The organism is Corynebacterium senegalense, assembly GCF_900411315.1.
Classification (GTDB): Bacteria; Actinomycetota; Actinomycetes; order Mycobacteriales; family Mycobacteriaceae; genus Corynebacterium; species Corynebacterium senegalense.
The window spans coordinates 1,512,197-1,567,609 of sequence record NZ_LS990887.1 but is presented as its reverse complement, the minus strand read 5'-3'; the positions used below and the strand labels follow the sequence as shown (position 1 = coordinate 1,567,609).

Annotated in this window: 52 protein-coding genes, 3 rRNA genes and 1 pseudogene (2 of these 56 only partly in view); 23 read left to right on the top strand and 33 right to left on the bottom strand. The window is 67.8% G+C overall.

Annotated features, from left to right (window positions below):
- The 4 genes in view from glpK to serS are tightly spaced (at most 47 nt apart) and all read right to left on the bottom strand, a layout consistent with a single transcriptional unit that may run on beyond the window.
- On the bottom strand, positions 1-263 hold the 5' portion of the coding sequence (gene glpK, locus DYZ02_RS07630) for a glycerol kinase GlpK (RefSeq protein ID WP_115685704.1). The gene continues 1,210 nt to the left of window position 1, outside the view; only the first 263 of its 1,473 coding nucleotides appear in the window; it begins with the start codon at positions 261-263; its stop codon lies beyond the left edge, outside the window.
- 47 nt (positions 264-310) lie between these two features.
- Positions 311-1,135, bottom strand: coding sequence for an HAD family hydrolase (locus tag DYZ02_RS07625; RefSeq protein ID WP_115685703.1), 825 nt, complete (start codon positions 1,133-1,135; stop codon positions 311-313).
- 7 nt (positions 1,136-1,142) lie between these two features.
- The gene (locus tag DYZ02_RS07620; protein WP_115685702.1) at positions 1,143-1,967 is read right to left on the bottom strand and encodes a lysophospholipid acyltransferase family protein; all 825 of its coding nucleotides are present in this window, start codon (positions 1,965-1,967) and stop codon (positions 1,143-1,145) included.
- Entirely contained in the window at positions 1,967-3,220 is a 1,254-nt protein-coding gene (serS, locus tag DYZ02_RS07615) for a serine--tRNA ligase (RefSeq protein WP_115685701.1), read from the bottom strand. Before serS ends, DYZ02_RS07620 begins: the two co-directional genes overlap by 1 nt.
- Positions 3,221-3,287: 67 nt before the next feature.
- Between serS and DYZ02_RS07610 the strand changes: the two genes are divergently transcribed.
- The 3 genes from DYZ02_RS07610 to DYZ02_RS07600 are packed head-to-tail and all read left to right on the top strand — an operon-like array spanning position 3,288 to position 5,396.
- Complete coding sequence (locus DYZ02_RS07610) at positions 3,288-4,010, top strand: GntR family transcriptional regulator (RefSeq protein ID WP_115685700.1); 723 nt, start codon at positions 3,288-3,290, stop codon at positions 4,008-4,010.
- Between the two features lie 28 nt (positions 4,011-4,038).
- Entirely contained in the window at positions 4,039-5,049 is a 1,011-nt protein-coding gene (locus DYZ02_RS07605; RefSeq protein ID WP_115685699.1) for a septum formation family protein, read from the top strand.
- The gene (locus DYZ02_RS07600; RefSeq protein ID WP_115685698.1) at positions 5,049-5,396 is read left to right on the top strand and encodes a metallopeptidase family protein; all 348 of its coding nucleotides are present in this window, start codon (positions 5,049-5,051) and stop codon (positions 5,394-5,396) included. Before DYZ02_RS07605 ends, DYZ02_RS07600 begins: the two co-directional genes overlap by 1 nt.
- Before the next feature lie 34 nt (positions 5,397-5,430).
- Here DYZ02_RS07600 and DYZ02_RS07595 read toward each other — a convergent pair whose 3' ends face one another.
- Both DYZ02_RS07595 and pheA read right to left on the bottom strand, forming a co-directional pair.
- The gene (locus DYZ02_RS07595) at positions 5,431-6,033 is read right to left on the bottom strand and encodes a histidine phosphatase family protein (protein ID WP_115685697.1); all 603 of its coding nucleotides are present in this window, start codon (positions 6,031-6,033) and stop codon (positions 5,431-5,433) included.
- Complete coding sequence (gene pheA / locus DYZ02_RS07590; protein ID WP_115685696.1) at positions 6,034-6,933, bottom strand: prephenate dehydratase; 900 nt, start codon at positions 6,931-6,933, stop codon at positions 6,034-6,036. It lies immediately after the preceding gene.
- A 16-nt stretch (positions 6,934-6,949) separates the two neighbouring features.
- On the opposite strand from pheA, the gene DYZ02_RS07585 reads away from it, so the two are divergent.
- Together DYZ02_RS07585 and DYZ02_RS07580 are read left to right on the top strand one after the other, a co-directional pair.
- Entirely contained in the window at positions 6,950-7,657 is a 708-nt protein-coding gene (locus DYZ02_RS07585) for a CPBP family intramembrane glutamic endopeptidase (RefSeq protein WP_115685695.1), read from the top strand.
- A 21-nt stretch (positions 7,658-7,678) separates the two neighbouring features.
- Positions 7,679-8,998: an LCP family protein gene (locus DYZ02_RS07580; protein ID WP_115685694.1), complete on the top strand. Its 1,320-nt coding sequence runs from the start codon at positions 7,679-7,681 to the stop codon at positions 8,996-8,998.
- A gap of 22 nt (positions 8,999-9,020) precedes the next feature.
- On the opposite strand, the gene DYZ02_RS07575 is transcribed toward DYZ02_RS07580, so the two are convergent.
- The 3 genes from DYZ02_RS07575 to DYZ02_RS07565 form a co-directional block, all read right to left on the bottom strand.
- Positions 9,021-10,538, bottom strand: coding sequence for an alanine/glycine:cation symporter family protein (locus DYZ02_RS07575; RefSeq protein ID WP_115685693.1), 1,518 nt, complete (start codon positions 10,536-10,538; stop codon positions 9,021-9,023).
- A 121-nt stretch (positions 10,539-10,659) separates the two neighbouring features.
- Positions 10,660-11,613: a formimidoylglutamase gene (gene hutG, locus DYZ02_RS07570; RefSeq protein ID WP_115685692.1), complete on the bottom strand. Its 954-nt coding sequence runs from the start codon at positions 11,611-11,613 to the stop codon at positions 10,660-10,662.
- 5 nt (positions 11,614-11,618) lie between these two features.
- Entirely contained in the window at positions 11,619-13,010 is a 1,392-nt protein-coding gene (locus DYZ02_RS07565) for an amino acid permease (RefSeq protein WP_115685691.1), read from the bottom strand.
- Positions 13,011-13,150: 140 nt separating this feature from the next.
- On the opposite strand from DYZ02_RS07565, the gene DYZ02_RS07560 reads away from it, so the two are divergent.
- The 5 genes from DYZ02_RS07560 to hutI all read left to right on the top strand — a co-directional run bounded on the left by DYZ02_RS07560 (position 13,151) and on the right by hutI (position 19,677).
- A complete protein-coding gene (locus DYZ02_RS07560) occupies positions 13,151-13,891 on the top strand; it encodes an IclR family transcriptional regulator (RefSeq protein ID WP_115685690.1) in 741 nt (246 codons plus the stop codon).
- 144 nt (positions 13,892-14,035) lie between these two features.
- Positions 14,036-14,740, top strand: a complete 705-nt coding sequence (locus tag DYZ02_RS07555) for an Abi family protein (protein WP_115685689.1) — start codon at positions 14,036-14,038, stop codon at positions 14,738-14,740.
- Positions 14,741-15,020: 280 nt separating this feature from the next.
- Entirely contained in the window at positions 15,021-16,574 is a 1,554-nt protein-coding gene (hutH, locus tag DYZ02_RS07550) for a histidine ammonia-lyase (RefSeq protein WP_115685688.1), read from the top strand.
- Positions 16,575-16,751: 177 nt separating this feature from the next.
- Positions 16,752-18,446, top strand: a complete 1,695-nt coding sequence (locus tag DYZ02_RS07545; protein ID WP_115685687.1) for a urocanate hydratase — start codon at positions 16,752-16,754, stop codon at positions 18,444-18,446.
- Between the two features lie 46 nt (positions 18,447-18,492).
- Complete coding sequence (gene hutI / locus DYZ02_RS07540; protein ID WP_115685686.1) at positions 18,493-19,677, top strand: imidazolonepropionase; 1,185 nt, start codon at positions 18,493-18,495, stop codon at positions 19,675-19,677.
- Here hutI and DYZ02_RS07535 read toward each other — a convergent pair.
- Together DYZ02_RS07535 and DYZ02_RS07530 are read right to left on the bottom strand one after the other, a co-directional pair.
- Positions 19,674-20,588 (bottom strand): DUF5926 family protein, encoded by a 915-nt coding sequence (locus DYZ02_RS07535; protein ID WP_115685685.1) that lies wholly within the window; start codon positions 20,586-20,588, stop codon positions 19,674-19,676. The two genes, hutI and DYZ02_RS07535, sit on opposite strands and share 4 nt — an antisense overlap.
- Positions 20,589-20,599: 11 nt before the next feature.
- Entirely contained in the window at positions 20,600-21,412 is an 813-nt protein-coding gene (locus tag DYZ02_RS07530; RefSeq protein WP_425451012.1) for a glycerophosphodiester phosphodiesterase, read from the bottom strand.
- 88 nt (positions 21,413-21,500) lie between these two features.
- Here DYZ02_RS07530 and DYZ02_RS07525 point away from each other — a divergent pair, with 88 nt between their 5' ends.
- Complete coding sequence (locus DYZ02_RS07525) at positions 21,501-23,408, top strand: alpha/beta-hydrolase family protein (protein WP_115685683.1); 1,908 nt, start codon at positions 21,501-21,503, stop codon at positions 23,406-23,408.
- Between the two features lie 19 nt (positions 23,409-23,427).
- Here the strand turns inward: DYZ02_RS07525 and msrA are convergent, their stop codons facing one another.
- Positions 23,428-24,069: a peptide-methionine (S)-S-oxide reductase MsrA gene (gene msrA / locus DYZ02_RS07520; RefSeq protein WP_115685682.1), complete on the bottom strand. Its 642-nt coding sequence runs from the start codon at positions 24,067-24,069 to the stop codon at positions 23,428-23,430.
- 139 nt (positions 24,070-24,208) lie between these two features.
- Here msrA and DYZ02_RS07515 point away from each other — a divergent pair, with 139 nt between their 5' ends.
- Positions 24,209-24,811: a superoxide dismutase gene (locus DYZ02_RS07515; RefSeq protein WP_115685681.1), complete on the top strand. Its 603-nt coding sequence runs from the start codon at positions 24,209-24,211 to the stop codon at positions 24,809-24,811.
- An 83-nt stretch (positions 24,812-24,894) separates the two neighbouring features.
- Positions 24,895-26,097, top strand: coding sequence for an MFS transporter (locus tag DYZ02_RS07510; protein ID WP_245945710.1), 1,203 nt, complete (start codon positions 24,895-24,897; stop codon positions 26,095-26,097).
- Here DYZ02_RS07510 and DYZ02_RS07505 read toward each other — a convergent pair.
- The gene (locus tag DYZ02_RS07505; protein ID WP_181896923.1) at positions 26,094-27,590 is read right to left on the bottom strand and encodes a TM0106 family RecB-like putative nuclease; all 1,497 of its coding nucleotides are present in this window, start codon (positions 27,588-27,590) and stop codon (positions 26,094-26,096) included. The two genes, DYZ02_RS07510 and DYZ02_RS07505, sit on opposite strands and share 4 nt — an antisense overlap.
- Before the next feature lie 86 nt (positions 27,591-27,676).
- On the opposite strand from DYZ02_RS07505, the gene DYZ02_RS07500 reads away from it, so the two are divergent.
- Positions 27,677-28,312 carry a DUF6474 family protein gene (locus DYZ02_RS07500; RefSeq protein ID WP_115685680.1) on the top strand — a complete coding sequence of 212 codons (636 nt, stop codon included), beginning with the start codon at positions 27,677-27,679 and terminating at the stop codon, positions 28,310-28,312.
- A 6-nt stretch (positions 28,313-28,318) separates the two neighbouring features.
- Here the strand turns inward: DYZ02_RS07500 and DYZ02_RS07495 are convergent, their stop codons facing one another.
- A complete protein-coding gene (locus DYZ02_RS07495; RefSeq protein WP_115685679.1) occupies positions 28,319-28,957 on the bottom strand; it encodes a response regulator in 639 nt (212 codons plus the stop codon).
- On the bottom strand, positions 28,954-30,192 hold the full coding sequence (locus DYZ02_RS07490) for a sensor histidine kinase (protein WP_115686421.1): 1,239 nt from the start codon (positions 30,190-30,192) through the stop codon (positions 28,954-28,956). Before DYZ02_RS07490 ends, DYZ02_RS07495 begins: the two co-directional genes overlap by 4 nt.
- Here DYZ02_RS07490 and DYZ02_RS07485 point away from each other — a divergent pair.
- Together DYZ02_RS07485 and DYZ02_RS07480 are read left to right on the top strand one after the other, a co-directional pair.
- Positions 30,191-30,682, top strand: coding sequence for a DUF2020 domain-containing protein (locus DYZ02_RS07485; protein ID WP_115685678.1), 492 nt, complete (start codon positions 30,191-30,193; stop codon positions 30,680-30,682). The two genes, DYZ02_RS07490 and DYZ02_RS07485, sit on opposite strands and share 2 nt — an antisense overlap.
- Positions 30,682-31,674 (top strand): TIGR00730 family Rossman fold protein, encoded by a 993-nt coding sequence (locus DYZ02_RS07480; protein WP_115685677.1) that lies wholly within the window; start codon positions 30,682-30,684, stop codon positions 31,672-31,674. The genes DYZ02_RS07485 and DYZ02_RS07480 overlap by 1 nt, the downstream gene beginning before the upstream one ends.
- Before the next feature lie 131 nt (positions 31,675-31,805).
- Here DYZ02_RS07480 and DYZ02_RS07475 read toward each other — a convergent pair.
- Positions 31,806-32,546 (bottom strand): annotated as a pseudogene (locus DYZ02_RS07475) (class E sortase); the annotation flags it as partial.
- A 51-nt stretch (positions 32,547-32,597) separates the two neighbouring features.
- Between DYZ02_RS07475 and yidC the strand changes: the two are divergent.
- Positions 32,598-33,731: a membrane protein insertase YidC gene (gene yidC / locus DYZ02_RS07470; RefSeq protein WP_115685676.1), complete on the top strand. Its 1,134-nt coding sequence runs from the start codon at positions 32,598-32,600 to the stop codon at positions 33,729-33,731.
- Here yidC and DYZ02_RS07465 read toward each other — a convergent pair.
- The 4 genes from DYZ02_RS07465 to DYZ02_RS11375 form a co-directional block, all read right to left on the bottom strand.
- Positions 33,719-34,357 carry a TetR/AcrR family transcriptional regulator gene (locus DYZ02_RS07465; RefSeq protein WP_115685675.1) on the bottom strand — a complete coding sequence of 213 codons (639 nt, stop codon included), beginning with the start codon at positions 34,355-34,357 and terminating at the stop codon, positions 33,719-33,721. The two genes, yidC and DYZ02_RS07465, sit on opposite strands and share 13 nt — an antisense overlap.
- Before the next feature lie 151 nt (positions 34,358-34,508).
- Positions 34,509-34,778: a GlsB/YeaQ/YmgE family stress response membrane protein gene (locus DYZ02_RS07460; RefSeq protein WP_115685674.1), complete on the bottom strand. Its 270-nt coding sequence runs from the start codon at positions 34,776-34,778 to the stop codon at positions 34,509-34,511.
- 119 nt (positions 34,779-34,897) lie between these two features.
- Positions 34,898-35,791 (bottom strand): universal stress protein, encoded by an 894-nt coding sequence (locus tag DYZ02_RS07455; protein WP_115685673.1) that lies wholly within the window; start codon positions 35,789-35,791, stop codon positions 34,898-34,900.
- Positions 35,792-35,938: 147 nt separating this feature from the next.
- Positions 35,939-36,085, bottom strand: coding sequence for a hypothetical protein (locus tag DYZ02_RS11375; RefSeq protein ID WP_181896922.1), 147 nt, complete (start codon positions 36,083-36,085; stop codon positions 35,939-35,941).
- A gap of 20 nt (positions 36,086-36,105) precedes the next feature.
- Here DYZ02_RS11375 and DYZ02_RS07450 point away from each other — a divergent pair, with 20 nt between their 5' ends.
- Complete coding sequence (locus DYZ02_RS07450; RefSeq protein WP_115685672.1) at positions 36,106-37,071, top strand: pseudouridine synthase; 966 nt, start codon at positions 36,106-36,108, stop codon at positions 37,069-37,071.
- A gap of 64 nt (positions 37,072-37,135) precedes the next feature.
- On the opposite strand, the gene rrf is transcribed toward DYZ02_RS07450, so the two are convergent.
- The 4 genes from rrf to DYZ02_RS07430 all read right to left on the bottom strand — a co-directional run bounded on the left by rrf (position 37,136) and on the right by DYZ02_RS07430 (position 43,303).
- Positions 37,136-37,253, bottom strand: a 5S ribosomal RNA gene (gene rrf / locus DYZ02_RS07445).
- A 130-nt stretch (positions 37,254-37,383) separates the two neighbouring features.
- Positions 37,384-40,460 (bottom strand): 23S ribosomal RNA (locus DYZ02_RS07440).
- 367 nt (positions 40,461-40,827) lie between these two features.
- Positions 40,828-42,346 (bottom strand): 16S ribosomal RNA (locus DYZ02_RS07435).
- The 16S, 23S and 5S rRNA genes sit together here, the layout of an rRNA operon.
- Positions 42,347-42,928: 582 nt before the next feature.
- Complete coding sequence (locus tag DYZ02_RS07430; RefSeq protein ID WP_115685671.1) at positions 42,929-43,303, bottom strand: GntR family transcriptional regulator; 375 nt, start codon at positions 43,301-43,303, stop codon at positions 42,929-42,931.
- Between the two features lie 214 nt (positions 43,304-43,517).
- Here DYZ02_RS07430 and DYZ02_RS07425 point away from each other — a divergent pair, with 214 nt between their 5' ends.
- Complete coding sequence (locus tag DYZ02_RS07425; RefSeq protein ID WP_115685670.1) at positions 43,518-44,684, top strand: NYN domain-containing protein; 1,167 nt, start codon at positions 43,518-43,520, stop codon at positions 44,682-44,684.
- Positions 44,685-44,694: 10 nt separating this feature from the next.
- Here DYZ02_RS07425 and DYZ02_RS07420 read toward each other — a convergent pair whose 3' ends face one another.
- Both DYZ02_RS07420 and trxA read right to left on the bottom strand, forming a co-directional pair.
- Positions 44,695-45,495, bottom strand: a complete 801-nt coding sequence (locus DYZ02_RS07420) for a PspA/IM30 family protein (protein WP_115685669.1) — start codon at positions 45,493-45,495, stop codon at positions 44,695-44,697.
- 114 nt (positions 45,496-45,609) lie between these two features.
- Positions 45,610-45,987 (bottom strand): thioredoxin, encoded by a 378-nt coding sequence (trxA, locus tag DYZ02_RS07415; RefSeq protein WP_115685668.1) that lies wholly within the window; start codon positions 45,985-45,987, stop codon positions 45,610-45,612.
- A 119-nt stretch (positions 45,988-46,106) separates the two neighbouring features.
- On the opposite strand from trxA, the gene DYZ02_RS07410 reads away from it, so the two are divergent.
- The 4 genes from DYZ02_RS07410 to DYZ02_RS07395 are packed head-to-tail and all read left to right on the top strand — an operon-like array spanning position 46,107 to position 50,166.
- The gene (locus DYZ02_RS07410) at positions 46,107-46,319 is read left to right on the top strand and encodes a copper chaperone (protein ID WP_115685667.1); all 213 of its coding nucleotides are present in this window, start codon (positions 46,107-46,109) and stop codon (positions 46,317-46,319) included.
- Positions 46,320-46,357: 38 nt separating this feature from the next.
- The gene (locus tag DYZ02_RS07405) at positions 46,358-46,558 is read left to right on the top strand and encodes a heavy-metal-associated domain-containing protein (RefSeq protein WP_115685666.1); all 201 of its coding nucleotides are present in this window, start codon (positions 46,358-46,360) and stop codon (positions 46,556-46,558) included.
- A gap of 42 nt (positions 46,559-46,600) precedes the next feature.
- A complete protein-coding gene (locus tag DYZ02_RS07400; RefSeq protein WP_115685665.1) occupies positions 46,601-48,850 on the top strand; it encodes a heavy metal translocating P-type ATPase in 2,250 nt (749 codons plus the stop codon).
- Positions 48,847-50,166 carry an MFS transporter gene (locus tag DYZ02_RS07395; RefSeq protein ID WP_115685664.1) on the top strand — a complete coding sequence of 440 codons (1,320 nt, stop codon included), beginning with the start codon at positions 48,847-48,849 and terminating at the stop codon, positions 50,164-50,166. The genes DYZ02_RS07400 and DYZ02_RS07395 overlap by 4 nt, the downstream gene beginning before the upstream one ends.
- On the opposite strand, the gene DYZ02_RS07390 is transcribed toward DYZ02_RS07395, so the two are convergent.
- From DYZ02_RS07390 to DYZ02_RS07360, 7 genes are all read right to left on the bottom strand, one after another.
- A complete protein-coding gene (locus DYZ02_RS07390) occupies positions 50,163-50,369 on the bottom strand; it encodes a hypothetical protein (RefSeq protein WP_115685663.1) in 207 nt (68 codons plus the stop codon). The genes DYZ02_RS07395 and DYZ02_RS07390 overlap by 4 nt on opposite strands.
- A gap of 100 nt (positions 50,370-50,469) precedes the next feature.
- Positions 50,470-51,930, bottom strand: coding sequence for a replicative DNA helicase (gene dnaB / locus DYZ02_RS07385; RefSeq protein ID WP_115685662.1), 1,461 nt, complete (start codon positions 51,928-51,930; stop codon positions 50,470-50,472).
- Positions 51,931-52,339: 409 nt separating this feature from the next.
- Positions 52,340-52,792 carry a 50S ribosomal protein L9 gene (rplI, locus tag DYZ02_RS07380; protein WP_115685661.1) on the bottom strand — a complete coding sequence of 151 codons (453 nt, stop codon included), beginning with the start codon at positions 52,790-52,792 and terminating at the stop codon, positions 52,340-52,342.
- Between the two features lie 48 nt (positions 52,793-52,840).
- Entirely contained in the window at positions 52,841-53,398 is a 558-nt protein-coding gene (locus DYZ02_RS07375) for a single-stranded DNA-binding protein (RefSeq protein ID WP_115685660.1), read from the bottom strand.
- A 56-nt stretch (positions 53,399-53,454) separates the two neighbouring features.
- Complete coding sequence (gene rpsF / locus DYZ02_RS07370) at positions 53,455-53,751, bottom strand: 30S ribosomal protein S6 (RefSeq protein ID WP_115685659.1); 297 nt, start codon at positions 53,749-53,751, stop codon at positions 53,455-53,457.
- Between the two features lie 136 nt (positions 53,752-53,887).
- Positions 53,888-54,082 carry a hypothetical protein gene (locus DYZ02_RS07365; RefSeq protein ID WP_115685658.1) on the bottom strand — a complete coding sequence of 65 codons (195 nt, stop codon included), beginning with the start codon at positions 54,080-54,082 and terminating at the stop codon, positions 53,888-53,890.
- On the bottom strand, positions 54,079-55,413 hold the 3' portion of the coding sequence (locus DYZ02_RS07360; RefSeq protein ID WP_115686420.1) for a glycosyltransferase family 87 protein. Its footprint extends 159 nt past the window's final position; only the last 1,335 of its 1,494 coding nucleotides appear in the window; the start codon falls outside the window, past its right edge — the gene reads right to left on this strand; the stop codon is at positions 54,079-54,081. The genes DYZ02_RS07365 and DYZ02_RS07360 overlap by 4 nt, the downstream gene beginning before the upstream one ends.

Genomic DNA, 55,413 nt, shown 5'->3' with positions numbered 1-55,413 from the left:
TCCCACACCACGGCCGTCTCGCGCTGGTTGGTGATGCCGAGGGCGGCGATGTCGCCCTCCGTGATGTCCTTCTGCGCCAGGGCCTCCGCGATCGCCCGGCGCGTGTTGCGCCAGATCTCCATCGGGTCGTGCTCGACCCACCCCTGGCGCGGCATGATCTGCCCGTGCTCGAACTGGGCCTGGGAGACGACCCGCCCCTCCGTGGTGGTGATGACCACCCTCGTCGATGTCGTCCCTTGATCTATGGCGGCGATGTACGGCATAGCGGCTAGTTTAGGAAACCCCGGCCGCGGCGGAGCCGCATCAGCCCCTAAAACCAGTGCTCGAGCACCTGGGCCACGCCGTCCTCGTCGTTGCTGGCCGTGACGTGGTCCGCCGCCTCCAGCGCCACGGGGGCCGCGTTGGCCATCGCCACGCCCATGCCCGACCAGGCGAGCATCTCGCAGTCGTTGGGCATGTCGCCGAAGGTGATCACCTCGCCCGGCTCCACCCCGTAGCGGGCCGCCAGGATCGACGCGCCCGTCGCCTTGTTCACCCCGGGGCGCGACAGTTCCAGCAGGCCCTCGTCCATGGAGTAGGTGACGTGGGCGGACTCGGACTCCACCACCGGCGCGATGAGGTCGAACATCTCGGCCGAGACCAGCTCCGGGCAGCGGACGAGGAGTTTGGCCGCGGGGACGTCGATAAGCTCGGCGACGGGCACGACCCCGAACCGCGAATCCCACGCGTCCGGGTTGTAGGAGGGGGTGACAAGGAAGACCTCGTCCTCGGGGTCGAGGGCCGACTGCCCCACCCGCTCCGCGCCATAGCCGTAGGGCAGGCCGAGAGGTGCCATGACGGAGTCGACGGCCCCGACGATCTCGGCCATCACGTCGGGCTCCAGCTCGAATGACTCGAGAACCGAGTCGGAGGACGGGTCGTAGACCACCGCGCCGTTGGCGCAGACGCAGACCGGGCTGACGGGCAGCTGGTCCAGCACCGGAATCAGCCAGCGGTGCGGCCGGCCGGTGGCGAGGCCGAAGTGGACCCCCGAGCGCACGGCCCGCATCACCACGTCGCGCAGCCGCGGGGTGACTCGCCCGTTGCTGTTGAGGAAGGTGCCGTCGATGTCGCTGATGATCAGTCTCGGGGCCATCACCGCATCACGCCTTCTTCTTGCGCGCTTCTTTTTCGCGGGCGTAGATCTCCGCGGCCTCCTCCGGCGTGGGGGCGGCGCCGCCGAGCGACTTCGGCATCCAGGCCTGACCCTCCGGGAAGGGGCCGAAAGACTCGGCGTACTCGGCGCGCGAGGAGTCCAGCAGCTCGGACATCGCCGCCTTGAGCCGCTCGGTGACCTCCTCGGGGGTGCCGTCGGTGGGCACCGGGGCGCCGTAGCGCACGATCACCGGGGTCTTCGTGCGGCCGAGGCGCTTGGGCAGGTCCTTCGTCCAGATGCGCTGGGAGCCCCAGATCACGCAGGGGATGAGCGGCACCCCGGCGCGCTGGGCGATGCGCGCGCCGCCCGTCTTGAAGTCCGACAGCTCGAAGGAGCGCGAGATCGTCCCCTCCGGGAAGATGCCCACCAGCCCGCCGTCGGCGAGGAACTCGACGGCCCGGTCCACCGCCCCGGCCCCGGCGGAGCGGTCGACGGGCACGTGCCTCATGCCCCGCATCAGCCACCCGATCACGGGCTTGCTGAACACCTCGGCCTTGGCCATGAAGCGCACCAGGCGCCTGCCCTTCAGGTGCGGGCCCATCCCGGCGAAGATGAAGTCGAACCAGCCGGTGTGGTTGATGGCCAGCAGCGCGCCGCCCTCGGCCGGGAGGTTGTCCAGCCCGTGCACCGTCGTCTGTGTGCCCTGGGCACGGAAGACGGCCTTGGCAACGCGGATGACGCGGTTGTAGAAGCGCTCGCGCGACTCGGTCGGGTGCCCGGGGGCGGCGGCGTAGCTCGGGTCGACAACGAACTGTCCTTCGATGAGGGCCATTAGGGCACCAGCACTTCCTTGCCCACCCACGGGCGCAGGGCCTCGGGCACGGTGACGGAGCCGTCCGGGTTCTGGTTGTTCTCGATGATGGCCACGAGCCAGCGCGTTGTCGCCAGCGTGCCGTTGAGGGTGGCCACGGTCTGGGTCTTGCCGTCCTCGTCGCGGTAGCGCGTTGCCAGTCGACGCCCCTGGAAGGTCGTGCAGTTCGAGGTGGAGGTGAGCTCCCGGTAGGTGTTCTGGGAGGGCACCCACGCCTCGGTGTCGAACTTGCGGGCCGCGGAGGAGCCGAGGTCGCCGGCGGCGACGTCGATGATGCGGTAGGGCACCTCGACGGCGGCGAGCATCTCACGCTCGAGACCGAGCAGCTTCTGGTGCATCTCCTTGGCCTGCTCGGGCTTGCAGTAGACGAACATCTCCAGCTTGTCGAACTGGTGGACGCGCAGGATGCCCTTGGTGTCCTTGCCGTAGGAGCCGGCCTCGCGGCGGAAGCAGGAGGACCAGCCGGCGTAGAGCAGAGGGCCGTCGCTTAAGTCGATGATCTCGTCGCGGTGGTAGCCGGCCAGGGCCACCTCCGAGGTGCCCACGAGGTAGAGGTCGTCGCGCTCGAGATAGTAGATCTCCTCGTCGTGCTCGTCGAGGAAGCCGGTGCCCTGCATGATCTCCGGGCGCACGAGCACCGGCGGGACCATGACCTTGAACCCGGCCTCGCGGGCCTTCTGCGCGGCGAGCATGAGCATGCCCAGCTGCATCCACGCGCCGTCGCCGACGAGGTAGTAGAAACGCGCGCCGCCGACCTTGGTGCCGCGCTTCATGTCGATGATGCCGAGCGCCTCGCCGAGGTCGAGGTGGTCCTTGACCTCGAAGTCGAACTGGGGGACCTCGCCGACGTGCTCGAGGACAACGAAGTCCTCCTCGCCGCCGGCGGGCGCGCCCTCAACCACGTTCGCGATGGAGTACTGCAGGCGGCGCACCTGCTCCTCCGCCTCGCCCTGGGCGGCCTCGGCAGCCTTGACCTTCTCCTTCAGCTCGTTCGAGCCCTCGAGCAGGGCGGGTCGCTCCTCCGGCGCGGCCTGGCCGATCTTCTTGCCGAAGGCCTTCTGCTCGGCGCGCAGCTCGTCGGCCGCCTGGATGGAGCTGCGGCGCACCTCGTCGGCGGCGAGCAGCTGGTCGACGAGGCCGGGATCCTCGCCACGGGCCCGCTGGGATTCGCGGACGGCGTCGGGGTTTTCGCGCAGGAATTTGAGATCAATCACGCCTCCCTACTCTAGCGGGTCGCTCTCGCTGTGGACTGGTAATAACCACCCGGAGTAGAATGGCGACATGCAGATCTCCGACGGACCTGTCCCGAAGCACGCCCAGCTGCGCCTCATCCTGGAGCAGATGTGCGACGACGAGCTCGCCCCCGGCGACCCCATCCCGGGCGAGCGCGTCCTGGAGGAGGCCTACGGCGTCAGCCGCATCACGGTGCGCCGCGCCATCGGGGACCTCGTGGCCATGGGCAAGCTGCGCCGGGTGCGCGGCAAGGGCACGTTCGTCGCCCCCAGCCCGCTGGTCAGCCACCTGCACCTGGCCAGCTTCTCGGACGAAATGAAGGCCCAGCACGTCCAGGCGTCGTCGAAAATTCTGCTCTCGGGTCGCGCCACCCCGCCGCCGGAGGTCGCCTCCTTCTTCCGCACCGACCCCGGGGTGCAGCACATCCACCTGCGGCGACTGCGCCTCGGCGACGGCGAGCCCTACGCCATCGACGACGCCTGGTACAACGGCGAGCTCGTCCCCGACCTGCTCGAAAACGACGTCTACAACTCCGTCTACACCCTCCTTGAGCAGGACTACGAGCTCGGCATCACCGAGGCCGACCAAACCGTCACCGCGGTCGAGGCCAGCGAATCCAACGCAGCGCTTCTCGACGTCCCCGCCGGCGCCGCCCTCCTCCACATCCTGCGCTACGCCCGCAGCGGCGAGCACAACGTCGAGCTCTGCTCCTCGGTCTACCGCACCGACCGCTACCGGCTGACCACCCGAGTCGGGCGCACTGCGGAATAGAAAACGCCGGTAGGGCAGAATGGGGCACATGGCTTCTGCAACCACCGGCGCCCGAGCCGCCCTCCTCGCCCTCCTGGCGGGCGCGGTCGGGGCGGCATCCTACGCGGCCGTGTCCGACTCCCCCACCGGGGAGGGATCGGCGAGCTCCGCAGCCAGCTCCGTCCCGCCCACCACGGGCGTGCAGCCGGCGGCGCCGTTCACCACCGCCGATTCCGGCTCCTGCCTGACCTGGCAGGTGGCCGAGGACGGCTCGATTTCCGGCTTCGAGCAGACCCCCTGCGACGCCGAGCACCGCTTCGAGGTCTCCACCCGCGAGGACCTGGCCACGTTCCCCTCCTCCGAGTTCGGCCCCGAGGCGGAGCCGCCGAACCCGACCCGCCAGGCGCAGCTGCGCGAGGAGCTGTGCGGGGCGGCGACGCTGCGCTACCTCGACGGGGTCTACGACCACAACGGGCGCTACTCCATCGCCTCGATCCTTCCGCCTGCCGACGCCTGGGCGCGCGGCGACCGCACCATGCTCTGCGGGCTCCAGGTCACCGACTCCGCCGGGGTGCCCACGCTCACCACCGGCACCGTGGCCACCCAGGACCAGGCGCGCGTGTTCACCGCCGGGGAGTGCGCCGCCATCGACGCCGCCAACTCCATCGGCGTGGTCGACTGCGGCCAGCCGCACCAGATGGAGATCACCTCCACCGTCAACCTCGGCACGGTGTTCCCCGACCACACCCCGAGCGTGGAGGAGCAGGACAAGCACCTCGGCGACGTGTGCACCGCGGCCGCCCAGGACTACCTCGGCGGGGAGGAGAACCTCTACCAGATCGCCCTCCAGCCCTTCTGGACCACTCTCCCCGCCGCCAGCTGGGACGGCGGCTCGCGCAGCGTGAACTGCGCGCTGGTCTTCTCCGACAACGGCAGGTTCGGCACCCTCACCGGCTCCGCGACCGGCGGCCGCGACGTGCTGCGCATCGACGGCAACCCGCCGCCCGAGCGCCCGGAGCGCCAGCCGCTGCGCGAGACCCCGGCCTCACCCGCGCCGTGATGGAGCCCGTCAGCGACGAGGAGTTCGAGGCGCTCATCGACGACGCACTCGATGACATCCCCGAGCACTTCGCGCGCGCCATGACCAACCTGGTCGTCCTCGCCCGTCCCGCGAACGAGGACAACCCCGAGCTGCTCGGCCTGTTCGTGGGCGTGCCCCTGCCCGAGCAGCACGCGAACCACTCCGGGTACCTGCCCGACGCGGTGTTCATTTACAAGGACGCGCTCGAGGCCATCTGCGCGGACGTCGAGGAGCTGCGCGAGGAGGTCCGCATCACCGTCTTCCACGAGGTGGGCCACTACTTCGGCATGGAGGAGGAGGCCCTGCACGAGCTCGGGTGGGGCTAGGGCCCGGCCATCAGCTGTGCCGCCAGCTGCACGGCTAGCCCAGCGGGTACTCCGCCCACTTCTCCACCCGCCACGACCCGAACTCGCCCAACGGGTCGAGCACGACGTAGGAGCAGTTCGGCAGGTAGGACTCCTCGGCGAACACGGGGTCGACCGCGGAGGCGTTGGCCGCGAACGCGCGGATCGCCCCGCCGTGGCTCACCACCACGGTCGTCGACTCCCGGTCCACCCACGGGTCCAGGCCCGCCCGGTAGCGGGTGAGGAAGGTGTCGAGGGAGTCGCCGTCGTCGATAAGCGATGCGAGGTCGCGGCGGTAGAACCCGCGGAAGGCGGTGAGGTAGGCCTCGTGGGCCTCGCGGGTGTTCATCATCTCCCAGCGCCCGGCGTGCACCTCCTGCAGGCCGGGCACCGCCGGGATCTCGGCGAACGCCCCGCCGAAGCCGATCGCCCCGGTCTGCCGGGCACGCAGCGCCTCGGAGGTGATGACGCGGTCGACGTCGAACTCGCGGAGGATCTCCCGCCCTGCCTCGCGGGCCTGTTCCCGGCCCAGGTCGGTCAGCTCCGCGCCGGGCGGGAGGGTGTCGAGCTTGTGGTCGATGTTGGAGGAGGTCTGGCCGTGGCGCAGCAGGATCAGCATCTACTTTCCCTCCCGGGCGCGGCGCACCCACTCGTTCGCGGCAGCCCGCCGGCCGAGGTCGGTCGGCGCGGCCTCCCCGTGGGCGCGCGGCCACGACCCGAGGAAGACAATTTTCGACGCCCGAAGGTATACCGCCCGCAGCGCCTCCGCGAGCGGTTCGTCCTCGATGTGGCCGACGAGGTCGACATGGAAGTCGTAGGTGTTGCGCACCTTACGGGTGGGCCGCGACTCGATGCGGCTCATGTCGACGCCCCGGGAGGCGAACTCCTGCAGCACGGCGACGAGGGTGCCGGGCTCGTTGGGCAGCTGGAAAACGATGGTGGTGCGGTCGTTGCCCGTGCGCGGCGTCGGCGTGCCGGGCGGCCCGACCAGCAGGAAGCGGGTGCGCGCCGTCTCCAGGTCGGCCACCCCGTCGGCGTGGACCTCGAGCCCGAAGAGCTCGGCAGCGCGGCGCGGCGCGGCGGCGACATCGGCCTCCCCCTCCGCCACCATGCGCGCGCCTGCGCCGTTGGAGGCCGCCGGGACGAAGCTCGCGCCCGGCACGTTCTCGCCGACCCACCTCTTGACCTGCTGGTAGGCCACCGGGTGGGAGGCGAAGCGGCGGGGCCCGTCCAGCCCCTCGCCGGGGCGCGTCATGATGGCGAAGGCGATGTCGAGCTCGGTCTCGCCGTAGATCTGCACGCCGGGCGATTCCACGAGGGCGTCCGAGGTGGAGGTGACGGAGCCGTCCACGGAGCTTTCGATGGCGGCGACGGCGTAATCCGCCTCGCCCGCGCGCACCGCGCTAAGCGCGGCCGCGGGCGAATCCACCGCCACGGGTTCCGCGCCGGGGACGCCGAAGGCCCACAGAGCCTGCTCGGTGAACGTTCCGGCGGGACCGAGGTAGCTGATGCGCGTCATGCCTTAAAGTTATCGCATGACCTCCCGGGATCGGACCCGCCTCGAGATCGCGATCGTGCTGGCGGTGACCTTCGGCACCAGCGGGCTGCGCGCCACCCTCAACCTGATCAACTCGCTGCTCTCCCCCGCACCGCTGAACCAGCAACGCATCACGCTTAACGACGCCAAATCCTCCCTCTCCTGGCTCGACCTCGCCCTCCAGGCCGTCTCGGCGCTCTCCCTCTTCGCCTGGGGCGCCCTGGCCCTGTACCTGCTGGGCACCCGGCTGAAGGCGCCGGAGGCGCGCGACTGGCTGCGCGGTGCCGGGCTGGCCGCCCTGATCGGGGTGCCGGGGCTGGTCCTCTACGTCGCGGCGCTGCACTTCGGCTGGACCAAGGAGATCGTGGTGGCCACGGACGCCGCCCGCCTGCCTACGCTCCTGCTCTGGTCCGCCGCCAACGCCTTCGGCGAGGAGACCGTCGTGGTGATGTGGCTGCTCACCCGGCTGAAGCAGCTGGGGTGGTCGCCGGGGCGCGCCATCGCCGCCTCGGCCGTGCTGCGCGGCACCTACCACCTCTACCAGGGCGTTTCGGCGGGATTCGGCAACGTCGTCATGGGCGTCGTCTACGCCGGCTACTACCACCGGACGGGGCGGATCTGGCCGCTCATCCTGGGGCACTTTTTCATCGACGCCACCGCCTACCTCGGCTACCAGTTGCTCGACCTGTCCTGGCTCGGACTCTGAACGGTGGTTTAGGCTTACAGCATGCCGCAGACCCCCCACTCCAACGACCCCCGGGACAACCTGGGGGAATACGTACTGGGCAAGGATGGCAGGCCCATCGTCGACCGCTACGGCCGCCCCGTGCGCCGCAGGAACACCGGCGGGCAGCAACCCAAGCGGCCCGAACGAGCTGAGCGGCCCGAGCGAACTGAGCGGCCCGAGCGAGCTGAGCGGCCCCGGCAGCAGCTGCCGCCGCGGGCGGAGGAGACGCGCTACGAGCCGCGGCGCACTCCCTACGCACCCCGCGCCGAGCGCCCGACGCAGCGCCCCGCACAGCGCCCGACGCAGCGCCCCGCACAGCGCCCGACGCAGCGCCCCGCCCAGCAACCTGCGCCCGAGCCGGCACCGATGCGGGTGTCGCGCTCGCGGCAGGCCGCGTCGTCGCGGGTTCCGGTGGAGCGGGCGAGGCGTCGCAAAGCGCCCGGCTGCACCGCGATCCTCGGGCTTGTCGTGGCCCTGCTGCTGGCGCTCGTGTTGGTCACGGACGCGCGTCTCACCCGCGTCGACGCGCTGCCCGACCAGCGGATCAAGAACACCGCCGGGACGAACTGGCTGCTCGTCGGCTCCGACTCGCGGCAGGGCCTGAGCGAGGAGGACGCGGCGCGCCTCGGCACCGGCGGCGACATCGGCAGCACCCGCACCGACACGATCATGCTGCTCCACCTGCCGCTGTCCGGGCAGGCGACGCTGGTGTCCATTCCCCGCGACTCCTACGTGGAGATCCCCGGCTACGGCTCCGACAAGATCAACGCCGCCTTCTCCTACGGCGGCCCGAAGCTGCTCGCAGCGACGGTGGAGCAGGCCACGGGGCTGCGGGTGGACCGCTACGCGGAGATCGGCATGGGCGGGCTCGCCGGGGTCGTCGACGCCGTCGGCGGGGTCGACGTCTGCGTCGCGGAGCCTATCGACGACCCACTGGCCAACATCAACCTGCAGCCCGGCTGCCAGGGGCTCGACGGCCCGACCGCCCTCGGCTACGTACGCACCCGCGCCACCGCCCAGGGCGACCTGGACCGCGTGGCGCGCCAGCGCGAGTTCCTCGGGGCTCTGACGGAGAAGGCGACCTCTCCGTGGGTGCTGCTCAACCCGTTCCGCTTCATCCCGCTCGCCCTGAGCATCCCCACGATGTTCACGGTCAACACCGGCGACCACGTCTGGAACCTCGCCCGCATCGCCCTTGCGATGCGCGGCGGGCTGGCCACCGAGACGGTGCCGGTCGGCGGGTTCGTGGACACCGAGGTGGGCAACGTCCTCGTGTGGGACGACGTGGCCGCCGAGGCGCTGTTCTCCTCGCTGCGCTAGCTCGCTGGGAGCGCCTAAGAGATTACGAGCGCCAGGTGCCGGCGGCGACCATGTCCGCCTTGCGCTGCTCCCAGAAGTCGGCGTTCCGGATGCCCAGAGCCTCCGGGTCGAACTGCGGGTCGTGGCCGGCCTTCTTCTGGCGTCGGTAGTCCCACAGGCACTGCAGCGCGGGGCGCTGCAGCACGAGGATGGCCACGATGTTGAGCCAGGCGGTGGTGCCCACGCCGATGTCGCCGAGCGCCCAGGCGCTGCCCGGGGTGCTCGTCGCGCCGATGAACACGGAGACGACGATGAGCACGCGCAGCGCCCAGATGATCACGCGGCGCGCGGTGTCGTTGTGGACCCAGCGGTTGAGGTAGGCGAAGTTGACCTCGGACATGTAGTAGTAGGCCAGCACCGTGGTGAAGGCGAAGAACATGATGGCCAGAGCGACGAACGACGGCCCGATGCCTGCGGCGAAGGAGTTGAGGCCCTCCTGGACGAAGCCGGGGCCGACCGGGACGCCGTCGGGCAGCGACCCGGCGTAGCGCACCGCGCCGTCCTCCGACTCACCCTCGAAGACCTTGTACATGTCGGTGGAGATGATGATGAAGGCCGTGGCCGAGCAGATGAACAGCGTGTCCACGTAAACGGCGAAGGCCTGGACGAAGCCCTGCTTTGCAGGGTGGGAGACCTCGGCGGCGGCGGCCGACTGCGGGCCGGTGCCCTGGCCCGCCTCGTTGGAGTAGATGCCGCGCTTGACGCCCCACATGATCGCCGCGCCGAGCAAGCCGGAGAAAGCGGCCTCCTTGTCGAAGGCGGAGCGGAAGATCAGGCCGAAGACCTCGGGGACCTGGGAGGCGTTGGTGAACAGGACCGCGATGGCGACGAAGATGTAGATCACCGCCATGAAGGGCACGACCATTGACGCGAAGGTCGCGATGCGCTTGACACCGCCGATGATGATCACCGCGAGCAGCAGCGACATGCCGGCGGCCGAGACCCAGGTGGGCACGGACCAGGCGTTCTCCATCGCCGCGGCGACGCCGTTGGCCTGGATGCCAGGCAGGAAGTAGGAAGTGGCCAGGATCATGGAGACGGCGAAGACGATGGCGTAGACCAGCGCGAACGGGCGCGCGGCGGTGTGCTTGTAGGCCTTCTCGATGTAGTAGGCGGGGCCGCCACGGTACTCGCCGGTGTCGCGGTCCTTCTCCTTGTAGATCTGCGCGAGCGTGCACTCGATGAAGGAGGTCGACGAGCCGAGCAGCGCCACCGTCCACATCCAGAACACCGCGCCCGGGCCGCCGAAGGCGATGGCGGTGGCCACGCCGGCGATGTTGCCCACGCCGACGCGCCCGGCCAGGGAGATCATCAGGGACTGGAACGAGGAGATGCCCGCCTCGGACTTCTCGCCCTGGGAGATCTGCTTGATCATGTCCGGGATGCAGCGGATCTGGAGGAAGACGGTGGCGAGGGTGAAGTAGGCGCCCGCGCCGAGGCACAGGTACACCAGCCAGTTCGACCAGATGAGGTCGTTGAGTGTGGTCAGGATCCCTTCCATGGGAGCCTCCTTAGGGGATGGGGTGGGAATTGCTCCTAAATATATGCAGCCCGCCGGTTAAATTCGCCGTTTTGACGAACGTCTTCGATTTTTTCGCCCAGTCCCATCCCCGGTGCGCCCCTCAGCCGGCGCTGACCGCCGCGACGTGCGCGTCCACGATGTCGTGGATGAGCCGCGCCGCGGTCTTCGCGGTCCGCCCGTCGACGTCGAAGTCCGGGTTCAGCTCCACGACGTCGACAAGCGCCACCCGCCCCGTCGCGGCCACGGCGGTCACCATCGCCCGCAGCTTCTCGACGCCCACCCCGAAGCCCGCAGGAGCCGACACGCCCGGCGCGACGGCGGCGGGCAGCACGTCGAGGTCGATGCTCAGGTGGATGGGCTTGTCGCCCTCCACCGCGGCTGCCGCGGCGACGGCGCACTCACGCGGGCTCAGCTCGGCGAGCTCCACGTCGAGCACGGTGTTCACGCCGAGTCGGCGGGCGGTGTCGAAGAGGACGGCGGTGTTGTTCGCCTCCGAGATGCCGAAGACGGAGTAGTCGAACTCCTCCCCGGCCAGCTCCGCGATCTGGCGGAAGGGGGTGCCGGAGGTGGGGTGGTCCGCCTCGCGCAGGTCGAAGTGGGCGTCGAAGTTGATCACGTGCATCGGCCCGAGCGCCTCGTAGGCGCCGCGGTGGGTGGCAAACGAGGTCTCGTGTCCCCCGCCCAGCACGACGGCCAGGTTGCCCGCCCCGACCAGTTCGCGGACCCGGTCGCTCACCTCGCGCTGCGCGCCCTCCAGGTCCGCGCCCTGGGTGGTGACGGTGCCCGCGTCGACGAGCGGGTGCGCGTGGTGGAGGGCCAGCCCGCCCAGCGCGGCGCGCAGCGCCTCCGGGCCGCGGGCCGCGCCCTGGCGCCCGCCGTTGCGCTCCACGCCCTCATCGGTGGCGAAGCCGAGGACGGCCACCGAGTCGCGCCACGCGCCGGAGCCGGAGGTGTCGATGGCGCTGTGCCAGCGCGCGTGCTCCGGGCCCGGGCCGTCGTCGCGGCCGGACCAGGCGGCGGGAGGGGTGTAGAGCTCGCCTTCAACAGTGTTCATGCCGGTCAGCCTACCTGCGCTCCGCCGGGGACCTTGTCGTTCACGCCGGCGACCTTGTGGCGGCCGGTGGCGTAGTACAGCGCCACGCAGATCACGCTGAAGGCCACGCCCACGCCGAGGGCCAGGCGGAAGTCCGGCTGCCACGCCATGATGCCGAAGGTGAAGAGGATGAAGGCCACGGCGAAGTACTGCCCCCACGGCCACAGCGGCACACCGTAGGACAGCTGCCTGGCCTCCTCGGGGCTCATGTGGCGTCGTGAAGCGATGTGCGCGAGCAGGATCATCAGCCAGACGAAGATGGTGGCGAAGGTGGCCAGGGAGGCGATGATCTCGAAGACGGACTCGGGAATCAGGGCGTTGAGCACCACGCCCACCGCCATGACGAGCAGGAGGATGACGGTGGTCATCATCGGCACGCCGCGCACCGTCTTGGCCATCACGGCGGGCGCGAGGTTCTGCTTGGCCAGGCCGGTGAGGACGCGCCCGGCGCCGAAGGTGTCGGCGTTGATGGCGGACAGCGCCGCGGTGATCACCACGACGTTGAGCAGCGCGGCCGCCCAGTGCACGCCGAGCGCGCTGAAGATCTGGACGAAGGGCGACTCCTCGCCGGTGATGGAGCGCCACGGGTTGATCATCAGGATGACCAGGATGGACAGCACGTAGAACAGGAGGATGCGCACGGGCACGGTGTTGATCGCCTTGGGCACCGCGCGGGCGGGGTCCGCGGCCTCGCTGCCGGCCACGCCGATGATCTCGGTGCCTCCGAAGGCGAAGAGCACGAGGATGAAGGCGGAGATCATGCCGCCGACGCCGTTGGGGAAGAATCCGCCGTCGTTGACCAGGTTCTGCGGGCCGGTGGTCTCGGCGTTGGACAGGCCGAAGACGAGCACTGCAGCACCCGCCACAATCATGGCCACGACCGCGCCGATCTTGACGATGGTGAACCAGAACTCCAGCTCACCGAAGACCTTCGTGGCGGCCAGGTTCGCCGCGCCGACGATGAGCAGCGCGGTGAGGATCCACACCCAGCGCGACACGTCGGGGAACCAAAAACCCATGTAGATGCCGATGGCGGTGAGGTCCGCCAGCGCCACGATGACCATCTCGAAGGCGAACATCCAGCCCGTCAGGTAGCCGGCCGCCCCGCCCAGATGCGCGCGAGTGTATTCGGCGAAGGAACCGGTGACGGGGTGGCGCACCGCCATCTCGCCGAGGGCGCGGAGCATGAAGTACACCACCGCGCCGCCGAGCAGGTACACGAGGAGGACCGAGGGGCCGGCGGCCTGGATCGCGCCGGCCGAGCCGTAGAACAGGCCCGTGCCGATGGCTGAGCCAAGCGCGATGAAGTTGAGGTGGCGGACGGAGAAGCCGCCGCCTGAGGACGTGGTGTTACTCATGGGAACCGTGAACCCTTTCGGATAGCCAGATCGTTGGGCGAAGCCTAAGACACGTTTCGGCGCGAGTGTGACCTGGACAGCATCGGACAGTCTCGCATGTGAGACTCCCGCGGGGCCAATCACCCGGTAAAAACGGGGGCGTGAAGAAACCCCAGGTTCCCGCAGCCCACAACGTCCTGCGCGTGCTCACCCTGCTCTCGGACACCGACGCCCCCGTCTCCGCCGGCCACATCCAGCGCTCCCTGGACCTGCCCCGCTCCACCACCTACCACCTCCTCCGGGAGCTCGAGGACTCCGGCTACGTGGTGCGCCTGCCCGGCCCGGGCACCTACGGGCTCGGACTCGCCGCCTACCGCCTCGCCTCGGCCTACACCACGCAGCAGCCGCTGGTCCGCCTCGCGGCGAAGGACCTCGAGGCCATCGCCTCCTTCGTCGGCGGCTCCACCCACCTCTCACGGCTGGCGGGATCGGAAATCGTCTACCTCCACGAGGCCCGCGCACCGCGCGCGGTCTCCCTCGTCACCGAGGTCGGCGTGCGCCTACCCGCCTTATCGACGGCATCCGGGCGCATCCTGGTGGCACATCTGTCCGACCCGGAGGTCAAGGCCGTGTTCTCCGGCTCCGGCGAGCAGCGCGCCTTCCGCGCCGTCAAGGCCCAGCTCGCGCTCGCCCGCGAGCGCGGGTGGGACGCCGAGGTCGAGGAGGTCTCGCGCGGGCAAGAGTCCGTTGCCGTGGCACTCGTTGACCACCTCGGCAGGCCAGCCGCGGCCCTCGCCGCCACCTTCGAGGCCGGCAGCCGCGACGAGGCGGGGCGGGCCGAAGTGGTCGGCCGTCTGGCGGCTGCGGCGCGGCGGGTGGCGGGGAAGTTTTTTAACCCTTAACCCCCGACTGCCGGGCATGCAAAAAGAAAACCCCTCCTCAGCCAGTCCGCTGAACGGGTGACTTTGAATGGGAGGGGACTACAAATGAAACAATACCCAATTGAGACCGATTTTTCAACACCTCGTCCACGCAGGGGAATCTAAGTGATCAATATTGAATGGATATCCAGCGACCGGCTCAAACCGTACTTGGACAACACCTGGAATTGTGAGGAGAAGGCCCTTGAGCTTTATGCACTCGATCGCCGCCTCAGCGCACAACTCTTCCAAGACATCTCCTACCTCGAAGTCGCGCTACGCAATTCTCTCCACCGTTACCTGACAGAAAAGTACGGGGACGATTGGTACGCGCGAGTCGAAGTGGGGTTCGACAACCGGGTCCGCGAGAACATCTCCGAATCGTGGGACAGCCTCCCCAAGAGGTACACCAATGGAAGCGCGCCGCGGAACAAGAAATTGGGGGGCCGAGTTGTGGCTGCATCTATGTTCCGCACGTGGACAAACATGCTGGACAAGGGAGACGCGTCAGGGCTTCCCGCTCCCTTCAATAAGGCCGATCACGACAGGATCTGGGATGCAAAGGCATTAAACCTCGTATTCCCGGGAGCTCGGCAACTTGCGCGCCAGCAAGATCCGGAATTCGATAATCGCGGCCTCACCCGTGAGTGGGTGTACACGAAAGTATTCCCTGTACGCCAGATCAGAAACAGAATTGCCCACCACGAATCCTTCGCCCCGAGCGGGGTACCGATTACTGGCACCGACACCCGCCTCAATCCCCGAGAATGCCACCAAGCGTGCATAGATCTAGCGGCGATGCTCGATCGAGATTTGAAAACTTTCCTTTAGTCCCTATCCACACCGCACGTATTGGAAGAATTGGATCACTTCCTGGGGGCTCTGAAGGAGGGCCCATAAATGTGTGTGCCTTTGTAGCGCCCACCCCTCCCACCCGCTACACTNTGCTTTTGTTTTTTACGCCCCGGCCGGCCCCCTAGTCCTCCACAGAGTGGCTCGTCGGCAGCGTCGGATGTGTATAAGAGCCAGTCTGGCTGTCGCGCGTAGAAAGAGACCGAGCCCCCCTCCGGGCTCCGGTCACGCACGCATTCGTCACGAAAGAAGGACAGCCATGACCACCACCTACCCCACCACCGTCACTGTCGGCATCGGCGCGCTCACCATCGAGGAGGTCGTCGCCGTCGCCCGCCACGGTGCGCGCGTGGAGCTCGACCCGGCCGCCCTCGACGAGGTGGCCTCCACCCGCCAGCGCGTCGAGGAGCTCGCCAACGACCCGACCCCCGTGTACGGCATCTCTACCGGCTTCGGCGCACTCGCCCGTCGCCACATCCCCGAGGAGATGCGCGCCCAGCTGCAGCTTTCGCTGGTGCGCTCCCACGCCGCCGGGTCCGGCCCGGAGGTCGAGGAGGAGGTCATCCGCGCGCTGATGTTGCTTCGCTTGTCCACGCTGTGCACCGGCCGCACCGGCGTGCGCCCCGTGGTGGCGCAGACCTACGCGGACGTCCTCAACGCGGGCATCACCCCGGTCGTGCGCGAGTACGGCTCGCTGGGCTGCTCGGGCGACCTGGCGCCCCTGGCCCACTGCGCCCTCGCGCTGCTGGGCGAGGGTGAGGTGCGCGTGAACGGCGGCGAAATCACCGCCTCCGCGGACGCCCTGGCCGCAGCCGGCATCGAGCCGCTCACGCTGCGGGAGAAGGAGGGCCTGGCCCTGATCAACGGCACCGACGGCATGCTGGGACAGCTCTGCCTGGCCATCACGGACCTGCGCCAAGCGGCCAAGGTGGCCGACATCGCCACCGCCATGACCGTGGAGGGGCTGACCGGCACGCTGACCGTCTTCGCCGATGACCTGCAGCAGCTGCGCCCCCACCCGGGCCAGGCGGACGCCGCGGCAAACGTCCGCTCCATCGCCGCAGGTTCGGAGATCCTCGCCGCGGCCGCCGAGGAGTTCAAGGAGAAGCAGGTGCAGGACGCCTACTCGGTGCGCTGTGCCCCGCAAGTCTCGGGCGGTTTCCGCGACACGCTGGCGCACGCCGAGCTGGTGGCGGGCCGCGAGCTCGCCTCGGCAGTGGACAACCCGGTGGTGACCAAGGACGGGCGCGTGTCCTCCAACGGCAACTTCCACGGCGCGCCGGTGGCCTACGCGCTGGACTTCCTCGCCATCGTGGTGGCTGATGTGGCGTCGATGAGCGAGCGCCGCACCGACCGCTTCCTCGACCCGGCCCGCAACCGCGGCCTCAACGCCTTCCTCGCCGACGATCCGGGCGTGGACTCCGGCCACATGATCGCCCAGTACACGCAGGCCGGCATCGTCAGCGAGCTGAAGCGTAACGCGAACCCCGCGTCCGCCGACTCGATCCCCTCCTCGGCGATGCAGGAGGACCACGTCTCCCTCGGCTGGTCTGCGGCCCGCAAGCTGCGCCGCAGCGTCGACGGCCTGCAGCGCGTCCTGGCCATCGAGGTGCTCACCGCGGCCCGCGCGATCGACCTGCGCGAGGGCGCCGCCGCCCCGGGCACGCAGGCCGTCATCGACGTGCTGCGCGGCGTGGTCGAGGGTCCGGGCACGGACCGCTTCCTTTCGCCGGAGATCGAGCACGCCGTGGCGCTCGTGCAGGACGGTTCCTTCCTGAAGGCGGTTGAAGCGAAGGTCGGAAACCTACGCTAAGCAGCAACGACAGCCGGGTGTCTCGCATGTGAGACACCCGGTCTCTTTTTTTCCTTGTCCGGAATGTGGTGCCCGTTACCATCGGCGCTGAACGAAACGCAGCCCACCGTTGACGGGGACAGCCCCGGGAAACCGGCCCGCAGCGCGGGGTACACCGCACAGAAAAGGAACGACACCATGACCGAGAAGAACTGGGCCGACGGCGCCCGCGAGGTCCGCGCGCCCCGCGGCACCGAGATTTCCGCCAAGTCCTGGCAGACCGAGGCGCCGCTGCGCATGCTGCAGAACAACCTCGACCCCGAGGTCGCCGAGCACCCCGACACCCTCGTGGTCTACGGCGGCACCGGCCGCGCCGCCCGCAGCTGGGAGGCCTTCGACGCGATCATCGAAACGCTCAAGGACCTCGAGGCCGACGAGACCCTGCTGGTCCAGTCCGGCAAGCCCGTCGGCGTGTGGAAGACCAACGAGTGGGCGCCGCGCGTGCTCATCGCAAACTCCAACCTGGTCGGCGACTGGGCCAACTGGGAGCACTTCCGCAAGCTCGAGGACGAGGGCCTGATGATGTACGGCCAGATGACGGCCGGCTCCTGGATCTACATCGCCACCCAGGGCATCCTGCAGGGCACCTTCGAGACCTTCTACGCCGTGTCCAAGAAGCGCTTCGGCGGCACGCTGGCCGGCACGCTCACCCTGACGGGCGGCTGCGGCGGCATGGGCGGCGCCCAGCCGCTGTCGGTGACGCTCAACGGCGGCGCCTGCCTCATCGTCGATGTCGACGAGACGCGCCTGAAGCGTCGTCAAGCGAAGCGTTACCTCGACGAGGTGACCACCGACCTCGACGAGGCCATCCGCCTCGTCACCGAGGCCAAGGAGCAGAAGAAGGCGCTGTCCGTGGGCCTGGTCGGCAACGCCGCCGAGGTCTTCCCGGAGATGCTGCGCCGCCACCGCGCGGGCGAGCTGACCGTGGACATCGTCACGGACCAGACCTCCGCGCACGACCCGCTGTCCTACCTGCCCACCGAGATCACCGTCGAGGAGTGGCACACCGAGGCCGCCGCCGACCCGGTCACCTTCACCAAGAAGGCCCGCGAGGCGATGGCCGCGCAGGTCCAGGCGATGGTCGAGTTCCAGGACGAGGGCGCCGAGGTCTTCGACTACGGCAACTCGATCCGCGACGAGGCCCGCAAGGCCGGCTACACCCGCGCCTTCGAGTTCCCCGGCTTCGTGCCCGCCTACATCCGCCCGCTGTTCTGCGAGGGCCTCGGCCCCTTCCGCTGGGTGGCACTGTCCGGCGACCCGGAGGACATCAAGGTCACCGACCAGGCCATCAAGGAGGCCTTCCCGGACAACGAGCACCTGCACCACTGGCTCGACGCCGCCGAGGAGTACGTCGAGTTCGAGGGCCTGCCCGCCCGCATCTGCTGGCTCGGCTACGGCGAGCGTGCCAAGGCCGGCGTGATCTTCAACAACCTGGTCAAGGAGGGCAAGGTGAAGGCGCCGATCGTCATCGGCCGCGACCACCTCGACTCCGGTTCGGTGGCCTCGCCCTACCGCGAGACCGAGTCCATGCTCGACGGCACCGACGCCGTTGCCGACTGGCCGCTGCTCAACGCCATGACCGCCGTCTCCGGCGGTGCGACCTGGGTGTCCATCCACCACGGCGGCGGCGTGGGCATGGGCCGCTCCATCCACACCGGCCAGGTCACGGTGGCCGACGGCACCGAGCTCGCCGAGGCGAAGCTCAAGGCCGTTCTCACCAACGACCCGGGCATGGGCGTGATCCGCCACGTCGACGCCGGCTACTCCCGCGCCTACGAGGTGGCGAAGGAGCGCGGCGTGCGCATCCCGATGGAGTTCACGGCGCGCGACTAGCCGCTTATCGACGCCCCCTCCCCGCACCCCAGGTAGAAAGGCACCCATGAGCACCCTTTTGACCGGCATCTCCGAGCTGCGCGCCGTCTCCGAGCTCGGCACCATCAAAGACGCGGCCCTCCTGATGGACGGCGGCGTTATCGAGTGGGTCGGCCCGGCCGCCGAGGCCCCGTCCGGCGCGGAGGAAACGGTCGACCTGGGCGGGCGCGCCGTGCTGCCCGGCTGGGTGGACTCGCACACCCACATGGTCTTCGACGGCGACCGCGCCGCCGAGTTCGAGGCCCGCATGGCGGGGCAGTCCTACGCCGCCGGCGGCATCGCCGTGACGATGGAGGCGACCCGCTCGGCCTCCACGGAGCGCCTCCACCAGCTCGTCGCCGAGCGCGTCGCCGCAGGTCACGCCGGTGGCACCACGACGTTCGAGACGAAGACCGGCTACGGCCTGGACGTCGCTTCCGAGGCGGAGGCTGCCCGCGTCGCCGCCGACCACGTCGACGACGTGACCTTCCTGGGCGCCCACCTCGTGCCCCCGGGGGCGGACGCAGAAGCCTACGTCGGCGAGGTCGTCGGCCCGATGCTGGAGGCGGTGAAGGACCACGTGCAGTGGATCGACGTGTTCTGCGAGCGCGGTGCCTTCAACGAGGAGCAGTCGCGCCGCGTCCTGGAGGCGGGAAAAGCCGCGGGCCTGGGCGTGCGCGTGCACGGCAACCAGCTCGGCGAGGGCCCCGGCGTGCGCCTTGCGGTGGAGATGGGCGCCGCCAGCGTTGACCACGTCAACTACCTCTCCCCGGAGGATGTCGAGCTGCTCGCCGGCTCCGACACCGTGGCCACGATCCTGCCGGCCTGCGACCTGTCCACCCGCCAGGACCTCGCGCCCGCGCGCACGCTCATCGACGCCGGCGCGACCGTCGCCATCGCCTCCAACCTCAACCCGGGCACCTCGTTCACCAGCTCGATGAACTTCTGCGTCACCACCGCGGTGCTGCAGCAGCACCTCACCCTCGACGAGGCAATCGCCGCCGCGACCACCGGCGGGGCAAAGGCTTTGCGACGCCACAACGTCGGTTCCGGCAGGGACCCGCAGGGCCGACCCGCCAAGGGCACCCTGGTGCCCGGCGCGGCCGCCGACCTGCACGTGCTCGACGCCGCCAACGCCATCAACCTGGCCTACCGCCCCGGCATGCCGATCACGTGGCAGACCTGGGTGGCGGGCGAGAAGGTGTACGGCTAGATCGTCACCTGCCGGGACTTGATGTTGTCCAGCTGCTTGCGCTCGTCGGCGCTGAGCTGGGCGTCGCTGGCGTACTCGGTCTCGATGTACTTGTTCAGGGCCGCGAGGGCATCGGCGTAGGAATCCGGCTCGACGGACGGGTCGAGGTCCCACACGGGCACGACGACGCCGTGGGTGCGGAAGGCGCCGGCGAACTTGGTGCCCTCCCCGAGGTGGAGGCCGCCGCGGGCGGCGATGCGGGCGAGGGCGGCTAGCATCTGGTTCTCGTTGTCCTCCGGGCGGACCCAGCGGATGTGGGCCTTGCCGCCGCCAGGGTTGACCCACCAGACGGACCCGGGCACGTCGGCGCGGACCTGCACGGAGGGGATGACGGCGTCGTTGGCGCGGGCGAGGGCCTGCTGCACCTCAGCCGGGATCTGCGCACCGGCCGGGAACCACCAGGAGAAGTCCTGGTGCTCGGTAATGGTGGGCGTCGCGGTGGCGTCGATAAGCGAGGAAAGCTCGGGCTGGCTGCCGTCGGCGACCGTGGACTGGAGGGTCTCGCCCGGCGCGGCGTTGAGCACCCAGTTGATCGCGTAGGCGAGGTCGCGGCCCGGGTTCTGTGAGTGCGAGGCGACCTGGAGCGCCACGAAGCGCTCGCCGCCCTCGGCCTCGCCGCGCACGAGCGCCGCCCCGGCGCCCGGCAGCACGGTGGCGACGTTGACCGTTTCGCCGTTGATCTCGAACTGGGCGACCGCGGAGGGAACGAACTCCTGCAGCGCGATGAGATCGGTCTCGGCGGCGAGCCCGCCGAAGGGGCGCGGGTCTTTCTGGAATGCTTCGCGCTCGGCGGCGCGGGCGGCGAGCTTCGCCTGGCGGCGGCTCATGCCTTCGGGCAGGTCATCCTGCTTCTTGCGGTTCTTCTTGGCCATGGGGCCACATGTTACCGGAGGGTGCTGCCGCCCACGTCCGCGCGCGCGAAGGTCTCCACGGCGATGTGCGGCATGTCGGTGGCGAACACGTCGACGCCGTTGTCTCGGCACCAGAGCATGTCCTTCGGGTCGTTGACCGTCCAGGTGTACGTCTTCAGGCCCTTGAAGCCGAGCAGCTGGCGGCGCGCCCGCAGGTGGCTCAGCGCCGGCCCCACGCCGTAGGGGCGCGAGAGCATGCAGTTGCCCCGGTTCCACTTCTTCTCTCGGAGGCGGAACAGGTAGTACGTCTCGAGCTCGGGGGCGAAGTGGGTGAAGTAGCGCATGGCGCGGTGGGAGAAGGAGATGAGGTGGACGCGCTCCGAGTGGCGCAGCCCCGCGTAGGCGAGCAGGCGCAGGGTCTGCTCGTCGATCTCCGGGCCGTAGCGGGTGGGGTGCTTCGTCTCGATGTAGATGTGCTTGTCCGGGTAGTCCTGCATGAGCTCGAGCAGCTCCTCGAGGCGCATGATGCGCTGCGGGTTCTCCGCGGTGCCAACGTTGAGCCGGCGCAGGTCCGCGTAGTCGGTGGCCGAGACGCGCCCGGCGCCGTCGGAGGTGCGCCCCAGCACCGGGTCGTGGAAGACGACGACCTTGCCGTCGCGGGTGAGCCGCACGTCGCACTCGATGCCGTGGATGTCCATCCGCAGTGCGGCGTCAAAAGCCGCGAAGGTGAGCTCGGGGTAGAGCCCCGACGCGCCCCGGTGAGCGACGATCTTTGTCCCGGTGCGCGATCCCGTCTTGCCGTTGCCTGCGTTGCTGCCCTCGTTGCTACCCAGCAGTGTCGTCACGTCTGCATAACCTACAACCACTTCGCGGCTTCCGCGACCGCTGGAATTAACCCTGCGCGGACGGGCCCCGTTTGTAACAATGGGCTGCATGTCCTTGGCTGGGTTTCGCTCACTGCGCCCGTTTGCGGCCCGCCCGCGGCAGGCGGTGGTCAAGGCGCGCAGGCGCTACACCTTCAGCCGGCACGGGCTCTTCGCCGTGCCTCTCGCGGCGGTGGAGGTGTGGGCCGACCTCACCCCGGTGATCCGCATGGGCGGGCTGCGGCGCCTGCCGGCGAACTTCGGCGCGGGCGTGGTCGGGGCGGAGGTGGCCACGTGGGGGGCGATCTCGCCCTCGCTCCTGCCGCACAACTGGTGGGTGGTGGCGTCCAACGTGGCCATCTGCCAGGGCGCCGGGCACCTGGTCGGAGCGGCGGTTGGCGAGCTGAGCAGGGGCGTTCGCCGCGTCGCCCGGCTGCAGGACGCGCCCCGCTGGACGCGCGGCGCGAACACGGCGCTCCATCTGGGGCTGAGCGCGGTGACGGTGGGGACGTACGCGCTGGCGAGGCGTCGCCATGCGGCGCAGGTGCAGATGGTTGGCGGCGTCGAGGAGTTCGGTCTGGCCAAGTCCCTCGGCGGGATCACGGCGGGCACCCTCGGCTACGGCGCCATCCTCGCCGTGGGGGAGGCGCTGCAGGTGAGCGTGGACCTGTTCAACCTCCTGCTGGGCAGGCGCCTCCCGCCGCCGACCTCGTGGCCGCTGGCGGTGGCCGGGGTGGGCGCGGCGTCGCTGCTGTTCACCGACCGTGTCGTGCTGCGCAACTTCCTCTCCCGCGTCTACCGCAACGCGGAGATGCTGGACCGCGAGTTCATGCTCGGCGCGCCGCGCCCGGGCGAGCCGGAGCGGTCGGGCTCGCCCGCCTCGCTGGAGCCATGGGAGACGATGGGCCGGCAGGGCCGCGCGGTGGTCGCCGGGGGCCCGCGGCGGCGCGACATCGAGCTGCTGCTTGACGACGCCCACCCCGCCCGCGAACCCATCCGCATCTTCATCGGCCTGGGCGAGGGCCGCACCACCGAGGACATGGTGCGCCTGGCGCTCGCCGAGCTCGACCGCACCGGCGCGTGGAACCGCGCCCACCTGGCGGTGATGTCCGCGGCGGGCACCGGCTGGATCAACGACTTCCACACCTCCGGCTTCGAGTTCATCGGCCGCGGCGACACCGCGATCGTCGCCCTCCAGTACTCCTACCTGCCCTCGGCCTACTCGTACCTGGCCGACCGCGAGTCCCCGACGCGCTCCGCGCGCATGCTTCTCGACGCCATCCGCGCCCGCCTCGACACACTTCCCCCCGAGACCCGCCCCTCCCTCTACGTCGGCGGGGAGTCCCTCGGCGCCTACGGGGTCTCCGACGCCTTCGACAGCATCGACGACTTCCTCACCGGCATCACCGGCGCGGTGTTCACCGGAACGCCCGGCTTCGCCCGCATCCACGGCGAGCTGACGCGCCACCGCGACGTCGGCAGCCCGCAGCGTCTCCCGCTCATTGATGGCGGGCGCAACGTCCGCTTCTGCGCCACCGCCGACCACCTCGCCCACGACTACAGGGGCGCGCCCTACGCCCACGAGTGGGAGTCCCCGCGCGCCGTGTTCGCCCAGCACGCCTCCGACCCGGTGGTGTGGTGGGACTGGTCGCTGGCCTGGCGCATCCCGGACTGGCTGAAGGAGCCCGGCTCCCGCGGGGTGCCGGCGCCTGCGGCCCAGCACCTCGACGTGCCGGACACGATGCGCTGGGCGCCCTTCATCACGTTCTGGCAGGTGGGCATCGACCAGCTGACCTCGCAGAACTGCCCCTCCCCGCACGGGCACAACTACCACGACGAGACGGTGTCCTACTGGGCGGCGGTGATGGGCTCGGACTTCTCCCCCGCCACCCTGCACCGCATCAGCCTGTGGATCCACCGCGACGCGACGAAGCTGCGCCGCCCGGCGAGCGGGCGGCGCACGAAGTACAGCTACTAGCCGGTACCAGCCAGCCCCATCAGATCCCGCAGGCGATGCCCGTCGAGTGGTGCGGGCAGTAGCCGCCGGGCACCTTGTGCAGGTACTGCTGGTGCTCGTCCTCGGCGAGGTAGTAGTCCGCCCCGGCGCGCACCTCGGTGGTGATTTCCCCGTAGCCGGCCTCGCGGAGCTGGCGGCCGTACTCGGCGATCCAGCCGCGGATCTGCTCGGCCTCCTCCTCGGTGTCGGTGTAGAAGGCGGAGCGGTACTGGGTGCCCACGTCGTTGCCCTGGCGGAAGCCCTGGGTCGGGTCGTGCGCCTCGAGCCCGACGCGCACGAGTTCCTTCAGGCTGACCTTCTCCGGGTCGTAGACCACCTCGACCAGCTCGACGTGGTTCGTCGCGCCTGAGCACACCTCGCGGTACGTCGGGTTCTCGGTGATGCCGCCGCCGTAGCCGACGGAGGTCGACTCCACGCCGTCGATCTGCCAGTAGAGCTTCTCGACGCCCCAGAAGCAGCCCAGCCCGATGAGCAGCCGCTTCTGCCCCTCGCGCCACGGCCCCGTGATCGGGGTGTCGAGGACCGCGTGGGGGCGCGGGTCGGCCAGGACGGGCGTGGGGCGTCCGGGGAGGGCGCTGGTGGCGTCGACAAGCTCTGGCGTGCGTCCGAAAAGAAATCCCATACCGCTGTAAACGCGCGGGAGGCCCGGAATATTCCCGTCGCAACGTACTTCCCCCACCGAAACTAACGTCGTTGCAGGAATCGCAAATCGGTCTATGATGGGGCCCGTTCAACAAAATCCCGATGAAAGGATGAGTGTCATGGCTGTTTACGAGCTTCCCGACCTTCCCTACGCTTACGATGCCCTCGAGCCGCACATCTCGGCCGAGATCATGGAGCTGCACCACGACAAGCACCACGCCACCTACGTTAAGGGCGCCAACGCCGCCCTCGAGGCCCTTGAGGCGGAGCGCAACGGCGAGGCCAACCCGGACAAGCTGCGCGCCCTGTCCAAGAACCTGGCCTTTAACCTGGGCGGCCACACCAACCACTCCATCTTCTGGAAGAACATGAGCCCGAACGGTGGCGGCGCCCCGACCGGCGAGATCGCCGCCGCGATCGACCGCGACTTCGGCTCCTTCGAGAAGTTCCAGGCCCACTTCGAGGGTGTGGCCACCTCCCTGCAGGGCTCCGGCTGGGCTGTCCTCGGCTACGACCACATCGCCGGCCGCCTCATCGTCCAGCAGATGACGGACCAGCAGGGCAACATCTCCGTCGACTTCACCCCGCTGCTCATGCTCGACATGTGGGAGCACGCCTACTACCTGCAGTACAAGAACGTGAAGGCCGACTACGCCAAGGCTTTCTGGAACGTTGTTAACTGGGAGGACGTCAACGAGCGCCTCGCGGCAGCGTCCAAGTAAGCGCGCGTAACTCGCACCAGGCGGGGCTCTCCGGCGACGGGGGCCTCGCTTTTTGCGTGGCGCGACGAGGCGAAAGGGTGGAGATGAGCGACGAAAAACGCATCCGAAAAGGCACGGTGGAGTTCCGCCGCGCGCAGCTGGCCATGCTGGCGGTGGGTCTGGCCATCTTCAACTCGCTGTACGCCACCCAGGCGCTTCTGCCCACGCTCACCGACGAGCTGCGCATCCCCCCGCCCACCGCGGCGCTGACCGTCTCCGCCGCCACTGGCGCGCTCGCCCTGTTCGTCGTGCCCTTCTCCATCCTCTCCGAGAAGTACGGCCGCGGGCGGATCATCATCATCTCGGCGCTGGCCGCCACCCTCATCGGCCTCGTTCTGCCCCTCGCGCAGACGCCCGGCCAGCTCATCGCCCTGCGCGCCCTGCAGGGCGCGATGATCGCGGGCACGCCCGCCACCGCGATGGCGTGGCTGTCCGAGGAGCTCGACGAGCGCGACCTGGCGGGGGCGATGGGCCTGTACATTTCGGGGACGTCGATAGGCGGGCTGACGGGCAGGCTCATCCCCGCCGCGACCCTGGAGTTCGCCTCCTGGCGCTGGGCGCTCTTCGCCACCGCCGCGTTCGCCCTGGCCCTGGCCGTGGCGGTCACGCTGCTGCTGCCAAAGCAGCGCCACTTCACCCCCAAGGAGAGCATCCGGCTCAGCAACGAGTTCCGCGCCGTGGCCCGCCACCTGCGCAACCCGCCCCTGCTGGGCCTGTACGCCACCGCCTTCGTGGGCATGGGCGTGTTCGTCTCGCTGTACAACTACTTCGGCTACCGCGCCATCGACCACTTCGGCCTGCCGCCCGCCCTGGCCGGCCTCGTCTTCGTCATGTACCTCTCCGGCACCTGGTCCTCCGCCCGGGCCGGCACCTACGTGTCCCGCTTCGGCCGCGGCCGAGTCGTGCTCGCCTCGGCGACACTCATGCTCGTCGGCGTGCTCGTCACCGCCAGCCCCAACCTCTGGGTGGCCCTGGCCGGCATGCTGGTGTTCACCGCCAGCTTCTTCGCCATGCACTCCACCGCGTCCGGCTGGGTCGGCCACATCCCCGACCGCGACCGCGCCGAGGCCTCCTCGCTGTACGTGTTCTGCTATTACATGGGCTCGTCGATCCTCGGCGCCGCGACCGGCTCCGCCTTCGAGGCTTTGCCCTGGAGCGGGTTCATGGTGGCGCTGGCCGGCCTGCTCGCCCTCCTCGTCGCCGTCGCCGCCGCGCTGGCGGTGGCCGAGAAACACCGGAAGCGCTAGATCTCCGGCACGCCCGGCGCGCCGGCGTCCAGGAAGTCCCGCACCGCGCGGGTGCCGCGGCAGTCGTCCTCGTTGTAGCGCAGCAGCGTCTCCCGGGCCGCCTCGTCGCCGCGGCGCGCCGCCAGGCGCAGAGCAACGGAGCGCTCCCCGTCGACGTCGTCGTCCTCCCACTCGAACCCCGCCACCGGCCCAAGCACCTTCAGCCCCAGCCCGTCCGTGCCCACGAGGTGGCGCCGCGCGTAGGCGAATACATCCACCCACTCCTCCGAGGCGATGAAGCGCTGCACCTCCTCCAGGGACACAGCCCCGAAGCGCTTCGCCGAGGACTTCAGCCAGTGGTTCTCGCCGCCTGCGGCGTAGCAGTAGGCCCGGAACGTCCGGCCCTCCGCCCGGGCCGCGTCGCGCACCCCCATGAGCCACGACCAGAACGCCGCGAAGTTCTCCTCCTCGGCAGCCCCGCCGACGTCCTCCCACACCACGAAGGGCCGGTACGTCTCCCCGTCGAAGGCGCCCCACAGGTAGGCGCCCTGGTCGAGGTAGGCCTCCATGTCCACGTCCACCTCCACGTCGGCCCGGGGCACCGCAGCCGCACCGCGCCGCTTGAGCACCGGGATGCCCTCGCGCCAGGCCTGCGCCACCCGCGAGGGCTCGCCGAGGTTGGCGTCGATGAGCTGCTGCACCGTGGCGATGCCGCGCTCCCGGTAGGCGTCGGCGCGCCCGCCCGGCAGGAGCAGGGAAATCTCATCGAGCTCGCGCAGCCGCGGCTCGCACAGCGGCCAGAAGCGGCAGGAGGCGCACTGCTTCAGCCGCCGCGGTTCCTCCGGGGTGGGGGCGACGAGCGCGGCGAACAGAGGGGCAACGTAGCGCTCGGGATTGACTAGGTAGGCGCGCTCCCGGTCCTGGCCGATGACCCCGCCGAGACCCGCCGAGCGCTCCCCGAGCAGCACGTGCGCCAGGGCCAGGCGGTAGCCGTCGACGGTGTGGTGGCGCAGCCGCGCCCGCGCCTCCACGACCGCGCCCAAGCCGAGCCGGCCGGTGTGGATGAACCGCGCGCCCGCGCCCGGCGCGACCTCCGCCGCCCTTGCGACGCGGTGGTTGGAGATCATCACCGGCAGGTAGCCGCCCTCCGCGCGGGCGAGGATGTCGATCTCCGCCACGACCCTTACCCCGGCCACCTCACCGCTGAGCACCGCGTTGGTGATCAGGTCCGCTCCCCGTCCCATCGCGGCGCGGGTCTCCAGCTCCGCGGCCTCGGGCAGGGCGGGGTCGAGATCGATTCGGAGGAAGCGGCGGGAGCTGCCGTCGCCAAGCGCGCGCCTGACGGGGAGGGAGGAGAACACCGCCGCCCGTGCGGCGTCGATCTGCGGCTGGCGGGCCACCGCGTCGGGCAGCTGGGGCACATCCGGGTGGGCGAGGCGTTGGCGAAGCCGGTAGCGGCACCCGACGAGATCGGACGCGCGTACCAGGAAGGGGAATTCAGCGGCGGTGCTCACGACGCCCCCAGCCTATCGCCTCCCTGCGGGTAAAGTGGTGCAGCAACAACGAACAGCAACGAAACAGACCCGGAGGAAAGACCACCATGGGAGTCATCGAGACGATCCGCAAGTCCCGCGCCAAGACCAAGGCCGAGATTAAGGCAGCCCAGACCCGTGCCCGCCAGGCGGCGAAGGAGCAGGCGAAGAACGACCGCCGCACCGCCGAGCTGATGGACAAGGCGGAGAAGCGCCTGCTGAAAGAGGAGAAGAAGGGGCTCAAGCGCAAGCGCAAGCACGAAAAGCAGCTCGCCGAGGCCCACCTCAAGCGCATCGAGCAGACCGGCCTGACCAAGAAGAAAGCGAAGAACTGGGTCGGCGCGGCGCGCATCCTCATCCCCGTGCTGGCCCCGCTGGCCTACCGCGCGATGACCTCGTACCAGCAGCAGCGCATCCAGAACCGCGCCAGCTCGCTCGGCCTGACCACCCAGGATCTGGCCCGCTACTCCGGCCGCGGCGCAGAGCTCAAGGCCCGCGTGGAGGCGATCCGGGACAACGCCGCACACAACGACTCGCTGAGCACGAGCTACCGCAAGGACCTCGACGTCCGCCTCGACGAGCTGTCCAAGGCAGTGCGCAACGCCGAGCACATGAACCAGGAGCAGCAGCGCCTCGCGCACAACTCCATCGGCCGGGAGATCGACGAGGTCGCCGCCGAGATCCAGGAGAAGACCCGCAGCTAAGGGGTCCTAGAGAACACCCTGCTCCCGCGCCGAGGCCACAGCCGACGTGCGGGAGCGCACGCCAAGCTTGTCGTAGATGTGCACGAGGTGGGACTTCACCGTCGCCTCAGAGAGCATGAGCTCCTGGCCGATCTCCCGGTTCGAGGCGCCGCCTGCCACCAGCTGGAGGACCTCCAGCTCGCGAGGGGTGAGCGAGGAGCGGGGGGCGCGGTCGCGCGTTTCCAGCCGGTTCTTCACCCCGGGGCTCAGCGCCGGGTCGCCCTTCGCGCAGGAGCGCACCGCGGCGAGCAGCTCCTCCGGCGGGGCGTCCTTGAGCAGGTAGCCCACCGCGCCGGCTTCGATGGCGCCGAGGATGTCCGCGTCCGTGTCGTAGTTGGTCACCACCAGCACCTTCGGCGGGTGCTCCATGGAGCGGCGGATCTCGGCGGTGGCCTCGGCGCCCGTGGTCACGCGGGTGCCCTCCGGGCCCGCGCCGAAGCGGAGGTCCATGAGGATGACGTCGATGCCGCCGGCACGGGCCGTCGAGATCGCGCCCTCCGCCGTGGCCACCTCCCCCACGACCATGATGTCCTCGGCCTCCTCCAGCACGGCGCGCAGCCCGAGCCGGACGATCTCGTGGTCGTCGGCCAGCAAAACCCGAATCATGTCTCCTCCTCCTTTCGGTTGATATTACCCGGCAGAGCGACGGAAACGGCGGTCGGCCCGCCGGGGGCGGATTCGACCACCAGCTCCCCGCCCAGCTCCGCCGCGCGCGTGCGCATCGCGTCCAGCCCCAGGTGCCCCAGGCCCGTCGGCTGCGCGCCCTGGGCGGCGACGTCGAAGCCGCGGCCGTTGTCCACTACGTCGAGGCGCACCTCCCCCGGGTTGTAGGTCAGCGTCACCCGCACCCGCCCGGCGCCCGAGTGCTGCACGGCGTTGGACACCGCCCCCTGCGCGATGCGCAGCAGCCCGGCCTCGGCGCGCATCTGCAGCTGCGTCGCCTCCCCGTCCGTCTCCACCTCGATGACCATCCCGCTGGCCTCGCCGAAGTCCGCCGCGATGCGGTGCAGCGCCTCACCCAGGGAGTTCTCCTTCAGCGGCGCCGGGGTCAGCGCCGCAATCATCGCCCGGGTCTCCGCCAGGCTATTCGACGCCGCCCGGCGCGCCGTCTCCATCCTCCTCTTCGGCGCCGCCAGCGCCTCGCCGTCCAGGCCCGTCGCGTCCAGGTCGCGCTCGGCGGCGTGCAGCAGCATCTGGATGCTGGACAGCCCCTGGGCGACGGTGTCGTGGATCTCGTGGGCGAGGCGCTCGCGCTCCTGGGAAACACCCGCCTCCCTCTCCGTCTCGGCGAGCTGCTTCCGGGTGGCCAGGAGCTCGTCGATAAGCTGCTCGCGCTCCCTGCTCACCCGCGCGATCGTCGTGAAGGCGTAGTTGGAGGCGACCACCACGAGCGCGGACAGGATCGGGCCGACGATCGCGCCGAGGGACAGCCCGCTCGGGATCTGGATGCCGATGGAGATGCCCAGGCCGAGGGCCACCCACATCAGCCCCACCCAGTTGTTGAAGGCGCGCAGGTAGACGAAGAAGAGGATGAACACCCAGTACACCGCGACCGGGGTGATCAGCGAGTCCGCCACCCACAGGCTCGTGAGCGTCATCAGCCACAGGGACTGGCCAACCCGGCCCCAGCGGTACATCTCCACCATCCCGTAGAACAGGAGGAAGGAAAACACCGAGACCAGCACGATGTGCAGCAACGCGAGGTTCAGGGGCATGCCGATCAGCGCGCCCAGGGAGATGAGCAGCAGCGAGACGCTCAACACGGTGATGCCGATGTCCAGCGCCTTGTTGTCCGGCACCTCCGGGGAGGGCTGCTCCAGCATCACTAGTCTTGAGCTCATGCGCATTACCCTACCGACGGCCCTCGCCGCGGCCGCGCTCCTGCTCGCGGGGTGCACGGCCGCCCCCGAAACAGCCCCCGACACAGCCCCGGAACCGGCTCCCGCTCCGGCCGAGGCGTGCCCCTACCTGGTGGCGCAGTGGCTCGCCGAGGCGAACGGGCAGCGCGTGACCCGCGTGGGGGTGGACGACAAGTTCGACACCCCCGCCTGCCAGTTCTGGTCCTACGGCGAGCAGCCGCAGCTGACGGTGCTGGTGCGGCACATGCCCACCCCGGAGGAGGCGATGGCCGTGGTGGACTGGGCCGCGCCCGTCGCCACGACGAACCCTGCCTCCCAGCCCGCCGGGTGGAACGGGGGCCGCGGCGGCGCCGAGGGGGCGGTGTATTCCGTGGCGAAGCGCCCGGTCGCGGTGTCGGTGTGGAGCGACCAGCAGGAATCCGTCAAGGCTCAGGTGGTGGCCGAGCAGGTTATCGCTACCCTGGGCCTGTGATGACTGAGCCCGCCGCGTCCTCCACGATCCACGTCGCCGCCGTTGTGCTGCGCAACCGGGAAGGCGAGGTGCTCTGTGTGCGCAAGCACTCGACGCCCCGCTTCCAGCTGCCGGGCGGGAAGTTCGAGCCCGGCGAGACGCCGGCGCAGGCCGCGGTCAGGGAGGTGTGCGAGGAGGTCGGGGTGGACCTCGACCCGGCGTCGCTGCGGGCCCTGGGCACCTTCACCGCCCCCGCCGCGAACGAGCCCGGCCACAGCGTCCGCGCCGCCGTCTTCGCCCACACCGGGCCCGAGGCCGCCCACGCGCGCGCCGCGGCGGAGATCGCCGAGATCGCCTGGATCCACCCCGCCGCCCCCGGCGCCGCCCAGCTAGCTCCCCTCCTCGCCGGCGCGGTATTCCCGGCGCTGCTCCCCCGCGAGCTGGGCACCGTGGCGGTCTACGCGGGGGCGAGCCCGGGCACCAACCCCGCCAACCTCGAGCTCGCCGAGGCCTTCGGAACTGTCCTGGCGCGGCGCGGCATCACCCTGGTCTACGGCGGCAGCCGGGTCGGGGTGATGGGTCGGGTCGCCCGGGCCGCGGTGGGCGCGGGTGGGGCGTCGATAGGCGTGCTCACCCGGCACCTGGCGGGCTTCGAGCTGAAGTTCGAGGGCCTGACGCGCCTCGAGCTGGTGGACACCCTGGCGCAGCGCAAGGCGCGGATGAGCGAGCTGAGCGACGCCGTGGTCGCCCTGCCCGGCGGGTCCGGCACCCTCGACGAGCTCTTCGAGGAGTGGACCACCCAGCAGCTCGGGCTGCACCGCAGGCCGATCGGCCTGCTCGGGGCGCGTTTCTGGGCGCCGTTCGTCGAGATGGTCGAGCACATGGTCGCCGAGGGCTTCATCCGGCAGGCTGACCGTGACGCGCTCGTCCTCGCCGACGAGCCCGAGGCGCTTCTCGACGCCCTCGCGGCCTGGACTCCCCCGGCCCCGCGCTACACCACGACGTCGTTGTAGGGCATCAGCGAGGACACCCAGGGGAACACGACCTCCATGAGAAAGAGGAACACGGCGATCAGCAGCACCGCCGCGATCACCCCCTTGAGCACCGGCCCGCCGGGCGGGGCGCCCGCGGTTTTGTCGTTGCCCTCCGTGCGCACCGCGTGGATGATCATCCGCTCCGCGTTGGAGAACTGCGAGTGGCAGGTGGTCAGCGTCATGAGCGCCTCCATGCCCGGGTCGGCCTCCGTGTCGTGGGAGCCGGGCAGCGGGTTGATCACGTTGATGTCCTCCGGCAGGGTGATGTGCTGGCCGAGCACGCCGGCGTAGTCGCCCGCCGCGACCCGCTCTGCCTGCTCGCCGCCCAGGCAGGGCGCAGCTTCGGCGGCGCGCTGCGCGGGGTCGTCCGACATCGGCAGCACGCGGTAGGTCACCCACTGCTCGCAGGTCTCCACCACGATGGCGTCGCAGGGCGAGAGGCGGCCGAGGTCGTTGAAGGGCGCGCCCTTGCCCACCCGGTGCCCCGCGACGGCGAAGTTCCCCGGCTCCCCCGGAAGCTGGGTGTCGGGGTAGCGGCCGGGGCCGGCGAGCAGCTCCTCCTCGTCGACGCCCTCGATGATGGCGAACTGGTAGTCCGCACCGAAGGCGGGGATGTACATCCGGGCGAAGGCGTCGCCGAGCGCGGGGTTAACCGCTGCGCGCGGGTTGGCTCACTGCTGCTCGAGCACGTCCTGGGCGTGCTTCTGCAAGCCGCGCGAGTGGAGGTTCGCCCAGTATGACTCGTAGAAGGCGAAGAGCAGTGGGAGCACCCCGAGCGTGAGGAGGATTTCGCCGAACACCTGGCCCGGTGAGACCCGGGTGTCGGCGGGTCTGGGCGGGGCGGGACGCATGGCCTAACATTAACGCAGTCACAAGGACGAAGAAACAGGTGGTACGCGCGCATGATCGAAGCCTTTGTCTACCCCGTCTCGGCGGTGATGAAGTTCTGGCACTGGCTGCTGAGCGGCGTCTTCGACGTTGCCAACTCGCCCGCCTGGGTGGGCGCCGTGACCCTGCTGGTGGTGACGATCCGCGCGTTCATCGCCCCGCTGACCTGGCTGAGCTACAAGACGAGCCGCCTCGTGGTGATCATGCGCCCGAAGCTCGCCGCCATCGAGCGGGAGTTCGGCTCGGACACGACGCCGGAGGGCGTGAAGAAGCACGAGGAGGCGCGCCGCCAGGTGCACAAGGAGCACCGCTACAACCCCTTCGCCGGCTGCTTTCCCGCGCTGCTGCAGCTGCCGTTCTTCCTGGGCCTCTACCGTCTCCTGCTGTGGATGGCCGTGCCCGAGAGCGCCCTCGGCCACTCGCTGGGTCTTCTCTCCCCCGACGAGGTCACGTCCTTCCAGCAGGCCTCCTTCTTCGGGGTCCCGCTGCCCGCCTACGTCTCCATGACGCCGGAGCAGTTCGCGCACCTCGGCACGACGCTTGACGACGTCCGCTCGGTCGCCCTCCCGATGCTCGCCTGCGCCGTCTTCTTCACCACGTTCAACCTGATCCTCTCGCAGATTCGGACGCGTTCGACACTGGAGTGGGACAACAAGGCCGCCCGCCGCATCTACCGTTTCGTCTGGCTGATCGTTCCGTTGGTTCCCCTGATAATCGGGATGGCGGGCCTGACGGGCAAGGTTCCGGTGGCGCTGCTGCTCTACTGGTTCACAGGCAACCTGTGGACGCTGGCGCAGACGGCCGTGCTGTGGTCGCTCCTCGTGCGAGTGCACCCCCTCGACGAGGACGCGCGGGAGCACATCCTCACGTCGCGCGAGACCCGCTTCGCGCAGCGGCGCGGCGCGAAGGAGAAGAAGCGCTCGCGCCGCCGGCGTCGCGCCTCGGCGCTGCTGCACCCCACGACGCTGCCGGCCGTTCGCCGCGAGCTGGCCCAGGAGAAGGCGGAGGAAAAGCGGCTCCGCGCCGAGGAGAAGGCGGAGAAGAAGGAGCTGGCGCGCCAGCGTGGCGCAGCCCGCAAGGAGGCCAACCGCCGCGACAGGGCCGAGGCAGCCCAGCGGCGCGCGGAGAAGAAGGCTCAGATGGAGTAGTCGGAGGGCGGCTCGCCCAGCAGGTCCACGGCCAGCGCCCGGGCCGTCTCGAGCGGGGAGACGTCGCGCACGAAGCGGGCGCCCGCGAGGCCGCCGTCGAGGAAGATGAGCAGCTGGTTGGCCTCTCCCTTGGAGTCGTAGCCGTTCTTGCGGCGCAGCAGGTCCGCCATCGTGGCGTGCATCCAGGCGCGGTGGTTCAGGCAGGTTTCCACGATGCGCGCCTCGGATTCCGTCTCGGGGCGCGGGTACTCGTTCGCGGCGTTGAAGAAGGGGGAGCCGCGGAAGTCCTTGGCGGGTTCCTCGTCGATGGCCATGTCGAAGAAGGCGAGGACTTTGTCGTCAATCTCGCTCAACCCGGCGACGCGCTCCTCCCACCGCTTCCGGTATTCCGTGTCCAGGCGCTCCAGGTAGGCGATGACGAGGTTGTCCTTGGAGCCGAGCAGCGAGTAGAGGGAGGCCTTGGCCACGTCCGCCTCCCGGAGGATGCGGTCGATGCCGATGACGCGGATGCCCTCCTCCGTGAAGAGCTTGGTTGCGGCGTCGAGAAGCCTGTCGCGGGGGCTCGGCCGGTTGCGGCGTCGCGCCGTCGTCTTCTTCTTGCTCGGGCTCGAGCTGGTGTTGGCCACTTGAAGAGTCACTCCCTCACAACGCGGTTGGGCATCTCCACTCAATATAGACAAACCGGTTCGTTCGCACCACACCGGGTCCCGCGCCGCACCCCGGAGGCTGCGAAAACCCCCGGCACCGAGGTACCGAGGGTTCGCGTTCTCGCGGAGCTTAGCGCCTGCGCGAGGAGATGAGGTTGACGATCCACAGCAGGATCACAGCGCCCAACAGGCAGGTGAGGAAGCTGAAGATCATGCCTCCTCCGGCGACATCCACACCGAACAGGTTGAGGACGAAGCCACCGAGGAAACCGCCGATAATACCGACGATGATGTTGGCAAGAACGCCCATGGAGGCGTCGCGCTTCATCACCATCGAGGCGATCCAGCCAGCGAGGCCACCGATAACGATCCAGCCGATGAAACCGAGAGTAGGAGTCATGAGTTCATTTCCCTTCCAAATGTGCTTACGTCTTTACAAGTCAATTATTCCGGAAAATGAAAGTTTCTGCCACAACGCCCACGCACCAATCGGGTAACGGTTTCGCTGCGGGGGCCTGCCTAGCTCTCCGGACGGACAACCATCATCGGGCACGGAGCCGACTGCAGCAGGGCGCGCGAGGTGGAGCCGAGCAGCATCCCTTTGAAGCCGCCGCGGCCGTGCGACCCGGTGACCAGCAGCTGCGCGCCTTCGGCGGCCTCGGTCAGGGCGCGGACGGGGCGGTCGCGGGCTATGATCTTGCGCACCTTCACGTCCCCGTGAGTCTCGCGGAACTCCTCCAGGTAGGTGTCGAGCAGCTCGCTCTTCTCCTGCTGGACGGCCTCCCAGTAGTCGTCCGTGACGGTGAAGCCGGCGCCCGGGCCCTGCACCTGGGTGTCCATCCAGGTGTGCACGGCCACGAGCTCGGCGCCGCGAGCGGCGGCCTCCTCGAAGGCCACGGCGGTGGCCTTCTTGGACACGTCGGAGCCGTCGACGCCCACCACGACGGGGCCGTACTTGTTCTCCTCGGTGACCGAGTTGTCCTCGCGCACCACGACGACGGGGCAGGAGGCGTGGGAGACCACGGCGCCCGACACGGACCCAAGGACCATGCCGGACAGGCCGCCCAGGCCGCGGGAGCCCATGACGATCATGGTGGCGTCCTTGGACATCTCCAGGAGCATGTCGATCGGGGAGCCCTCGGCGACGGCGTGGCCGATCTTCAGGTCGGGGGCAACCTCCAGGGCGATCTCCCGGGCTGCGTCGACCTTGGCGATGGTTTCGCGCTGAAGGTCGTCGAAAAGCTCCTGCGGGGGCATCATTCCCTCGGCGTAGAGAAACTGCGGCATGGTGTAGCTGGCCGCGAGCCGAAGCGGGATCCCGCGCTTCGTCGCGGTGTTGGCCGCCCACCGCACCGCCCTCTCGGAGGCGGGGCTGCCGTCGACGGCGACAATGACGATATCTTCCTTAGTCATTTCCTTAGTCATACTGAGTCCTCTGACCTTTCCGGTTCTCCGGCCGGGCCGGCCGCTTTCGGCCTGCGTTGTGCGTCACACCAACCGGTACTCTATGTACAACTAAACTCTAGCGCGCCCGCCGGAAGCGCGGGCGCCGGGGGGATCCTACTTCGGGATCTCGATGGGGTGAGCCGGCTCAGCGTTCGCCGGGTAGAGGATCTCGTAGAGCATGCGGGCGAAGTCGGCGATAATCTTGCCGACGCCCTCGGAAAAGAACTTGATGGCCGGTTCGAGAAGTGCTGCAAAATCCATAGGGATAGACTTTACACGTCATGGCACGCAGACGAGTCAAAACCTGCCCGCCCCTCCCCCCGCGCGACGGCCTCGGGCCCACCCGCGTGCGCCTGCCCGGCGACACCCCGGTCACCGCGTCCGACTTCATCGCACGCGTCATCGCGGAGCAGCGCCACCGCCATCCGCTCGACGACGACACCGCCGTGCTCGAGCGCTTCGACCGCGGCGAGGTTGTGCTTCGCGACGCCACCCCGCTCGCCCCCTCGACCCTCCTCGAACCGGGGACCGACGTCTTCTTCTATCGCCGGCCCGCCCCGGAAACCCCGGTCCCCCACGAGATCGACATCGTCCACGAAGACGACGACATTCTGGTCGTCAACAAGCCCCCGTTTTTGGCCACGATGCCCCGAGCGGCGCACATTACCGAGACCGCAACGGTGCGCCTGCGCAGGCAGTACGGCAACGATGAGATCACCCCCGCGCACCGGCTCGACCGCCTCACCTCCGGGCTGCTCCTGCTGACCAAACGCCGCGAAATCCGCGGGGCCTACCAGGAAATGTTCGCGCAGCGGGGCGTGCGCAAGCTCTACGAGGCCATCGGCCCCGACGTTGGCATCAGCGCACCGACGCGCTGGGAGCACCACATCGAAAAGAGGCACGGGGAAATCGCCTCTTCGCTTGTCGACGGCGCACAGCCCAACGCCTTCACCCGCGTGCGCAGCGTCACCCCGATGGGCGCGTCCCCGTGGGGTGCCGGCCTGGCGCGTTACCTGCTTGAGCCGGAGACGGGCCGGACGCACCAGCTGCGGGTGCAGATGAACGCCGCCGGCGCGCCGATCGTCGGCGATCCCGTCTATCCGGTCGTGCGTGCCTTCGGGGACGAGGACTTCACCCGCCCGATGCTTCTGGCGTCGATCGGCTTGGAGTTCGTCGATCCGCTCAGCGGTGCCCCGCGGCGTTTTACGGCTGGGGGGCACACGGGTTTGCCTGTCGAAGGCTGGTAGGCGGGTATGTCAAAAGCGCCTGTCCCGGGTGGGGTCAGGCGCTTTTGTTTTTGTGAAGTTGTTGGGTCGGCGGTAACTTACTCTCCCACTCCCTCCCGGGGGCAGTACCATCAGCGCGGGCGGGCTTAGCTTCCGGGTTCGGAATGGGTCCGGGCGTTTCCCCGCCGCCATCAACCACCGACACACTTGTTGGGTTGATCATGTTGGGTTCATGTTCAATTATTGTTCTGGCCCCCACACACGCACTGGTTGGTGGTGTGGTGTGTCAGATACTGCATAGTGGACGCGGGCACGATTCTTGGTGCTCATTGTTTGTTGTGTTTGTTGGTGTATTAGTACCGGTCACCTTCGCGCATTGCTGCGTGTCCAGATCCGGCCTATCAACCCCATAGTCTGTGGGGAACCTCAAAAGAAACCTCATCTCAAAACAGGCTTCCCGCTTAGATGCTTTCAGCGGTTATCCCTTCCGTACGTAGCCAACCAGCCGTGCTCCTGGCGGAACAACTGGCACACCAGAGGTACGTCCGTCCCGGTCCTCTCGTACTAGGGACAGCCTTCTTCAAGTTTCAACGCGCGCGGCGGATAGAGACCGAACTGTCTCACGACGTTCTGAACCCAGCTCGCGTGCCGCTTTAATGGGCGAACAGCCCAACCCTTGGGACCTACTCCAGCCCCAGGATGCGACGAGCCGACATCGAGGTGCCAAACCATCCCGTCGATATGGACTCTTGGGGAAGATCAGCCTGTTATCCCCGGGGTACCTTTTATCCGTTGAGCGACACCACATCCACAAGTAGGTGCCGGATCACTAGTCCCGACTTTCGTCCCTGCTCGACTAGTCAGTCTCGCAGTCAAGCTCCCTTGTGCACTTACACTCGCCACCTGATTGCCAACCAGGCTGAGGGAACCTTTGGGCGCCTCCGTTACTCTTTGGGAGGCAACCGCCCCAGTTAAACTACCCACCAGGCACTGTCCCCAACCCAGATCATGGGCCAAGGTTAAGGTATCCACTACGGTCAGAGTGGTATTTCAACAACGACTCCACAACCACTGGCGTGGCCGTATCACAGTCTCCCACCTATCCTACACAAACCGCACCGAACACCAATACCAAGCTATAGTGAAGGTCCCGGGGTCTTTTCGTCCTGCCGCGCGAAACGAGCATCTTTACTCGTACTGCAATTTCACCGGGCCTGTGGTTGAGACAGCAGGGGAGTCGTTACGCCATTCGTGCAGGTCGGAACTTACCCGACAAGGAATTTCGCTACCTTAGGATGGTTATAGTTACCACCGCCGTTTACTGGGGCTTAAATTCTCCGCTTCGGCACAACATGCCTAACAGGTCCTCTTAACCTTCCAGCACCGGGCAGGCGTCAGTCCGTATACATCAACGTAAAAGTCTTCGCACGGACCTGTGTTTTTGATAAACAGTCGCTCCCCTCTATTCTCTGCGACCCCACCACGCTAACCACCGTAAAGATGGCGCACACAGCAGGGTCCCCCTTCTCCCGAAGTTACGGGGGCAATTTGCCGAGTTCCTTAACCACAGTTCACCCGACCGCCTTAGTATTCTCTACCTGACTACCTGTGTCGGTTTCGGGTACGGGCCGTGTACACACTCGCTAGAGGCTTTTCTCGACAGCATAGGATCACCACCATCACCCCACAAAGGGGCTACGCATCACGCCTCACACATAATGAGCCCCGCATTTAACAAGGGCCCGTGCCACACGCTTGCACCGCAATCCATTAAGCGGCGTAGCTACCTTCCTGCGTCACCCCATCACTGACCTACTACGGATCAGGCCCCACACCTCGTCCCACCACACCACTCAAAGAGCAAGTGACAGCAGCACTCGGCGTGGTTAGTATCACCGGTCCAGTCTTGGGCGCGTATACACGGGTACGGGAATATCAACCCGTTGACCATCGACTACGCCTGTCGGCCTCGCCTTAGGACCCGACTCACCCTGGGAAGACGAACTTGACCCAGGAACCCTTAGTCATCCGGCGGATAAGATTCTCACTTATCACTCGTTACTCATGCCTGCATTCTCACTCGCACACAGTCCACAGCCCCTTCCGGTACTGCTTCACCCCATGCACGACGCTCCCCTACCCATAACACATGTTATGCCGCGGCTTCGGCGGTGTACTTGAGCCCCACTGAATTGTCGGCGCGGAACCACTCGACCAGTGAGCTATTACGCACTCTTTCAAGGATGGCTGCTTCTAAGCCAACCTCCTGGCTGTCTTCGCGATCCCACATCCTTTTCCACTTAGTACACCCTTAGGGGCCTTAACCGGCGATCTGGGCTGTTTCCCTCTCGACTATGAAGCTTATCCCCCACAGTCTCACTGCCATGCACCACTTCAACCGGCATTCGGAGTTTGGCTGACATTGCTAAGATGATAGTCCCGCTCAACCAACCAGTAGCTCTACCTCCGGCAAGCTAACATGACGCTGCACCTAAATGCATTTCGGGGAGAACCAGCTATCACGGAGTTTGATTGGCCTTTCACCCCTACCCACAGCTCATCCCCTCAGTTTTCAACCTAAGTGGGTTCGCGCCTCCACAACCTCTTACAGCTGCTTCACACTGGCCATGGGTAGATCACCCCGCTTCGGGTCCAGGACATGCCACTTGCAACACCCCATTAGGATTCGCTTTCGCTACGGCTCCCCCACCAACGGGTTAACCTCGCGACATGCCGCTGACTCGCAGGCTCATTCTTCAAAAGGCACGCCATCACACACACGAGGTGCTCTGACGGATTGTAAGCGCACGGTTTCAGGAACTATTTCACTCCCCTCCCGGGGTACTTTTCACCATTCCCTCACGGTACTATCCACTATCGGTCACACTGAGTATTTAGGCTTACCGGGTGGTCCCGGCAGATTCACAGCAGATTCCACGAGCCCGCTGCTACTCGGGAAACACACAACACACCAACACACGCCTTCACGTACAGGGGCTCTCACCCACTACGGCGCACCATCCCAGGCAACTTCCGCTAACACGCGCTGAATGTGCACAGGCATGACAGTACCTGCAACATGCATCCCCACAACCCCACATGCGCAACCCCTGCCAGGTATCACACACACATGGTTTAGCCTCATCCGCCTTCGCTCGCCACTACTAACGGAATCACAATTGTTTTCTTCTCCTACGGGTACTGAGATGTTTCACTTCCCCGCGTCACCCCCACACAGGCTATGAATTCACCTGCAGGTCACACCACACAACTGGTGCCGGGTTTCCCCATTCGGACATCCTCGGATCAACGCTTTGTTGGCAACTCCCCGAGGCTTAACGCAGCCTCACACGTCCTTCATCGGCTCAGCATACCAAGGCATCCACCGTACGCCCTTAAAAAACACTAACAACACGCACCCACCACAAGGCAGGCACGCACACAAGAATAAAGATGCTCGCGTCCACTATACAGTTCTCACACACCACACCCACACACCAAAAACACACCACACGGACGTGCCCAAGCATGCAGGGCCTAAGGAAACAACACACAAACGCGTATCATCCCAGACACCCGACAGCGCACCAACATACCCGTCCACAAAAGACCACTCGCTTGCAGGCAACAATTGCACACCACACGCACAAAGCACCACACACAATGATGCCGGCATGCCTCCACCCGGATTTCAACAAAAAACGCGGCAGCACCACACACGGGCACTCAACCACACACCCCACAACCGTGGGGCACACAAAAACAAAAACTCCTTAGAAAGGAGGTGATCCAGCCGCACCTTCCGGTACGGCTACCTTGTTACGACTTCGTCCCAATCGCCGATCCCACCTTCGACAGCTCTCTAACGAGTTTGAGCCACTGGCTTCGGGTGTTACCAACTTTCATGACGTGACGGGCGGTGTGTACAAGGCCCGGGAACGTATTCACCGCAGCGTTGCTGATCTGCGATTACTAGCGACTCCGACTTCATGGGGTCGAGTTGCAGACCCCAATCCGAACTACGACCGGCTTTCAGCGATTAGCTCATCCTCACGAACTCGCGCACGCGCTGTACCGACCATTGTAGCATGTGTGAAGCCCTGGACATAAGGGGCATGATGATTTGACGTCATCCCCACCTTCCTCCGAGTTAACCCCGGCAGTCTCTCATGAGTCCCCACCACAACGTGCTGGCAACATAAGACAAGGGTTGCGCTCGTTGCGGGACTTAACCCAACATCTCACGACACGAGCTGACGACAACCATGCACCACCTGTACACCAGCCACAAAGGGAAAGACCATCTCTGGCCCGGTCCGGTGTATGTCAAGCCCAGGTAAGGTTCTTCGCGTTGCATCGAATTAATCCACATGCTCCGCCGCTTGTGCGGGCCCCCGTCAATTCCTTTGAGTTTTAGCCTTGCGGCCGTACTCCCCAGGCGGGGCGCTTAATGCGTTAGCTACGGCACGAACCCCGTGGAAGGGACTCACACCTAGCGCCCACCGTTTACGGCATGGACTACCAGGGTATCTAATCCTGTTCGCTACCCATGCTTTCGCTCCTCAGCGTCAGTTACTGCCCAGAGACCTGCCTTCGCCATCGGTGTTCCTCCTGATATCTGCGCATTTCACCGCTACACCAGGAATTCCAGTCTCCCCTACAGCACTCAAGTTATGCCCGTATCGCCTGCAGTCCCACAGTTAAGCCGTGGACTTACACAAACGACGCGACAAACCACCTACGAGCTCTTTACGCCCAGTAATTCCGGACAACGCTCGCACCCTACGTATTACCGCGGCTGCTGGCACGTAGTTAGCCGGTGCTTCTTATCCAGGTACCGTCACTTACGCTTCGTCCCTGGCGAAAGGAGTTTACAACCCGAAGGCCGTCATCCCCCACGCGGCGTCGCTGCATCAGGCTTGCGCCCATTGTGCAATATTCCCCACTGCTGCCTCCCGTAGGAGTCTGGGCCGTATCTCAGTCCCAATGTGGCCGTACACCCTCTCAGGCCGGCTACCCGTCGACGCCTTGGTAGGCCATTACCCCACCAACAAGCTGATAGGCCGCGAGCTCATCCCATACCGCAAAAGCTTTCCACCACACCACCCACGATGCAGTCCTATCCGGTATTAGACCCAGTTTCCCAAGCTTATCCCGAAGTACAGGGCAGATCACCCACGTGTTACTCACCCGTTCGCCACTCGAGTACCCTGCAAGCAGGGCCTTTCCGTTCGACTTGCATGTGTTAAGCACGCCGCCAGCGTTCATCCTGAGCCAGGATCAAACTCTCCACAAAAAATGCTTCAGAAGAAACAGGCCGTGAAAAGCCCAAAACCCAACCAAAACAAACCACCACACCCAACACCCACCAAAAAGCAGGCACCAAGCGCGCTGGCAATCCACAAAATTACCGGCCACCCCTCCCCACCCTGACGAGGGAAAAAACAGGGAAAGGCAACCAAAAAAGTATCTGTCACAAACGCGAATCAATCACGCACCATGCAAACACCAACAAAGCCGCGCCCCATCAAATGGTTCAGGCACAACCCACCGGCACACACCCACCACCACCAAAAAGCAGCAGCAAGCACACACAGCACACAACCAACCCACAAACAAAAAAGTACATTGGCACACTATCGAGTTCTCACACAACACACGCACACCCAACACAACCCAGCAAAAACCAGGCCAGTCAAAGAGGCGAATTGAATACCAGCGATAGTTTTCCTGCCCGCCAACTCACCACACTCACTGCGGCGGGGCGCTGTCGGTCTCGCTGACTCACATAAAGCTACACACACCCACAACCAAACACAAATCCCCAGGTCAGCGGACATAAAGAAGGTAAAGGAATAGCCTTTAAAACCGCCATGTTTCAGCGGTACATCCCGCGGCTCTCCGCCACCCGGTTGAGCAGTGCGCCCAGAGCGGCGCGGTCGTAGCCGAGGCGCAGAGCTTCGTCGACAAGCGGTGCGACGTATCGCTCGGCGAAAAGCTCGCGGCGGGCGCCGAGGATGGACTCCTTCGCGCCGGCCACGACAAAGGTGCCGGCGCCGCGGCGCACCTCGAGAATCCCTCCCGTGACGAGGATCCCCAGTCCCCTGCGGGCGGTGGCCGGGTTGATCTCGTGGAAGGCGGCGAGCTCGTTGACCGAGGGGGCCCGGTCACCGGAGCCCAGCGCACCGTCGACGATGAGGTCCTCGATGAACGTCGCGATCTGCAGGAAGAGGGGTTCGGCGTCGGGGCGCATCCGTGTTCCTTCTCGGTGGTTAGTCGGTTGGTTAATTAACCGTATAAGCGCCCGTCTTGCCGGGCAAGGGCAACGCGGGGAGTGGTACGGGCACCCGACCCCGTGCCCGTTACCGCTCTTAAGGGGAGTTCCCGTGACTAGCCGGGTCGAAGTAGTGCACACTAGGGGTGTCCAACAAAAGGTTTAGAAATAGTAGATACGGATTATAGGAGCCATGATTGAGCGCACACTTGTGTTCGTCGACACGTCTTACCTGCTCGCAAGCTTTTACAACTCATGGGAGATCGGCGCACGTTCCCAGTTAGAGATTGACCTTCCCGAGGTGGTCGCGACGCTCCGCGACATGGTCACCCAGCAGCTTCACCAGCCCCTCCACCGGCAGTTCTGGTACGACGGCATCCCCGAGTCCGGGCCCCACCGCTACCAGCGGGCCCTGCGCGCCTGTGACGGGGTGCAGTTGCGCACCGGCCAGCTCATCGAGTGGGGCGAACGCCGCACCCAGAAGGGCGTGGACACGCGCCTGGTCGCGGACATCGTGGTCAACGCGATGCGCGGCAACTTCAGCGACTTCGTCCTCGTCTCGGGCGACGCGGACATGATCCCCGGCGTCGAGGAGGCGGCCAACAACGGGGTGCGCGTGCACCTCTACGGCTTTGGGTGGGATTCGATGTCCTCGGCGCTGCGCCACGCCTGTGACACCACCACCATCCTCGACCCCCGGGAGGACTTCGCGGACTCGATGCAGCTGCAGGTCCTCGAGGGGCCCCTGCCCCCGACGATTCGCGAGCGCCCGCTCAGCGACGCCGCCCCGCTCGAGACGGACGAGGGACCTGCCCCCGTTCCCTTCGGCAACCCGCTGAGCGCGGAGAAGTCGGCCGAGCAGCCCGCCGAGCCGACCCAGCCCGTGGAACCGTCCACCGAGGTGAAGAACGAGGAGGACTGCGAGGACCTCGTCGCCGAGGTGGAGGAGCCCTCCGAGGCGGAGGCCGAGGTCAACCAGCAGTCCCAGGCACCCACCCCCAAGCCCGGGCCGAGACCCGCCCCCAAGCCCTCGATGATGGCGCCGCGCCGGAAGCTGCGTTCGCGCTACGTCCCCCTGCCCGAGGAGGTCTGGACCTCCGCCGGCTTCCAAACCCCCTACGACGTGGGGCAGCAGTACGCCACCTGGTGGTACGAGAACGCCGCCTCCTCCGAGCAGCGCGACAAGGCGCACATGCTCTCGGGGGGCGGGCTACCTCCGGAGATCGACAGGCCGCTGCTTCAGTTCGCCTGCGAGACCCTCCACGAATACACCCTGAGCGAGCACCAGCGCGTCAACCTGCGCGACGGCTTCCACTCGGGCATCCGCGGGGTGCTCATCAACCTGCGCACCACCGACTGACGCGGCGGCCCTACTTCTCGGGCTGCTCGTCCTTGGTGGCGTCGTCAAGCTCGTCCTTCGGCGACTCCTTGCCCGGCTCGAGCTCTCCGCCGGCGGCCATCGATGCGCGGATCTCGGCCAGACGGTTCGAGGCCGCGACGTCGGTGCCGGCGCTTTCGATCTCCGCCATGCGGTCGCTCATGGAGTCCTGGGCCAGCTCCTGGGCGCCAAGCGCGTTCGCGTAGCGGCGCTCAATCTTCTCCCGCACCCCCTCGAGGGTGGGCACGTTGTCGTCCCCGCCGAACTGGTTGATCGTGTCCATCGTCTGGGCGGTCTGCTCCTGCATCTTCGCCTGGTCGATCTGGCTCTCGAGCTTCGAGACCTCCCCGAGCTGCTCCTGCAGGCGCGCCTCCGACTGTTTCTGCTGGCGCTGGGCCTCCTCGGCCGCCTGGTCCGCGGCCGCATAGGCGGTCTTGGTCTGCTCCAGCTCCTGCTCGACGGAGACGAGCTGGCTGGCGATCACCTCGGCGGTGCTGCTGAACTGCTGGGCCTTCTCTGCGTCGCCGGCCGCCGCCGCGTCGTCCGCCGCCTGGATGGCGGTGCGGGCCTTGTTCTGCAGGTCCTCCTGGGAGGAGATGAGACGGTCGAGCTTCATCTGCAGCTGGTTGCGGTTGCCGATGATACTGGCCGCGTGGTTGCTAATCTCCTGGTGGCGCTTCTTGGCCTCCGCGACGGCCTGCTGGATCTGCACCTTCGGATCGGCGTTCTCGTCGATCTTTGAGTCAAAGGATTGCATGAGGTATTTCCAACCCTTGTTGAAGGGGTTCGGCATGGGGGCGTCCTTTCGTAGAGTTAGCTGTCGGGCGCGCGAGAGCCCGTTAAAGCCACAGCTTACGCAAAAAAGCGCCCACCCGAAGGTGAGCGCTTCGCCCGCGCGGGCCCGAGGCTACGCCTCGTCGCCGGCCTGGTTCTGCTCGGCGATCTGGCGCCGTACGTCGTCCATGTCCAACGACTTGACCTGCTGGATCAGGTCATCGAAGGCGGCGGGCGGGAGGGCGCCCGCGTTGCGGAAGACCATGATGCCGTCGCGGAAGGCCATGAGGGTCGGGATCGCCTGGATCTCCAGTGCGGCGGAGAGCTGCTGGTTCGCCTCGGTGTCCAGCTTGGCGAAGGTCACGTCCGGGTGGTCCTCGGAGGCCTTCTCGTAGGTCGGGGCGAACGCCTTGCAGGGGCCGCACCAGTCGGCCCACGCGTCCACGAACACGATGCCGTCGGCGGTGACGGTCTGCTCGAAGGTGTCCTCGGTGACGTTAAGGGTGCTCATCGCAAATCTCCGTAATCCATGTCTGCTAACTTGTCCGTGAGTTTCAACAGTACCAACGGCCGCTTCATTCCCGGGCGGGTCTGAGCGGTCCGCGGAGGACTCGACAAGGAGCGGAAGAAATGCGCAAGAACTACACCATCAGCGGGCCCGACACGGAGGCCGCCGTGGATTCGCTCATCGACGAGGTGAGCCTCCTCCCCGGGACGCAGGGCGTCGAGGTGGACGTCGCGGCGGGGGTCATGGCCGTGACGGGTGAAAACGTCTCCGACGTGCAGGTTCTCGACGCCGCCGAGGCCGCCGGCTTCACCCTGGGCGGGGACCTCGCCCTGTAGCGCTGTGTAGGATGGTGCCACCTACGAAAGGAGTCACCATGGCTACACGCAAGTTCAACGTCGAGGGCATGACCTGCACGCACTGCGAGATGAGCGTGAAGGAGGAGATCTCCGAGATCCCCGGGGTCACCGACGTCACCGCTGACCACACGACCGGCCTGGTCGAGGTCACCGGCGAGGGCTTCTCCGCCGAGGAGGTCTCGAAAGCGGTGCACGAGGCGGGCTACACGCTGGGCTAGAACCCCCTGGATAAATACCCCTAGGGGGTATAGCATGAGGGTATGACAGCACGCAGTACCCTCGGCCACATCGAGCTGGGCGTCACAGGCATGACGTGCACGTCCTGCTCCTCGCGCATCCAGCGTAAACTCAACAAGCTCGACGGCGTCGACGCCGCCGTCAACTACTCCACCGAGACCGCAACGGTGGACTACGACCCGGCGCGCACCACCCCCGAGGACCTCATCGAGACGGTCCGGGGCGCGGGCTACGACGCGTTCCCCCTCTCCCCCGTGGGCGGGGAGGAGGTGTCGCCAGGCAACGAGCTCGCGGCGCTTGACGACGCCCGAGAGCGCGAGGCCTCCCACCTCAAGCGCACAACCGCCTGGGCCGCGGCGGTCTCGCTGCCCGTCATGCTCGTCTCGATGATTCCCGCGCTCCAGTTCACCTACTGGCAGTGGGCGGCCTTCGCCGCGACCACGCTGGTGTACTTCTCGGCGGGCTCCGTGTTCCACCGCGCCACCCTGGTCAACCTGCGCCACGGGACCACCACGATGGACACCCTCATCACCCTGGGCACCACGGCCGCCTACCTCTGGTCCACCTGGGCGCTCTTCCTCGGCACCGCCGGCGAACCGGGCATGAGGATGCGGATGAGCCTCGCGCCCTCACACGCGCAGATGGACGAGATCTACCTCGAAACCGTCTGCGTAGTCATCACGTTCCTCCTGCTCGGGCGCTGGTTCGAGGTGAAGGCGAAGGGGCAGAGCTCCCAGGCGCTGCGCGAGCTGCTGGACATGGGCGCCAAGGAGGCGGCCGTGCTCCGCGACGGCCGCGAGGTGCGCGTGCCCGTCGACTCCCTTGTACCCGGCGACAGGTTCGTTGTCCGCCCGGGCGAGAAGATCGCCACCGACGGGCGCGTCGTCGAGGGCGCCTCGGCCGTCGACGAGTCCATGCTCACCGGCGAGTCCGTCCCGGTCGAGGTGACCGCCGGCTCACCCGTCACGGGGGCGACGCTGAACACCTCGGGGCGCCTCGTCGTCGAAGCCACCCGCGTCGGCTCCGAGACCACGCTCGCCCAGATGGGCAGGCTCGTCACCGCCGCCCAGGCCGGCAAGGCCCCGGTGGAGCGGCTGGTGGACCGAATCTCGCGAGTCTTCGTCCCGGCCGTTATCGCCGTGGCGCTTCTCTCCCTCGTCGCCCACCTGCTCCTCGGCTCGGGCGTCGCGCCCTCCTTCACCGCGGCGGTGGCGGTGCTCATCATCGCCTGCCCGTGCGCGCTGGGGTTGGCCACGCCAACCGCGATTCTCGTCGGCACCGGCCGCGGGGCGCAGCTCGGCCTCCTGATCAAGGGCCCGGAGGTCCTCGAGTCCACCCGCCAGGTGGACACCGTCGTGCTGGACAAGACGGGCACCGTCACCACCGGGGTGATGGGCGTGTCCGGGGTGCACCCCGCAACGGACCGCACAGCTGAGGAGGTCCTCGGGCTCGCCGCGGCCGTCGAGGCCGGCTCCGAGCACCCCATCGCCCGCGCCATCGCGGACGCCGCCCCCGCCGACGGACCACGCGGCGAGGGGTTCCGCGCGCTGCCCGGGCAGGGCGCCGAGGCCACCGTGGCGGGCCGCACGGTCCGGGTCGGCCGACCGAGCGCCCCGCTCGGCAGGCTGAAGGACGCCTTCGACCGCGCCGAGGCCGCGGGCGGCACCGCCGTGGCCGTCGAGGTTGACGGTCAGGCCGCGGGTGTCATCGCAGTCCGCGACACCCTCAAGCCGGAGTCCCGCCGCGCCATCGCCGCGCTGCGCGACCTCGGTCTCACCCCGCACCTGCTCACCGGCGACAACCCCGGCGCGGCCCGGGCAGTCGCCGCGGAGGTCGGCATCGACCCCGCCAACGTGTCGGCCGGGGTCCTGCCGGGGGAGAAGGTGGGCGTCGTGAAGCGGCTGCAGGGCGAGGGCAGGCGCGTCGCGATGGTCGGCGACGGGGTCAACGACGCCGCCGCGCTGGCGCAGGCGGACCTCGGGATGGCGATGGGCGCGGGCACCGACGTGGCCATCGAGGCCTCGGACATCACCCTGATGAGCAACTCGCTGGGCGCCGCCGTCGACGCGATCCGGTTGTCGCGCCGCACTCTGGCCACCATCAAGGGCAATCTCTTCTGGGCCTTCGCCTACAACGTCATCCTCGTCCCCGTGGCCGCCGCCGGGCTCCTCAGCCCCCTCCTGGCGGGCATCGCCATGGCGTTCTCCTCCGTGTTCGTGGTGAGCAACTCCCTGCGCCTGCGCGGCTTCGAGCGCTACGATTCCTCTCTATGACGCACCCCGCACCCGACGCGCTGACGCGCACGCAGCGCCTCGACCGCCTACCGGTCACCCCGAAGCACCGCCGCCTCCTGCTCGGCTCGGGAGTCGGCTGGGCGCTCGACGCGATGGACATCGGGCTCGTCTCCTTCGTCATCGCGGCCCTCGCGGTGCACTGGGAGCTGGACAAGACCACCACCTCCTGGATCGCCTCCGCCGGCTTCGTCGGCATGGCCATCGGGGCCTCCCTCGCCGGACTGCTCGCCGACAGGATCGGCCGCCGCCAGGTCTTCGCGGCCACCCTCATCATCTACGGGCTGGCCACCGGCGCCTCCGCGCTCGCCGGTTCCGTCGCGGTGCTCCTCGTCTTCCGCTTCATCACCGGCCTCGGCCTCGGCGGCGAGCTCCCGGTTGCCTCCACCCTGGTCAGCGAGTTCTCCCCGCGGCGCGTGCGGGGGCGGATGGTCGTCCTGCTGGAGGCCTTCTGGGCCGTCGGCTGGATCCTCGCCGCGCTCATCGGCACCTTCGTCGTCTCCCAGGGCGAGAACGGCTGGCGCTGGGGGCTCGCGCTCGGCGCCGTGCCGGCCCTCTACGCCATCTACGTCCGCCTAGGGCTGCCCGAGTCGGTCCGCTTCCTCGAGGCGGCCGGTCGCCACGAGGAGGCGGAGGCCGTCGTGCGCTCCTTCGAGGAACAGGCTGCCGGGCGGCTCGACCACGGGACCCCCGGAGAGCCCGAACCCGCGCCCGAGGGCGGCTTGTGGGGCCCGGCACTGCGCCGGCGCACACTGGCCTTCTGGGTGGTGTGGTTCTCCGTCTCGCTGGCCTACTACGGAGCCTTCATCTGGATCCCCTCACTGCTCGTGGCGCAGGGGTTCACGCTGGTGAAGTCCTTCACGTTCACGCTCGTGATCACGCTGGCGCAGCTGCCCGGCTACGCGGCCGCGGCCTGGCTCATCGAGGTGTGGGGGCGGCGGGCCACCCTCGCGTCCTTCCTCGCGGGCTCCGCAGCGTCCGCGTTCCTCTACGGTGCGGCGGGCGCGCCCTGGCAGATCATCGCGGCGGGGTGCCTGTTGTCGTTTTTCAACCTCGGCGCCTGGGGCGCGCTCTACGCCATCGGGCCGGAGCTCTACCCCACCGCGATCAGGGCAACAGGGACGGGCGCGGGCGCCGCGTTCGGCCGGATCGGCTCCATCATCGCGCCGCTGGTTGTCCCCCCGCTGCTGGCCTTCGGCGGGCAGGGGACCGTTTTCGGCCTCTTCGCCGCGGCTTTCCTGCTGGCCTGCGCGGCGGCGTTCACGCTGCCGGAGCAGCGCGGCGCCGCGCTGTCCTAGCTGGACCGGCGGGAGAAGAGCCTGCTCACCAGGCCGCGGCGCTGCGCGTCGCCGCCCGTGACTTTGTCGTCAATGTCCTCGATGCTGCGGGGCAGGTTGAACAGCACGGTCGATTCGCCGGTCTTGGCCACGGTGATGGCGTCGTCCAGGCTGGCCACCGTGCGCGCGCAGGGCTCCGAGGCGTTGATGGATCGCACGGACATAGCGCCTCCTTGACTGAGTTAAACGTTGGCTGTGCCAGCAATGATAGGCGCCCGTGTGCGCTGTGTCACCGTTGTTGAGGCTTGCCTAAGCCGCCGGAGCTCAGCCGTGCGCCATGTTGACGAAGCGCGAGTAGTGCAGCTGGTGCGCGACCGGAATCGTGTCGATCGGTCCGCCGCGGTGCTTCGCCACGATGATGTCCGCCTCGCCCGCGCGCTCGTCGTCGCGGTCCTGGGAGTCGGGGCGGTAGAGCAGGAACACCATGTCCGCGTCTTGCTCCAGCGAGCCCGATTCGCGCAGGTCCGCCAGCTGCGGCTTCTTGTCCGTGCGCGCCTCGGGGCCACGGTTGAGCTGCGAGATGGCGATGACCGGCACCTCCAGCTCCTTCGCCAGCAGCTTCAGGTTGCGGGAGAACTCGGAGACCTCCTGCTGGCGCGACTCCACCTTGCGCCCGGAGCTCATGAGCTGCAGGTAGTCCAGCACGATGAGGTCGAGCCCGTGGGTGCGCTTGAGCTCGCGGGCCTTCTTGCGGATCTCCATCATTGTCAGGTTGGGCGAGTCGTCGATGAACAGGGGGGCGTCCTGGATCTCGCCAAGGCGGTGGGTCAGCTTCTCCCAATCGGTCTCGTCCATCTGGCCGGAGCGCATGGCGGAGAGCTTGATCTCGGTCTCGGCGGAGAGCATGCGCATGATGATCTCGGAGGCGCTCATCTCCAGGGAGAAGATCACCGAGGTCTTGCCGTGGGCGATTGAGCAGGAGCGCATGAAGTCGAGGGCCAGGGTGGACTTACCGACGCCAGGACGGGCCGCGATGATGATCATCTGCCCCGCATGCAGGCCGTTGGTCAACCGATCGAGGTCGAGGAACCCGGTGGGCACGCCCTGCTCCAGGCCGCCGCCCTGCTCGATGGTGGCCAGCTCGTCGATGGTCGGCTTGAGAAGCTCGGACAGCGCCTTGTAGTCCTCCCCGCTCTGCTTGCGGGAGACGGCGAAGACCTCCTGCTGCGCCCGGTCGACGAGCTGCTCGACGTCCATCCCCTCGTCGCCCTCGTAGCCGTACTGCACCACGCGGGTGCCGGCGTTGACGAGCTGGCGCAGCACTGACTTCTCCGCGACGATCTCCGCGTAGTAGCGGGCGTTCGCGGCGGTGGGCACCTCGGAGATCAGCGTGTGCAGGTAGGGCGCGCCGCCGACGCGCTCGAGCTGGTTGAGCCGGTCGAGTCGCCCGGCGACGATGAGCACGTCGATGTCGCTGCCCTGGGAAAACAGCTCCAGCACCGAGTCGAAGATCAGCTGGTGCGCGGGGTAGTAGAAGTCCTCCTTACGCAGCGTCTCCACCACGTCGACGACGGCGTCGGGGCTGAGCAGCATCGCGCCGAGCACGCCGCGCTCCGCGCGCTCGTCGTGCGGCGGCTGCCGGTACTCCCGCAGGTCCCCGCGGTCTCGGTTGAAACCCGAGTAGCGCGTCGATCCGCCTCCCCGGTTCTCGGCGGGCGGGGCGTAGTCCTCTCCGTCGAAGGTGTTGCCGTCGTCGAAGCTCGCGGCCCCGGTGTCACCAGCCATGTGTTCCTCCCTCTCAGTCCGCAATATCGTACCGCGCCCGCCCGACACCGCCCTTTCTCCACAGCCCCTGTGCACAACGTGGTGGGCAAAGAGGTCATTTCCCACAAGCCGCGGCAATCCTGTGGATAACCTCCACTCCGGCCCGCGCGAAAAGTGTGAAAGCGCAGGTCAACGAGGTAGAAATCGGCGCCCTACGCCATGTGCACAACCACGCATATTCCCGCTACCTCGGCGTTTGACACCTACCGTCCGATTGGCTAGCCGAGGCGTGGTTAATGAAGTTATCCACAGGGGGGTGGCGTCGAGAAGCGGAGGCGGAAAAAGGGCGCGGGCCCCACTCCTCACAAGTGGGGCCCGCGCCAAAGCTGTTGTCGCTGGGCCTAGGCTCGGCTAGGCCGTCGCGGGTGCGTTACGCGCCCACAACCTCGAAGTTCACCTTGCCCTCCACGTCATCGTGGAGGTTCACCTTCACCTGGTAGCCACCGGTCTTGGTGATGAGGCCCTTCGGCACGTCGATGCGGCGCTTGTCCAGGGACGGACCGCCCGCGGCCTTGACGGCGTCGGCAATGTCGCCCGGCTTGACGGAGCCGAACAGCTTGCCGTTGTTCGCGGTGCGCACTGCAACCTTCACGCCGGTCAGCTGGTCGAGCTGGTCGCGCAGCTCCTTGGCGTGATCCAGGTCGCGGACCTGGCGCTCAGCCTGCGCGCGCTTGATGTCTTCGATCTGCTTCTCTGCGCCGCGGGTGGCCGGAATGGCCAGGCCGCGCGGGAGCAGGAAGTTACGTCCGTAGCCGCCCTTGACCTCGACAACATCGCCGGGCTCGCCAAGGTTATCAACGGCAGCGGTGAGGATCAGCTTCATGAATCCTAACCTTCCTAAAGTTGAAAAATACTGGTCTGTTGAAAACGTTTAGAACGGGGGCTCGTCGTCCATGCCGCCGAATCCACCGGCGGGAGGTGCGGAATTCCACGGGTCGTTCTGGGGCTGCTGGTTGCTGTCCCGACCACCAGAGATCACCTGCGGGCGATTCTGCTGACCGCCGAAACCGCCCTGGGAGCGGTTCTGCTGGCCGCCGCCGTAGCCGCCCTGGCCGCCCTCACGCGGCGTGCGGGTCACGGAAGCGGTCGCGTACTTCAGGGACGGGCCGACCTCGTCGACCTCGACCTCGAATACGGTGCGGTTCTCACCCTCGCGGGTCTGGTAGGAGCGCTGCTTCAGCCGGCCGTTGACAATCACGCGCATGCCCTTGGACAGGGACTCCGCGACGTTCTCGGCCGCCTGGCGCCAGACGTTGCAGGTGAGGAACAGTGCCTCGCCATCCTCCCACTGGTTGGTGTCACGGTTGTACGTGCGCGGGGTGGACGCGATACGGAAATTCGCCACTGCGGCACCGCTCGGGGTGAAACGCAGCTCCGGGTCGGCAACCAGGTTGCCGACGACGGTGATGGGGGTATCTCCTTGGGCCATGTTGCTCTACCTTCCTGGCGTGACGCTCGACTGTGTGGAAACGAGCCTAACCGCTCTTACTTGTCGGTGCGCATAACCTTGGTGCGCAGAATGTTGTCGTTCAGGTTCAGAACACGGTCGAGCTCGCCGACGGTGTCGGCCTCGCAGAGGAGGTTCACGACAGCGTAGATGCCCTCTTCCTTCTTGTTGATCGGGTACGCAAGACGGCGCTTGCCCCAGACATCAACCTTCTCCACCGTGCCGTTCTCCTTGCGGACAATCTCGAGGAACTTGTCCAGGGACGGGGTAACGGTGCGCTCATCCTGCTGCGGATCGAGGATGATCATTACTTCGTAGTGACGCACGGACCTCATCACCTCCTATGGTCTAAAAATTTACGGTTTCGGCCGCCGCACTGTGCGGTGGCAGGAGGGTCGTTGCGTCAAGCAACCACACCAGCGTACCCCACCCCTCCCCCGGGGCAAAATGCTTCACGACGTCTCACCAGCGCTATTGCCCGGGGTTGGGCACCGCGATGAACACGGCGATGAAGACCGGGATGACGGTGATGAAGAGGAAGGCCGCCAGGCCGAGAGCGACGGCGAGAGGGATGTTGCGCTTGCGCGTGGTGGCCAGAAAGGACGCGCCGATAAGGGCGAAGCCAATGAGGATGGAGGCGATGCCGACGATTGTTGCCGCGTTCACGGGTGTACTCCTGCTGTGTCTCGTTTGGTGCCGCGCCATGTCTCGGGCGCGCTGGCGAGCGGGTCGAGGCCGCGGTGCGCGGCGGCGACCTTGTCGGGGACCTTGCCGAGCATCTGCCGGACGACCAGGACCATCGTGGCGACGATGAGTCCGTCCCGGGTGAGCACGACAAGGTTGAGCACCTCTCCGGGCAGGCCCTTGTTCTCGGCCCCCAGCATGTGCCACATGAGGATCGGCCAGACCATCATGTCGGCCGTCATCCACGCCAGCAGCAGGCGCCACCGCGGCAGGGCGAGCACGGCCGGGATGATCAGCCAGAGGGAGTACTGGGGGCTCCACACCTTGTTGAACAGGAGGAAGAAACCCACGGTGAGGAAGAGGATCTCGGCGATGCGCGGGGTCCGCGGCGCGCGCAGGCCCACGACGAGGGTGAAGACGCAGCCGGCGAGGAACAGGACGAGCGTGAGCGCGTTGAGAATCACCGGGGTGCCGTCACCGTCGAAGCCGGCCCAGCCCGTCGCCCGGGAGATGACGGCGTAGATGGTGGTCCACTCCCAGCCGCGCTCGGTGTTGAGCCGGTTGAACTCCGCCCACGCCTCCGGGGCACGGAGGTAGACGGGGAGGTTGACCGCCGCCCAAGCAGCCGCGGCCGACCCGAGCATGGTGGCGAAGGGGGCCCACTGCCTTTTCCGGATGGCGAGGGTGAGGTACGCCCCGAGCGCGAAAAGCGGCCAGAGCTTGAAGGCGGTGCCGAGCCCGATCGTCGCCCCGGCCAGCCAGAACTTCCGGTTGCGGGCTGCCAGCAGCGCGGCGGTGAGGAAGAAGATGGAGGGGATGTCCCAGTTGGTGAAGGCGTGCATGATCAGCAGCGGGCTGCCCGCCACGAGCAGGGTGTCCCAGACGCGGTTGCCGGTCAGATCTGCGACCATGCGGACGGTGGCGACCCAGATGAGCGACATGACCAGGGCCGTGAGGTAGAAGTACCAGCCGACTTCGGGAAGCACCCGGTCGGCGAGGCCATAGGTGTGGCGGGCGATGAACCCCATCAGGTTCTGGAACATCCCGGCCAGCACGGGGTACTCCATGTAGCGCGTCACGCCGTCCTCGACCCACGAGTAGTCGTAGGCGAAGCCGGGCTGGTTCAGCCCCCGGCCGCCGTAGAGGGGGACGATGTCGTTGTAGCAGAAGGAGGTGTACTGGCGGTTTCCCGCCCAGTTCAGCTGCAGGACCCCATCGGCGTCGGGTGCGCCCGCGGCGCAGGTGGCCTTGCTCAGCGCGCCGAAACCCAGGAAGCTCCAGGCGACGGCGAGGATCGCACGCAGGGGGGGCCC

What these genes read in the sequence shown, in the direction of transcription:
- DYZ02_RS07625 (WP_115685703.1), bottom strand. Translation starts at nt 1,135, where the DNA reads ATGGCCCCGAGACTGATCATCAGCGACATCGACGGCACCTTCCTCAAC.
- DYZ02_RS07620 (WP_115685702.1), bottom strand. Translation starts at nt 1,967, where the DNA reads ATGGCCCTCATCGAAGGACAGTTCGTTGTCGACCCGAGCTACGCCGCC.
- DYZ02_RS07610 (WP_115685700.1), top strand. Translation starts at nt 3,288, where the DNA reads ATGCAGATCTCCGACGGACCTGTCCCGAAGCACGCCCAGCTGCGCCTC.
- DYZ02_RS07605 (WP_115685699.1), top strand. Translation starts at nt 4,039, where the DNA reads ATGGCTTCTGCAACCACCGGCGCCCGAGCCGCCCTCCTCGCCCTCCTG.
- DYZ02_RS07600 (WP_115685698.1), top strand. Translation starts at nt 5,049, where the DNA reads ATGGAGCCCGTCAGCGACGAGGAGTTCGAGGCGCTCATCGACGACGCA.
- DYZ02_RS07595 (WP_115685697.1), bottom strand. Translation starts at nt 6,033, where the DNA reads ATGCTGATCCTGCTGCGCCACGGCCAGACCTCCTCCAACATCGACCAC.
- pheA (WP_115685696.1), bottom strand. Translation starts at nt 6,933, where the DNA reads ATGACGCGCATCAGCTACCTCGGTCCCGCCGGAACGTTCACCGAGCAG.
- DYZ02_RS07585 (WP_115685695.1), top strand. Translation starts at nt 6,950, where the DNA reads ATGACCTCCCGGGATCGGACCCGCCTCGAGATCGCGATCGTGCTGGCG.
- DYZ02_RS07580 (WP_115685694.1), top strand. Translation starts at nt 7,679, where the DNA reads ATGCCGCAGACCCCCCACTCCAACGACCCCCGGGACAACCTGGGGGAA.
- DYZ02_RS07575 (WP_115685693.1), bottom strand. Translation starts at nt 10,538, where the DNA reads ATGGAAGGGATCCTGACCACACTCAACGACCTCATCTGGTCGAACTGG.
- hutG (WP_115685692.1), bottom strand. Translation starts at nt 11,613, where the DNA reads ATGAACACTGTTGAAGGCGAGCTCTACACCCCTCCCGCCGCCTGGTCC.
- DYZ02_RS07565 (WP_115685691.1), bottom strand. Translation starts at nt 13,010, where the DNA reads ATGAGTAACACCACGTCCTCAGGCGGCGGCTTCTCCGTCCGCCACCTC.
- hutH (WP_115685688.1), top strand. Translation starts at nt 15,021, where the DNA reads ATGACCACCACCTACCCCACCACCGTCACTGTCGGCATCGGCGCGCTC.
- DYZ02_RS07545 (WP_115685687.1), top strand. Translation starts at nt 16,752, where the DNA reads ATGACCGAGAAGAACTGGGCCGACGGCGCCCGCGAGGTCCGCGCGCCC.
- hutI (WP_115685686.1), top strand. Translation starts at nt 18,493, where the DNA reads ATGAGCACCCTTTTGACCGGCATCTCCGAGCTGCGCGCCGTCTCCGAG.
- DYZ02_RS07535 (WP_115685685.1), bottom strand. Translation starts at nt 20,588, where the DNA reads ATGGCCAAGAAGAACCGCAAGAAGCAGGATGACCTGCCCGAAGGCATG.
- DYZ02_RS07525 (WP_115685683.1), top strand. Translation starts at nt 21,501, where the DNA reads ATGTCCTTGGCTGGGTTTCGCTCACTGCGCCCGTTTGCGGCCCGCCCG.
- msrA (WP_115685682.1), bottom strand. Translation starts at nt 24,069, where the DNA reads ATGGGATTTCTTTTCGGACGCACGCCAGAGCTTGTCGACGCCACCAGC.
- DYZ02_RS07515 (WP_115685681.1), top strand. Translation starts at nt 24,209, where the DNA reads ATGGCTGTTTACGAGCTTCCCGACCTTCCCTACGCTTACGATGCCCTC.
- DYZ02_RS07510 (WP_245945710.1), top strand. Translation starts at nt 24,895, where the DNA reads ATGAGCGACGAAAAACGCATCCGAAAAGGCACGGTGGAGTTCCGCCGC.
- DYZ02_RS07500 (WP_115685680.1), top strand. Translation starts at nt 27,677, where the DNA reads ATGGGAGTCATCGAGACGATCCGCAAGTCCCGCGCCAAGACCAAGGCC.
- DYZ02_RS07495 (WP_115685679.1), bottom strand. Translation starts at nt 28,957, where the DNA reads ATGATTCGGGTTTTGCTGGCCGACGACCACGAGATCGTCCGGCTCGGG.
- DYZ02_RS07485 (WP_115685678.1), top strand. Translation starts at nt 30,191, where the DNA reads ATGCGCATTACCCTACCGACGGCCCTCGCCGCGGCCGCGCTCCTGCTC.
- DYZ02_RS07490 (WP_115686421.1), bottom strand. Translation starts at nt 30,192, where the DNA reads ATGAGCTCAAGACTAGTGATGCTGGAGCAGCCCTCCCCGGAGGTGCCG.
- DYZ02_RS07480 (WP_115685677.1), top strand. Translation starts at nt 30,682, where the DNA reads ATGACTGAGCCCGCCGCGTCCTCCACGATCCACGTCGCCGCCGTTGTG.
- yidC (WP_115685676.1), top strand. Translation starts at nt 32,598, where the DNA reads ATGATCGAAGCCTTTGTCTACCCCGTCTCGGCGGTGATGAAGTTCTGG.
- DYZ02_RS07460 (WP_115685674.1), bottom strand. Translation starts at nt 34,778, where the DNA reads ATGACTCCTACTCTCGGTTTCATCGGCTGGATCGTTATCGGTGGCCTC.
- DYZ02_RS07455 (WP_115685673.1), bottom strand. Translation starts at nt 35,791, where the DNA reads ATGACTAAGGAAGATATCGTCATTGTCGCCGTCGACGGCAGCCCCGCC.
- DYZ02_RS11375 (WP_181896922.1), bottom strand. Translation starts at nt 36,085, where the DNA reads ATGGATTTTGCAGCACTTCTCGAACCGGCCATCAAGTTCTTTTCCGAG.
- DYZ02_RS07450 (WP_115685672.1), top strand. Translation starts at nt 36,106, where the DNA reads ATGGCACGCAGACGAGTCAAAACCTGCCCGCCCCTCCCCCCGCGCGAC.
- DYZ02_RS07430 (WP_115685671.1), bottom strand. Translation starts at nt 43,303, where the DNA reads ATGCGCCCCGACGCCGAACCCCTCTTCCTGCAGATCGCGACGTTCATC.
- DYZ02_RS07425 (WP_115685670.1), top strand. Translation starts at nt 43,518, where the DNA reads ATGATTGAGCGCACACTTGTGTTCGTCGACACGTCTTACCTGCTCGCA.
- DYZ02_RS07420 (WP_115685669.1), bottom strand. Translation starts at nt 45,495, where the DNA reads ATGCCGAACCCCTTCAACAAGGGTTGGAAATACCTCATGCAATCCTTT.
- trxA (WP_115685668.1), bottom strand. Translation starts at nt 45,987, where the DNA reads ATGAGCACCCTTAACGTCACCGAGGACACCTTCGAGCAGACCGTCACC.
- DYZ02_RS07410 (WP_115685667.1), top strand. Translation starts at nt 46,107, where the DNA reads ATGCGCAAGAACTACACCATCAGCGGGCCCGACACGGAGGCCGCCGTG.
- DYZ02_RS07405 (WP_115685666.1), top strand. Translation starts at nt 46,358, where the DNA reads ATGGCTACACGCAAGTTCAACGTCGAGGGCATGACCTGCACGCACTGC.
- DYZ02_RS07400 (WP_115685665.1), top strand. Translation starts at nt 46,601, where the DNA reads ATGACAGCACGCAGTACCCTCGGCCACATCGAGCTGGGCGTCACAGGC.
- DYZ02_RS07395 (WP_115685664.1), top strand. Translation starts at nt 48,847, where the DNA reads ATGACGCACCCCGCACCCGACGCGCTGACGCGCACGCAGCGCCTCGAC.
- DYZ02_RS07390 (WP_115685663.1), bottom strand. Translation starts at nt 50,369, where the DNA reads ATGTCCGTGCGATCCATCAACGCCTCGGAGCCCTGCGCGCGCACGGTG.
- dnaB (WP_115685662.1), bottom strand. Translation starts at nt 51,930, where the DNA reads ATGGCTGGTGACACCGGGGCCGCGAGCTTCGACGACGGCAACACCTTC.
- rplI (WP_115685661.1), bottom strand. Translation starts at nt 52,792, where the DNA reads ATGAAGCTGATCCTCACCGCTGCCGTTGATAACCTTGGCGAGCCCGGC.
- DYZ02_RS07375 (WP_115685660.1), bottom strand. Translation starts at nt 53,398, where the DNA reads ATGGCCCAAGGAGATACCCCCATCACCGTCGTCGGCAACCTGGTTGCC.
- rpsF (WP_115685659.1), bottom strand. Translation starts at nt 53,751, where the DNA reads ATGAGGTCCGTGCGTCACTACGAAGTAATGATCATCCTCGATCCGCAG.